The 57,671-nt window shown below is 47.9% G+C and carries 46 protein-coding genes and 2 pseudogenes (2 of these 48 running past the window's edge); 13 read left to right on the top strand and 35 right to left on the bottom strand.

The features are described 5' to 3' along the window. Positions 1–5, top strand: the final stretch of a protein-coding gene (locus BMW94_RS03855) for a TetR/AcrR family transcriptional regulator (protein ID WP_090994678.1). 607 nt of this gene lie to the left of the window's left edge; 5 of the gene's 612 nt are visible here — the last part of the coding sequence; the start codon falls outside the window, past its left edge; its stop codon occupies positions 3–5. A gap of 213 nt (positions 6–218) precedes the next feature. Continuing rightward, on the top strand, positions 219–800 hold the full coding sequence (locus BMW94_RS03850) for an NAD(P)H-dependent oxidoreductase (RefSeq protein WP_090995155.1): 582 nt from the start codon (positions 219–221) through the stop codon (positions 798–800). 596 nt (positions 801–1,396) lie between these two features. Here BMW94_RS03850 and nikE read toward each other — a convergent pair. From nikE to BMW94_RS03805, 9 genes are all read right to left on the bottom strand, one after another. Beyond that, the gene (nikE, locus tag BMW94_RS03845) at positions 1,397–2,197 is read right to left on the bottom strand and encodes a nickel import ATP-binding protein NikE (protein WP_090994675.1); all 801 of its coding nucleotides are present in this window, start codon (positions 2,195–2,197) and stop codon (positions 1,397–1,399) included. Between the two features lie 167 nt (positions 2,198–2,364). Beyond that, on the bottom strand, positions 2,365–3,171 hold the full coding sequence (locus BMW94_RS03840; RefSeq protein WP_090994672.1) for an ABC transporter ATP-binding protein: 807 nt from the start codon (positions 3,169–3,171) through the stop codon (positions 2,365–2,367). Positions 3,172–3,211: 40 nt separating this feature from the next. Further along, positions 3,212–4,042 carry a nickel ABC transporter permease subunit NikC gene (gene nikC, locus BMW94_RS03835; RefSeq protein ID WP_090994668.1) on the bottom strand — a complete coding sequence of 277 codons (831 nt, stop codon included), beginning with the start codon at positions 4,040–4,042 and terminating at the stop codon, positions 3,212–3,214. After that, on the bottom strand, positions 4,039–4,983 hold the full coding sequence (gene nikB / locus BMW94_RS03830; RefSeq protein WP_090994666.1) for a nickel ABC transporter permease subunit NikB: 945 nt from the start codon (positions 4,981–4,983) through the stop codon (positions 4,039–4,041). Before nikB ends, nikC begins: the two co-directional genes overlap by 4 nt. Positions 4,984–5,058: 75 nt before the next feature. Next, entirely contained in the window at positions 5,059–6,693 is a 1,635-nt protein-coding gene (gene nikA, locus BMW94_RS03825; protein ID WP_090995152.1) for a nickel ABC transporter substrate-binding protein, read from the bottom strand. Positions 6,694–7,143: 450 nt separating this feature from the next. Beyond that, positions 7,144–8,181, bottom strand: a complete 1,038-nt coding sequence (locus BMW94_RS03820; protein WP_090994663.1) for a glycoside hydrolase family 130 protein — start codon at positions 8,179–8,181, stop codon at positions 7,144–7,146. A 23-nt stretch (positions 8,182–8,204) separates the two neighbouring features. Continuing rightward, positions 8,205–9,044 carry a carbohydrate ABC transporter permease gene (locus tag BMW94_RS03815; protein ID WP_090994660.1) on the bottom strand — a complete coding sequence of 280 codons (840 nt, stop codon included), beginning with the start codon at positions 9,042–9,044 and terminating at the stop codon, positions 8,205–8,207. Beyond that, complete coding sequence (locus BMW94_RS03810; RefSeq protein WP_062323195.1) at positions 9,041–9,928, bottom strand: carbohydrate ABC transporter permease; 888 nt, start codon at positions 9,926–9,928, stop codon at positions 9,041–9,043. The genes BMW94_RS03815 and BMW94_RS03810 overlap by 4 nt, the downstream gene beginning before the upstream one ends. Positions 9,929–10,176: 248 nt before the next feature. Further along, positions 10,177–11,490, bottom strand: coding sequence for an ABC transporter substrate-binding protein (locus tag BMW94_RS03805; RefSeq protein WP_079695446.1), 1,314 nt, complete (start codon positions 11,488–11,490; stop codon positions 10,177–10,179). Between the two features lie 222 nt (positions 11,491–11,712). Here BMW94_RS03805 and BMW94_RS03800 point away from each other — a divergent pair, with 222 nt between their 5' ends. The 3 genes from BMW94_RS03800 (at position 11,713) to BMW94_RS03790 (ending at position 15,299) form a co-directional block, all read left to right on the top strand. Continuing rightward, positions 11,713–12,894 carry an AGE family epimerase/isomerase gene (locus tag BMW94_RS03800; protein ID WP_090994657.1) on the top strand — a complete coding sequence of 394 codons (1,182 nt, stop codon included), beginning with the start codon at positions 11,713–11,715 and terminating at the stop codon, positions 12,892–12,894. A gap of 2 nt (positions 12,895–12,896) precedes the next feature. After that, the gene (locus BMW94_RS03795) at positions 12,897–14,081 is read left to right on the top strand and encodes a glycoside hydrolase family 130 protein (RefSeq protein ID WP_090994655.1); all 1,185 of its coding nucleotides are present in this window, start codon (positions 12,897–12,899) and stop codon (positions 14,079–14,081) included. 204 nt (positions 14,082–14,285) lie between these two features. After that, positions 14,286–15,299: a LacI family DNA-binding transcriptional regulator gene (locus tag BMW94_RS03790; RefSeq protein WP_090994652.1), complete on the top strand. Its 1,014-nt coding sequence runs from the start codon at positions 14,286–14,288 to the stop codon at positions 15,297–15,299. A 148-nt stretch (positions 15,300–15,447) separates the two neighbouring features. On the opposite strand, the gene BMW94_RS03785 is transcribed toward BMW94_RS03790, so the two are convergent. Continuing rightward, positions 15,448–16,875: a pectate lyase family protein gene (locus tag BMW94_RS03785; RefSeq protein WP_090994650.1), complete on the bottom strand. Its 1,428-nt coding sequence runs from the start codon at positions 16,873–16,875 to the stop codon at positions 15,448–15,450. Between the two features lie 514 nt (positions 16,876–17,389). On the opposite strand from BMW94_RS03785, the gene BMW94_RS03780 reads away from it, so the two are divergent. Next, positions 17,390–18,610 (top strand): Fic family protein, encoded by a 1,221-nt coding sequence (locus BMW94_RS03780; protein ID WP_090994648.1) that lies wholly within the window; start codon positions 17,390–17,392, stop codon positions 18,608–18,610. A gap of 79 nt (positions 18,611–18,689) precedes the next feature. On the opposite strand, the gene BMW94_RS03775 is transcribed toward BMW94_RS03780, so the two are convergent. Continuing rightward, the gene (locus BMW94_RS03775) at positions 18,690–19,205 is read right to left on the bottom strand and encodes a DUF2179 domain-containing protein (RefSeq protein ID WP_053782622.1); all 516 of its coding nucleotides are present in this window, start codon (positions 19,203–19,205) and stop codon (positions 18,690–18,692) included. Between the two features lie 350 nt (positions 19,206–19,555). Here BMW94_RS03775 and BMW94_RS03770 point away from each other — a divergent pair, with 350 nt between their 5' ends. Beyond that, a complete protein-coding gene (locus BMW94_RS03770) occupies positions 19,556–20,776 on the top strand; it encodes a Leu/Phe/Val dehydrogenase (RefSeq protein ID WP_090994646.1) in 1,221 nt (406 codons plus the stop codon). A 251-nt stretch (positions 20,777–21,027) separates the two neighbouring features. Here BMW94_RS03770 and BMW94_RS03760 read toward each other — a convergent pair whose 3' ends face one another. The 12 genes from BMW94_RS03760 to BMW94_RS03705 all read right to left on the bottom strand — a co-directional run bounded on the left by BMW94_RS03760 (position 21,028) and on the right by BMW94_RS03705 (position 35,434). Then, positions 21,028–22,689, bottom strand: a complete 1,662-nt coding sequence (locus BMW94_RS03760; protein ID WP_090994642.1) for a hypothetical protein — start codon at positions 22,687–22,689, stop codon at positions 21,028–21,030. Position 22,690: 1 nt separating this feature from the next. After that, the gene (locus BMW94_RS03755; protein ID WP_090994640.1) at positions 22,691–23,476 is read right to left on the bottom strand and encodes an ABC transporter ATP-binding protein; all 786 of its coding nucleotides are present in this window, start codon (positions 23,474–23,476) and stop codon (positions 22,691–22,693) included. 236 nt (positions 23,477–23,712) lie between these two features. Continuing rightward, positions 23,713–25,215 carry an RICIN domain-containing protein gene (locus BMW94_RS03750; protein ID WP_090994638.1) on the bottom strand — a complete coding sequence of 501 codons (1,503 nt, stop codon included), beginning with the start codon at positions 25,213–25,215 and terminating at the stop codon, positions 23,713–23,715. Between the two features lie 289 nt (positions 25,216–25,504). Further along, positions 25,505–26,137 (bottom strand): PepSY domain-containing protein, encoded by a 633-nt coding sequence (locus BMW94_RS03745; protein WP_175480569.1) that lies wholly within the window; start codon positions 26,135–26,137, stop codon positions 25,505–25,507. Positions 26,138–26,275: 138 nt separating this feature from the next. Further along, entirely contained in the window at positions 26,276–27,076 is an 801-nt protein-coding gene (locus BMW94_RS03740; protein ID WP_090994634.1) for a PepSY domain-containing protein, read from the bottom strand. A gap of 75 nt (positions 27,077–27,151) precedes the next feature. Beyond that, the gene (locus tag BMW94_RS03735; RefSeq protein ID WP_090994632.1) at positions 27,152–28,528 is read right to left on the bottom strand and encodes a sensor histidine kinase; all 1,377 of its coding nucleotides are present in this window, start codon (positions 28,526–28,528) and stop codon (positions 27,152–27,154) included. After that, entirely contained in the window at positions 28,525–29,274 is a 750-nt protein-coding gene (locus BMW94_RS03730; protein ID WP_090994630.1) for a response regulator transcription factor, read from the bottom strand. The genes BMW94_RS03735 and BMW94_RS03730 overlap by 4 nt, the downstream gene beginning before the upstream one ends. A gap of 54 nt (positions 29,275–29,328) precedes the next feature. Continuing rightward, entirely contained in the window at positions 29,329–29,973 is a 645-nt protein-coding gene (locus BMW94_RS03725; RefSeq protein WP_090994628.1) for an SDR family oxidoreductase, read from the bottom strand. A 342-nt stretch (positions 29,974–30,315) separates the two neighbouring features. Then, a complete protein-coding gene (locus BMW94_RS03720) occupies positions 30,316–31,497 on the bottom strand; it encodes an NAD(P)/FAD-dependent oxidoreductase (RefSeq protein WP_090994626.1) in 1,182 nt (393 codons plus the stop codon). A gap of 23 nt (positions 31,498–31,520) precedes the next feature. Continuing rightward, on the bottom strand, positions 31,521–31,967 hold the full coding sequence (locus tag BMW94_RS03715; RefSeq protein ID WP_090903116.1) for a DUF1641 domain-containing protein: 447 nt from the start codon (positions 31,965–31,967) through the stop codon (positions 31,521–31,523). A 685-nt stretch (positions 31,968–32,652) separates the two neighbouring features. Further along, positions 32,653–34,452 carry an RNA polymerase sigma factor gene (locus tag BMW94_RS03710; protein ID WP_090994624.1) on the bottom strand — a complete coding sequence of 600 codons (1,800 nt, stop codon included), beginning with the start codon at positions 34,450–34,452 and terminating at the stop codon, positions 32,653–32,655. Between the two features lie 49 nt (positions 34,453–34,501). Continuing rightward, positions 34,502–35,434, bottom strand: a complete 933-nt coding sequence (locus tag BMW94_RS03705) for a hypothetical protein (RefSeq protein WP_090994622.1) — start codon at positions 35,432–35,434, stop codon at positions 34,502–34,504. Between the two features lie 191 nt (positions 35,435–35,625). On the opposite strand from BMW94_RS03705, the gene BMW94_RS03700 reads away from it, so the two are divergent. After that, entirely contained in the window at positions 35,626–35,799 is a 174-nt protein-coding gene (locus BMW94_RS03700; RefSeq protein ID WP_090903111.1) for a CsbD family protein, read from the top strand. A gap of 160 nt (positions 35,800–35,959) precedes the next feature. On the opposite strand, the gene BMW94_RS03695 is transcribed toward BMW94_RS03700, so the two are convergent. Next, positions 35,960–36,967, bottom strand: coding sequence for an NAD-dependent epimerase/dehydratase family protein (locus BMW94_RS03695; RefSeq protein ID WP_090994620.1), 1,008 nt, complete (start codon positions 36,965–36,967; stop codon positions 35,960–35,962). Between the two features lie 149 nt (positions 36,968–37,116). Between BMW94_RS03695 and BMW94_RS03690 the strand changes: the two genes are divergently transcribed. Continuing rightward, positions 37,117–37,647: a cupin domain-containing protein gene (locus BMW94_RS03690; RefSeq protein WP_254790098.1), complete on the top strand. Its 531-nt coding sequence runs from the start codon at positions 37,117–37,119 to the stop codon at positions 37,645–37,647. Between the two features lie 237 nt (positions 37,648–37,884). On the opposite strand, the gene BMW94_RS03685 is transcribed toward BMW94_RS03690, so the two are convergent. The 8 genes and pseudogenes from BMW94_RS03685 to BMW94_RS03650 all read right to left on the bottom strand — a co-directional run. Next, positions 37,885–38,958 (bottom strand): DUF1835 domain-containing protein, encoded by a 1,074-nt coding sequence (locus BMW94_RS03685; protein ID WP_090994618.1) that lies wholly within the window; start codon positions 38,956–38,958, stop codon positions 37,885–37,887. Between the two features lie 79 nt (positions 38,959–39,037). Beyond that, the gene (locus BMW94_RS03680; protein ID WP_090994616.1) at positions 39,038–39,697 is read right to left on the bottom strand and encodes a TVP38/TMEM64 family protein; all 660 of its coding nucleotides are present in this window, start codon (positions 39,695–39,697) and stop codon (positions 39,038–39,040) included. A gap of 285 nt (positions 39,698–39,982) precedes the next feature. Further along, positions 39,983–40,411: pseudogene (locus BMW94_RS30815) on the bottom strand (HNH endonuclease); the annotation flags it as partial. Positions 40,412–41,973: 1,562 nt separating this feature from the next. Continuing rightward, a complete protein-coding gene (locus BMW94_RS03670; RefSeq protein ID WP_090994614.1) occupies positions 41,974–43,149 on the bottom strand; it encodes an acyltransferase in 1,176 nt (391 codons plus the stop codon). Positions 43,150–43,446: 297 nt separating this feature from the next. Beyond that, positions 43,447–44,799, bottom strand: a complete 1,353-nt coding sequence (locus BMW94_RS03665; RefSeq protein WP_090994612.1) for a cryptochrome/photolyase family protein — start codon at positions 44,797–44,799, stop codon at positions 43,447–43,449. A gap of 27 nt (positions 44,800–44,826) precedes the next feature. Beyond that, positions 44,827–45,987, bottom strand: a complete 1,161-nt coding sequence (locus BMW94_RS03660) for a response regulator (protein ID WP_090994610.1) — start codon at positions 45,985–45,987, stop codon at positions 44,827–44,829. A 98-nt stretch (positions 45,988–46,085) separates the two neighbouring features. Next, positions 46,086–49,181 (bottom strand): hybrid sensor histidine kinase/response regulator, encoded by a 3,096-nt coding sequence (locus BMW94_RS03655; protein ID WP_090994608.1) that lies wholly within the window; start codon positions 49,179–49,181, stop codon positions 46,086–46,088. Positions 49,182–49,393: 212 nt separating this feature from the next. Beyond that, positions 49,394–49,606, bottom strand: a pseudogene (locus BMW94_RS03650) (SRPBCC domain-containing protein); the annotation flags it as partial. Between the two features lie 22 nt (positions 49,607–49,628). Here BMW94_RS03650 and BMW94_RS03645 point away from each other — a divergent pair. Beyond that, positions 49,629–49,898, top strand: coding sequence for a hypothetical protein (locus tag BMW94_RS03645; RefSeq protein ID WP_139209291.1), 270 nt, complete (start codon positions 49,629–49,631; stop codon positions 49,896–49,898). Between the two features lie 311 nt (positions 49,899–50,209). Here BMW94_RS03645 and BMW94_RS03640 read toward each other — a convergent pair whose 3' ends face one another. Beyond that, positions 50,210–51,244, bottom strand: coding sequence for an NADH:flavin oxidoreductase/NADH oxidase (locus BMW94_RS03640; RefSeq protein ID WP_090994604.1), 1,035 nt, complete (start codon positions 51,242–51,244; stop codon positions 50,210–50,212). A 433-nt stretch (positions 51,245–51,677) separates the two neighbouring features. Between BMW94_RS03640 and pepT the strand changes: the two genes are divergently transcribed. After that, positions 51,678–52,916: a peptidase T gene (gene pepT, locus BMW94_RS03635; RefSeq protein ID WP_090994602.1), complete on the top strand. Its 1,239-nt coding sequence runs from the start codon at positions 51,678–51,680 to the stop codon at positions 52,914–52,916. Between the two features lie 148 nt (positions 52,917–53,064). Here the strand turns inward: pepT and BMW94_RS03630 are convergent, their stop codons facing one another. Next, complete coding sequence (locus tag BMW94_RS03630; protein ID WP_090994600.1) at positions 53,065–53,757, bottom strand: Crp/Fnr family transcriptional regulator; 693 nt, start codon at positions 53,755–53,757, stop codon at positions 53,065–53,067. Positions 53,758–54,044: 287 nt separating this feature from the next. Here BMW94_RS03630 and BMW94_RS03625 point away from each other — a divergent pair, with 287 nt between their 5' ends. Beyond that, the gene (locus tag BMW94_RS03625; protein WP_090994598.1) at positions 54,045–54,884 is read left to right on the top strand and encodes a methyl-accepting chemotaxis protein; all 840 of its coding nucleotides are present in this window, start codon (positions 54,045–54,047) and stop codon (positions 54,882–54,884) included. 137 nt (positions 54,885–55,021) lie between these two features. On the opposite strand, the gene BMW94_RS03620 is transcribed toward BMW94_RS03625, so the two are convergent. Then, positions 55,022–56,452 carry an alanine/glycine:cation symporter family protein gene (locus BMW94_RS03620; RefSeq protein WP_090994596.1) on the bottom strand — a complete coding sequence of 477 codons (1,431 nt, stop codon included), beginning with the start codon at positions 56,450–56,452 and terminating at the stop codon, positions 55,022–55,024. Positions 56,453–56,903: 451 nt separating this feature from the next. Between BMW94_RS03620 and BMW94_RS03615 the strand changes: the two genes are divergently transcribed. Then, a protein-coding gene (locus BMW94_RS03615) for a response regulator (RefSeq protein WP_090994594.1) crosses the window boundary here: on the top strand, positions 56,904–57,671 show its 5' portion. It continues 162 nt past the right edge of the window; the window shows 768 of its 930 coding nt (coding positions 1–768); the start codon lies at positions 56,904–56,906; its stop codon lies off the right edge, out of view.

Genomic DNA, 57,671 nt, shown 5'->3' with positions numbered 1-57,671 from the left:
AATAGCTTTGCGAAGGTTGTTCCGGTCTATCGGGATCAAGAGATGCATCTAATTGCGCAGTGCTCCAGTGTAAAATCATTCTTTTAAAATAGAAGCTCCGGCTTCAACTAACGTTCAGGAGGTTCCTGAACGTTAGCAAGGTCAAAGGTCATTCGTGACCTTTTCTTTTCGCACATGAGGTTAGTGTTCATTAACTAAAACAGTCAGGACGTGTCATGATTGTGAAGAAAATATTAATTATCCAAGGCAACCCCGTCTCCCCAAGTTACAATGGCGCAATCGCCGAAGCTTATCGTAAAGGCGCTGTGCAGGCAGGTGCCGAGGTTCGCATGATCACTCTCAATGAGTTGGAATTTAACATGAATTTAGCCGGTGGATACCGAAATAAACTTCCACTCGAACCCGACTTGCTGGAAGCCCAAGAGGCGATTAAATGGGCAGAGCATCTCGTATGGGTATTTCCGATTTGGTGGGGAGGACCTCCTGCCCTGTTGAAGGGCTTCATTGACCGGATCTTCATGCCAGGCTATGCCTTCAAATATCACAAAGGAAAACCGTTCCCCGATCAACTGCTCAAAGGTCGCACCGCACGCATGATCACCACCATGGATGGTCCGAGCTGGTACTACAAATGGTTCCAGGGTGAACCTGCACACAAAATGATGAAGAACTCCACCTTTGCGCTGACAGGCATCAAACCAGTGCGGATAACAACTGTAGATCAAGTTGGTAAGAAGTCAGATGAACAGAGAAAGAATTGGTTGGATAAGATCGAGCAGCTTGGGCGGAAGATGGGGTAAACACTTTTCTGCAAGAAAACTTCATCGGAAGTATATGCTTCTCTCCAGATTTTCACCTTTGTAAAGTAAATCAAAAATTGGGGGATAACCGCAATCGGAAGGTATATTTAATCCGTCGTGGCGAGTGTATTCTTAGTTTTCCAACGTATATATGAAAGCAGAATATTGCCTATTCTAGATACAAAAAAGGGATGTCCTCACGTCATGTTCAAGACGGGACACCCCTTTTAGCATTCATGCTGCTCTGACCAACCGTACACACGCTATTAGCCCTAAATCGGGACATATTCTCAATTTAACGAATCGTAGACGCATTATTACCTCGGTCTGTAAGTCATTTAACAGTTTTTCCCTGGTTTTTACCAGGATAACTTCGCTGAGGTTCGTTACATTTTGCATTCCGCACTATATCGCCACTTAACGCTCTCTCGATTCGTTAGCGACTTGCACTTAGAGAGACAAAAACCGCACGACAGGTCAGCGTGATACGCCAATCCCCCGCCTCTGGAAAGTCGACTTCGCATCAGTAATGCAATGGAAACAACCATGGTAAGCAACCCCAACGAACAGCCATCTACAACTATACAAGCAACGCATTACCCAAACGAAATACGACCTGATGGATGCTCAGGCAAAATAGCTGTAACCAGTTGCTGGACTGCCGGATGATCCGACTGCAGCACTGAATCACCTGCATCTCCGCTATAGACCAGCTTTCCCTGATCCATTACGGCAATACGGTCGCAGATCGTCATGGCGGCCCGAATGTCATGCGTGATAAAAAGGTAAGACAGTCCGTATGATGCTCTTAAGCCTGCCAATAAGGACAGAATTTGTGTCTGGTGCACCATATCCAGGCTGCTGATTGATTCGTCCAGTACGATTAACTTCGGCTTGAGCGCGATAGCTCGTGCGATGTTGACTCGCTGTAATTGCCCACCGCTGAACTGGTGCGGAAACTTGCCCGCATCCTCAGGTGTAAGTCCAACCTGCTCAAGCAGTTGTCCAACCACACGAAGTTGTTCTTTTGCCGACAGGCGCTCGTAATTATCCAGCGGCTCACCGATAATCTGCGCGGCAGTCATAAGCGGATTCACAGCCGAATAACAGTCCTGGAACACGACTTGCAGATCACGCCGTAATTCCTTGAGCACGGGTTTGCCGGCCCGGTATATATCCTGACTCTGAAACAAAACCTGCCCTTTGCTCGGTTTTTCCAGCCCCAGTATGATTTTTCCCAGCGTACTTTTACCTGCCCCGCTCGTACCCAACAGTCCCAGACAAACACCCTTTTCAATCGTAAGTGAAATGTCTGCCAGCACAGGAGGACGTGCTCCCGAACGATCCAGCCAATTGCGTCTGCCATAGCTATGGCTTACATCACGTACCTGTAGCATCAGGTCATCCTCCTCTCTTGTACTTGGCAGAAGCAATCTCCGAAGAACACGAAATTACACATCATCACCATGTCCATTCCACTCCTACGCCTGCCCACTCAAAATACAGTTCATACCCGCTCGCTCCACACATACACTCACTGAACGATTCAACTCATCTGTAATCGCTATCTTCCCAAAGACATACTAGGCCTCGCATTTAACAACATCCGTGTATACTCATGCTGCGGGTGATCGAACAGTCGGTACACATCCGCCTGCTCCACAATTCGACCCTTCTGCATAACCGCGACTTCATCCGCCATTTGCGAGATCACACCCAGATCGTGAGAGATGAGCAAGATGGATGTGCCGTATTCCGTACGTAGCCGATCCAATTCCTGAAGCACCTTCAACTGATTCACGACATCCAGTGCCGTCGTTGGTTCATCAGCAATAACCAGGGCCGGCCGCAGGCACATCGACATGGCGATCATCACCCGCTGCAACATGCCACCACTAAGTTGAAAGGGATATCGCTTCATCAGCTTGGCTGGCTCGGGCAGGTTCATATCTGCCAAGGCAGTAATAGCCTGCTCTCGGGCCGCTACTTTCGACATTCCCGAGTGTGTACGCAAGGTTTCAATGAATTGAGATCCAATCGTATATACAGGTGTAAAAGCATTCATCGGATTCTGCATAATAAATCCGATGTCCTTGCCTCGAATGCGTCGCATCTCCTCACCTGACAACGAGCCCAGCTCCCGTCCATTCAGACGGATGCTGCCCGATACCTCCATCCTGCGCGGATCAAGCAGATGGAGCAACGCGTTACATGTAACGGTCTTGCCGCTGCCGCTCTCGCCGACCAGACCGAAGACACGGCCTTTTTGCAATTCGAAATCAAGGGGCTCCAGTAACGGGACTGAACCCTCCACTGTTCTAAGATTCACCTGCAGACCACGAACTTCGAGTACCTTCGCTGCATCATCCACCGTTACCTTCACCCCTCATTTGCCTTCGATTCCGAACCAACTACCTTTTTGCAATGCCATAACGCTCGGATAACGCTTCTCCCAAGATGTTGAACGTAATGACGACCAGCAGAATCAATGCACCCGGGTAGATCATCAACTCCGGATGACTGCGAATATAACCTGTTCCTTCATGAATCATGGCGCCCCATTCTGCATTCGGGGGTTGAATACCAAGTCCCAGGAAGGACAGTGCAGATATATCCATAATCGCCCAACCCATCTCCAGCGTACCCATTACAACGATCGGACGCTGCACGTTGGGGATGATATGTCTGCGGATAATTGTCCACGAAGAGGAGCCGCTAATCCGTGCCGCTGCGATGAAGTTCCGTTCCTTCAGACTAACGACCATATTCCGGCAGATTCGTGCATAATACACCCACTGCACCATCATGAGGGCTAGAAGCACCTGCATTAGACCAGGACCAAAGATCCCCACAATGCCCAGCACCAGCACCAGATTCGGAAACGCCATAATGCCTTCACACAAGCGCATCAGCAGACTGTCCACCCAGCCACCAAGGTAACCAGAGATCGAACCTACAATGACACCAATGAGCAAAGACGACAGAAAGATCAGAGTAGCAAATCCAAGCGACACCCGCGCTCCATACATCAGTCTAGTAAGATTGTCGCGTCCCAGATGATCCGTTCCCAGCCAATGCTCAAGCGATGGACTCGCCAGCTTCTGTAACAGATTCACCTTCACAGGGTCATGAGGAGCAATCCATGGGGCAAGTATCGCCATCACGAAAAAAAGCAATAGGATCACCGAGCAGATCTGGATGGCTCTCTGTCCTTTAAATACCGCACGCCATTTATTTATCAATGTTCTGCCCGTCCTTTCGCTGAAATCCGTGGGTCCATAACGAGCTGCACCAGATCAACGAGCAGATTGCACCCGATGAACAGGCATGCCGCCAGGAAGACATAACATTGGATTACGGGGATATCCCGGTTAAATATCGCATCGACAAAATAACGCCCAAACCCCGGCCAGGAAAATACCTGCTCCACAATAATGGTGCCCGTGAGCAGCTTGCCCATACTCATCCCCATCCCCGTAATGAGGGGTGATATGGCGATTTTCAGGACATGTTTCAGCATGATGACTCGTTCGCGAATCCCGCGTGTTCTCGCATACTGTACATAGGTCTCCTGCAATTGCTCCAGTACACTTGAACGCAATAATCGGGTGTAGATCGCAATAAGAATCAAGGAGAGTGTAATCGTAGGCAGAACCAGATTCTCCCACGATCCACGCCCCTCCACAGGCAGCCAGTCCAATTTCACCGAGAAAAAGAAGATCAGCAGATAACCGAGCCAGAATTGCGGAATAGATGCTCCAAAATAGGAAATCGCACGGCTGACCATGTCAATCCAGCTATTCTTGTACACCGCGGCCAGTATTCCCAAAGGAATACTCACCAAAGCCGATAACAACATACTCCAGAAAGCCAATTCAGCTGTAGCTGGAAGCCTTAATTTCACTTCATCCCATACGGGTTTATTGGTGAGATATGAGGTGCCAAAGTCGAGCCGTGCAATCTTCTGAAGCGTATGCGCATATTGGGTCAATAAAGGCTGATCCAGACCGAACTCATGCCGCTTTTGCGCAAGCAGCTCCGGTGTTGGATAGATATGAGCGGCTGTCAGATACGCCTCGGCCGGATCAACCGGTGAGATATGAATAAGCGCAAAGGTAACGAGTGTAGCGATAAAAACGATAGGAATGATCGCGATCATTCGTTTACCAATATACCCGATCACCAAACGTTCCTCCCTTTTATCAAGCTACATGACCTTACCAAGGCCTTACCATTCCAAAATTAAAATAATTGCTACTTATTGATTGCCTAATTCAATACCCACAAACGGATTTTCATCACGGTTCGCCGGGAAAATAAAGTTGGAGATTTTCTTCTGATATACAGCTGTTTTCTTAATATAAGAGATTGGTACGATGGCCGATTGCTCCTGAAGTGTTTTCAGGATAGAGCCATATAACTCCTGGCGTTTCGTCTCGTCTGTAGATGATAGTGCTGCATGCACCTGATCGTCCAGTTCCTTTTTCATCGGCAACGCACTCAGGGTCTCGGAAATCCCGAATCCAGGGCTCGCTACAACGTTAATGAAGGAATGTGGATCATACGGCGCGCCATAGTTATACCAGAAATACAGGTCAAAATCATTGGCTTTTAAACGTTTGATCTGTACCGTCAGTTCCAATCCAGTGAGGTTCACTTTAACCCCCAGTTCGCTCCATTCTGCCTGAATGGTCTCAGCCATCGCTTTCTGAATCGGGTCCGTCTTGTCAAAAATCATCTCGAAATCAAGCTGCTGGCCGTCTTTCTCACGAACCGTCCCACCAGCCGGAAGCTTCCAACCCGCTTCATCCAGTAAAGCTTTGGATTTCTCCACGTCATACGTGATCGGTTCCAGGTCTACATTGGTGTATGGATAGTTTTTGGACAACACAGTATCGGCTGGTTCTTCCAATCCGGAAGTCACGCCTTCCACCATCGCTTTTTTGTTGAATCCTTGCTGGAGCGCCATCCGTACTCTGACATCGGACAGCTTTGGATTGGAAGAGTTCAGCAGCAGACTGCGTGTGCCCACCGGATCAGACAATTGGGTCACATATTTATCATTGTCACGCAGCTCCTGGAACGCATCCAGACTGATCATACCTTCACCATAGATCAGGTCGAGATCGCCTTTTTCAAAAGCAAGTACACGGGTTTCACCGTCAGGGATAATTTTGACCGTAATCTGATCCACCTTCGGTGCTGTTCCCCAATAATTCGGGTTACGTTTGAAAACAGCATATTCGTCCTGTTTGTAATCAGCCAGCATCCACGGGCCAGTACCCACCGGCTCTTTGATGCCTTGAGATGTATCCCCGTCATCCGGGAATCCGGCTTCGCCCAGGAAGCGGAAAGGACGGACTACAGACAAGTCCTGAAGCACAGGATAATACGGCTCTGTGAGTGTCAACCGGAAAGTATGGTCGTCCACAACCTCCGTCTTGTCGAGCACACCTACAATGCCCAGCCAGCTATGTGTATCTTTATTTTTCATTACAGCATCAAAATTCTTTTTCACAATCTCAGCATTAAATGGCGTACCATCTGAGAATTTCACACCTTGGCGAAGCTTGAATGTATATACCTTGCCGTCATCGGAGATGGTCCATGATTCTGCCAGCGCAGGTTCCAGTTTTCCGTCCTTCTGGTAACTGATCAGCGGCTCATAGAGCATCGATTGGGCAAATAATTGCGAAGGATTGTACGTGTGCGGATTCATTGTACCGATATCACGTGGCCATGACATCGTAATCGACTTCGTAGACGTTTGATCCGAAGCAGCAGATGAGGATTCATCTCCACTTCCTGTATTGCTGCAGCCCACGATAACCAATAGCAACAAGAGCATGGTTGCCAGCGTCAGGGCCGAAGATTTTCGATGTTGTACAGACATGGATGTAGAACCCCTTTTCTCTATTTTATGATAATGATTATCATATTCATCCATTAAGAATAGGCAGGAGACCTCCTTTTGTCAACATAATTCGACATTGTATGTATCACTACTAAATATGCCAAAAAAGCCCTTCCTGTAGGAGGAAGAGCCTCTCGACCTGAATATGAATCACAACTGCAAAAATAAGTTCCACAATAATCTGCTATTCCTTGTTCACAGCATGGAAATCACGATAGTACATATGCAGATATATTACTGAAATCCATCTTCACATACGCCTTCTTATTTCTCGTTTAAACTTCTACAGCGATGCTCTCATAGAACCGGCGAATCACCTGCTCAGCAGGGTTACCGTAAACTCCGTATCCGTCCCTGCAATGAACATCTCACAGTCTCCCCTTCCACTCATCCAGTCAAATGTAAATTCCTTGATGTACTCCATATGCATTACAGCTTGCCTTCCTCACGGTCTCCGGCAATGACTTCATCAGTCTCGATAACGTACTTCACGATCTCTTCGACAGTGGTATAAGCCACTCCAACGTATGTGTCGGCTGCACCATAATAGATGGCGATCCGTCCTGTCTGCGCATCATGCAATGTGGCGCACGGGAAGACGACATTGTCTACAAAACCTTGCTCCTCATACCATTTTTCCGGTGTCAGTACAAAGTTGGAGGAACGATATTTTACTTTCGATGGCTCATCCAGATCCAGAATGACCGCACCCATGCTGTAGACAAAACCATTACAAGTCCCGGTTACGCCGTGGTAGAACATCAGCCAGCCTGCAGACGTTTCAATCGGTGCGGGACCGCCGCCAATTTTGACCGATTGCCACCAGCCTTGACCACCTTTGCTCATGACATGACGGTGCTTGCCCCAGTACACGAGATCCGGGCTTTCGCTCAGAAAAATGTCTCCGAACGGCGTATGTCCGCTGTCGCTTGGTCTGGACAACATCACATAGTTATCATTGATTTTGCGCGGAAACAACACGCCATTACGATTGAACGGCAGCATCGGATTTTCGAGACGGACAAACGTTTTGAAATCTTCCGTCTTCGCCAAGCCCAGCGCTGCACCGTAGAAATTGGTACACCAGATGATGTAATACGTATCTTCCACTTTCACCAGACGTGGGTCATATGCATAGTTCGGCATAAAGGGATCGCCCTTCTCATCCACAAAGGCAATACGTTTCTCTTCAATATTCCACTTCAGGCCATCCTCACTGGATCCCATGTGCAGGTGTGGACGTCCATTAATGGTTTCTGCGCGGAATACTCCGATGAATTTCCCCTCATAAGGAATCACCGCACTGTTGAAAATACGGGCAACTCCCTTGACCGGGTTACGCGGCACAATCGGGTTGGCGGAGTGTCTCCATACCGGACCTTCCGTTCCCTCCGGTTTATCCTCCCATGGCATATTTGGCAATTCCTCGCCAACAATGTGTACATTTTTCGTATCGACAACTGTCATCGTTTCATTTCTCCCCTTGTTTTTTATTTAACAGAGCCTTGTGCGAAGCCGTTGTAGATGTACTTCTGTAGCAGCAGGAAGATGATCATCGTTGGAATGATGGCGATCATGATGCCTGCGCTTATAACCTCCCACTGTGATCCGAATGGCCCCTTGAATTTGAACAAAGCCGTGGATATGACCTCCAAGTCTGTCTTGGGCATGTACAGGAACGGTGTGTAAAAATCGTTGTAGATGTTGACACCCTTCACGATAATGACCGTTACAATCGCAGGTTTCAGGAGTGGCAAAATGATCTTCCAATAGATTGTGAAGTAGGAAGCGCCGTCCAGCATGGCGGATTCATCCAATGCATTCGAGATGGAACCCAGGAATTGCAGGAAGATATATACCGCGATGATATCTGTACCAAGGTACATCACAATGGCTGCCCATCGGGTATTGAACAGGTCGAGCGCATTGATGATCTGGAATGTGGCGACCTGTGTCGTTACACTTGGGATTAACGTGGCGAGCAGAAACGCGGCGACCATAATCTTTTTACCTTTGAATTTAAAACGATCCAGCACATACGCGATCATGGAACCTGTTAACGTGGCACCCACGATGGAGATGATCAGGATGATAATCGTATTTTTGAAACCGACCAGCATGTTGCCGTCCACAAAAGCCTTGGTATAGTTCGCAAAGTTCAGCCAGTTGGCTGGTGGGGCTAGCGGACTGCTTGTCGCATATTCTGCATTGGTTTTGAGCGATGCAAACAGCACCACAACGATGGGTACAAGCGCAATGAACGCTGCGAGAATGAGTGAAGCATATTTAAATATGCTTGCAAGGGTATATTTGAATGGTTGCACGTTCATTCCTCCCCTTTCATGGTGACACGCTGAACCAGCGTAACAAGAATGACAATAAACAACAGCACAACAGCCATTGCCGATGCCAAGCCCAGCTTGCCGTACTTAAATGCCAAGTGAACGGTCTGAATCACAAATGTCTCACTGCCATTGGAACCGTCTGTCATAATGTATGGAATATCGAACGCACTGATTGCGCCGCTAATCGCCAAAATCAGGTTGAGCTGCAGGATACGCGTAATGCTCGGCAGGATGATATGGCGGAACTGCTGCCAGCGATTGGCTCCGTCAATATCCGACGCTTCATAGACATCCTTTTGAATGGAAGAGATCGCACCCAGGAAGATAATGAAGTTAAAACCCATGTATCTCCATACCGATGCGCCTGCGAGCGACACGTTAATAATGTTCGGATTCCCAAGCCAGAGCTGGGTGTACTGCCCAAGACCGACAGCCTGCATAAGTGTATCGAGGGTCCCGTCCGGTTTGAAGAAAAAGAGGAAGATAAATCCTATGGCTACGCCATTCAGCAGATAGGGGAAGAACAATATGCCTTTGAAAAAGTTTTTGCCGCGGATTTTGAAGCTTAGAATCGTTGCAAAGTAGAGGGCCAGACCCATTTGTACGAAGGTAGCCACAAAATAATACAAACTGACAATAAACACTTTAAAATACTCAGGGTCACTGAATATCCGCGTGTAGTTCTCAAACCCCACATAGTCGAACCTTTTGCTGTATCCGTTCCAATCGGTGAAGCTGTATTTGAACATATTAATGACAGGCAAATAAGCAAACGTGAACAGCAGTGCCAGCGGAATGATCGAGAAGGCACAGATGATAAATATGCGTTGCGCTGAATAGCCCCAATTCGAAATCTTCAAGTATTTCATGCTCTCCACACCTCCAAGCGGTTCTGCCGCTTTTATATCGAAAGACTCCCGTCCAATGAACAAATCCGGCTGGATAATCAACCACCGAAGGTGACATTTCACATCCGATATGCTGCTTCCAGATGCAAAATGCCGTAGGAAAAGGGGAGACCCTCTCCCCTCAGCCAAGGCGTGGTGCCTCGCTGTATTTCAGCGGTGGTCGGCCAACAGGTAGCGCCTTTACAGATCGATGAATCCCCGCAATCTGCTTATTTCGCCAGTTCTGTCCGCGCTTTAACCCATTTATCATTCAGATCCTTCATGATGTCATCGTACGATTCGCTGCGATTACCGATGGCAGCTTCGATAATGCGTTTCTTGAAGTCAGGCTGCCAGAGGCCAATCTCGCCTTCGTTGTCGATTTTGTCAACCAGACCTTCCTGTCCTTCTTTGGCAGGAGTCAGTGTGGAGAATGTAACGTCTTTGTATTGATCCAAAATCGGTGGCAATTCCGCATTTTTGTCTGCGCTCATGCCTCCGCCTTGCTCAACCGCATAGTTTGATTTCGCGAGGAACCAGTCAATCCAGGCTTTCGCAGCAGGTTTGTTCTCGCTATTCACGTTCATGCCGATGTTATAGTCTGCTGCGAGTGGAACGACAACATCACTTGCATTCGTAGGAAATGGCAAGAATCCGATATTATCCGGTGTATCCGTCAAGCCTTGAATTTGGGTAATCGCCCAAGATCCAAGCGCCATCGTTGCAATTTTCCCGTTTGCCAGATCAGCCTTGGAGCTTTCCCAGTCGGTTGTGGTCGGATCTTTCTCAATCAGCCCATTCTTGGCTGCATCATAAAGCACTTTGTACAATTCATAGTGCGGCTTGCCAGCCACAAAATTTTCATCCGTGTTCGGTTGGTCAATGTTTACGTAGTCCACACTGCCTGCAACCGTCGGCAGATCTGCTTCCCATTGTGTCAAAGCCCAGCCGGAGGCATAGTTGGTGTACAGTGGAATCGCGTCCGTATTGTCTTTCACCAGTTGCAGTGCAGCCTGGAATTGCTCAGGCGTTTTGGGAACTTCCGCAATGCCAGCGTCCTTGAACACCTGCTTGTTATAGATGATGCCAGAGAACGTGATAACGGTTGGAATTCCGTATATCTGGCCGTCCACCATACGTTCTTCGATGCCTGTGTACTTCTCCTTCAACTCATCGTACGTGCCCAGCGGTTCAAAAAAGTCCGGAATGTCGGCAATCGGTACGCTGGTGGGAATCATCAGCACGTCACCATAATCTTTGGTACTCATACGAATCTTCACTTGTCCCTCATAATCGGCCAGTGCCTGGAAGTTTACTTTGACATCCGGGTATTCCTTATTGAACTCCGCGGCGTAATCTTTGAATACGCTATCAACAATATCTGTACGCTGCGTGAGAACGGTGATTTCACCCTTAATATCCGCAGGATCTGTACTGATTTCCTCTCCTGCCTGTGGAGATCCACCCCCGGAAGAGCAAGCGGCGAGCAGAGAAGTGATGAGCAGCATGGTAAGCAGAAGCATCCAGCCTTTGTTTTTTCGCAATTGGTTCTACCCCTTTTCTAAGTTAATTTAAGTTATCGTTAAGGTTACAAAATAAATTTTATTATGGTAACGTTTACCTGTCAATTAAATTATTTATTACTTAATCATACTTTTTCTTGCGGGACTCGTTGACAACGTATTTTCCCGACACTAATATTAATCAATAAAGTTAACGTTAACTTAAATATAATTGAATCCTGTACTTTGAAGGAGCGCTCACTTATGACTCACACCAATGACCTTAGAACTGAAATAAAAGAACACTGGGAAGGTCATATTCTGCCATTCTGGTCTGCCCTCAAGGATCATAACAACGGCGGATTCTACGGCTGGGTCGGTAATGACCTTCAGGTCGATCCACTCGCTCCCAAGGGTGGAATCGCCACGGCACGACAATTATGGTCCTTTGCAGCAGCCTACCGGGTAACCGGAAATGAACTCTGGCGTGATCACGCTGAACATGCTTACCGTTTTCTTGTGGACCATGTGATGGATACGGAGTATGGCGGCATGTACTGGATGGTGGATGCCAAAGGAGAACCAATGGACACAAGCAAACATGTGTATACGCAATCCTTCGGCGTCTACTCACTGAGTGAGTACTATCGTGCCACCGGGGATACATCTGCTTTGGAACTTGCGAAAACGCTTTTCTCTCTGATTGAGGATCAAGGACTGAATGCAGAACTCCCTGCATACAAGGAACAATTTGACCGCTTCTGGAATGAACAGCCCAATGAGATGCTGAGCGAGAATGGTGTGATTGCGGATTACACGATGAATACACATATTCACGTGTTGGAGGCCTACACCACACTCTACCGAGTGTGGCCAGATCAGCAGGTGAAGACGGCGCTGGAACGCCTGCTCGGTATCTTATATGAACGGGTGTATGACAAGGACACGAAGTTTCTCAGGGTATTTTTCAACAAGGATTGGGACTCCATCATCGATCTGCGTTCATTCGGGCATGACATTGAAGCCAGCTGGCTGATCGACGAAACGTTGAAAGTGCTTGGTCTGGATCAACACCCGGAGTATTCTGCGATGGTTACGGATATTGCCTATAACATTTCCAATGTGGCTGTAGAGGCCGATGGCTCCCTAATGAATGAACAAGAGGGCGATCATGTGGATGAGAAACGGATATGGTGGGTTCAGGCCGAGGCGATGGTCGGATTCTATAATGCCTATGAACGTACAGGTGATCCTTTGTTTTTGGAGAGAGTGGAACGCTTGTGGACGTATACGAAGGAACATATTATTGATCACCGTGCTGGCGGGGAATGGCACTGGTCGGTAGACGGAAACGGCACATCGGATCAAAGCGAAATCGCCGGACCGTGGAAATGCCCTTATCACAATAGCCGATTCTGCATTGAACTAATGGAGAGGATGGGATAACGATGATACACCCCAAATACAATGAATTATTGGAGCAACAGGAGCAGCTGCTTACGCGGCAAAATGAAATTGACTCTTCCTTCTACAATGGCGTATATGATCGGTACCGTTATCCGGTAATCACACGCCATCATGTACCGCTGCACTGGAGATTTGATCTGGACGAAACGACGAACCCCCACTTCATGGAGCGTCTGGGCATTAACGCTACGCTTAATCCGGGGGCCATCTATTTCAATGGCAAATACGTAATGGTCATCCGTACCGAAGGATTGGACCGCAAATCCATCTTTGCCCTAGCTGAAAGTGATAACGGCATCGACGGATTTCGCTTCACGGGCAAACCCTTAGTGTGGGAAGATATCGATGCCGACGAAACCAACCAGTATGATATGCGATTGGTTCAGCATGAAGATGGCTGGATCTATGGTATCTACTGCTCGGAGCGCAAAGACCCGGAAGCTCCGGCATTTGATACATCCAGTGCAGTAGCCCAGGCCGGACTTGTGCGGACACGCGATCTGCTCAGCTGGGAGCGTCTGCCCAACATCACGACCAACTCCCCTCAACAGCGAAATGTTGTATTGCACCCCGAATTTGTAGAGGGTAAATATGCGTTCTATACACGGCCTCAAGACGGATTCATCTCCACAGGCAGCGGCGGCGGGATTGCCTTTGGTCTGTGCGATGATATTCTGAATCCTGTGATTGAGGAAGAGACCATCATCGATGAACGGAAATATCATACGGTATACGAAGTGAAAAACGGCCAGGGTCCTGCTCCGCTCAAAACGGATCGTGGCTGGATTCACATTGCCCACGGGGTGCGCAATACGGCAGCAGGTCTTCGCTATGTGCTGTACACGTTTGCCACGGATCTGAATGATCCGGCACGCATCATCTCCAAGCCGGGCGGACATTTCATTGCTCCTTATGACGACGAGCGCGTAGGCGATGTATCCAATGTTATTTTTTGCAACGGAGCGGTGGTCAACGAACAGGGTAAGGTCTTCATTTATTACGCATCCAGCGATACCCGCTGTCATGTAGCCACAACGACGCTGGATAAACTGGTCGATTACACCTTCAATACTCCGGCTGATCCGTACCGTTCCCTGGATTGTGCCAGCCAGCGCGGTGACCTGATTGAGCGGAATGAGAAGCTTCTCCAAAAGCAATTGGTTTAAAACCGAAGATCAGCCTTCAGGCGGAAAATGCGGCATGCTGAAAAATTAGCGCAGCGCTAACCAGAATTTCTTTATTCCATGTGGGTAACGATGTATACTAATATGGATTGTTGTTATGTTTGAAGGAAGCGCTAACCATAATGACAGCACATTGTACGTAAACCGGCTTGAAGGAGGCGACCAAAGCTGAAGAACAATATCACCATGCGGGATATCGCCGACAAGCTCGGAGTTAGCAGTGTGACGGTCTCGAAAGCATTAAATGATAAAGATGGCGTCAGTGACGAATTGAAGGAAAAAATTAAAGTGCTTGCCGTTCAGATGGGCTATCGGTATAACGCCGCGGCTCGTTCGATGAAGGAAGGCTTGACTCATAATATTGGTGTGATTATCCCGGAGCGTTTTACCGGACCTACACAATCGTTCTATGTACGTGTATTCCAGCGCATCACCAAACATCTGGAGGATCAGGGATACTACGGTATTCTGCATATTCTGAATGTGGAGGACGAAGAGGAATTAATACTACCGAAGCTCTATAGTGACAACAAAGTGGATGGTTTCATTGTGCTTGGACAAGTCAGCAAGGAATATATCGAGCTGGTCCAGTCGATGGAGGTACCCAAAATGTTTCTCGATTTCTACGATGAGCATTCTGATATTGATTCTGTCGTTACCGATAACTTTTACGCTGCTTATGAGCTGACCAACGTTCTGGTACAGCAGGGACACCGCCGCATCGCTTATGTGGGGAATCTCTATTCTACTAGCAGCATTCAGGACCGGTTCCTCGGTTATTACAAATCATTGCTGGAGCATCGGTTGCCGATGAATCCGGATCTTGTGCTTAATGACCGCGATGAGCGAGGTACGTTTATTGAAATTGATCTGCCAGCGCAGCTGCCTACGGCATTTGTATGTAACTGTGATCAGGTGGCCCATCTGCTCGTTCAGAAGCTAACTTCCCTGGGTATTGAGGTGCCTGCACAATGCTCCGTGGTTGGGTTCGATAATGATATTTATGCCACACTCTCCGAGCCCAAATTAACTACGGTTGAGGTCGATGTGGAACAGATGGCGCGTACTGCGGTTCATTCCATGCTCAAAAAGATTGATAACCCGAGTCGCAGCTTCGGCCGCGTACATGTGAAGGGTAATATCATTTATCGTGATTCGGTAACTGCTGCACCTGCCCTTTCGGATGACGTATCTAACTAAAAAGGAACGAAGATTCCCCGTTCCACAAAAAGAGTGCTCCCGGCCATTACGGCTGCAGGAGCACTCTTTGCTTATGAAAAAACGATAAAGCGGCTTGAAATCCTTGTAGTTACAGCCACTCGTTTCAACACCGGATTTGTGTTGCTGCCTAGTAACTCGTCTTCAGCCAGTTGTCTTTGGACCAGGTTAATTTGCCAGCACCAGCGCCACTAGTTCCAGTAAGTCGTGCATTCAGCGTCGCTGGATCATCGGTAGTGTAGCTGTAAGGAAGTGCCGAGAATCCGTTCCAGGAGAAAGCTTTCACTGCGGCCGGAACCGGGCTGAGCGGACTGCCGGATGTATCACTGTTTCCACGGAATGAGCTTCCATCCAGAGAATACATCGTGTCAGTCACCTTAATTTTACCTGTATATGTTGCGTCGGCAGGGTCCGTCTGGTTATTGCGGACCGGGAACAGTACGTCTTTGATCACCGATTTTTCGACCAGTACTGCACCATCTTCAGTGGAAATCGCTCCGTTGCCGATGATATCAAAATGATACCCTTTGGACGATATCGCCGTTGCCATTGCCGAAGTGATTCTGGATTTGGCCGCACGTGCCCCCGTTGCATCCATCACAATATTGTAGGCGTGTGCATTGCCTCCGCGCAGGCGAGGCATGCGATCCTGGATATCTTTGTACAGGTTATGGTGCAGGGTCATGGACAGATTGGCATTGGCCGATTCGAAGCTGGTTGAGCCCACCAGATGACCTTTTTTCTGAGGAGATGAAATGGCAATGATATCGGCTTTGCTGAGCCCAACCTCGCTGCTGCGCAGGTAGTTGTACATCGGATAGGAAGCCTTGTTCGCTTCCAACTCGTTAATCTGCTGGGTAACCCAGCTGTTTGAGCTGCCGTCATCCCCTTTGAAGAGGGACCAGGAAATGGTCACGCCGCTGGTTCCTTTTTTTGAATCGACAAGCCCGTCATAGGCTTTATTGAATGTGCAGTGATCAATCCACACGTTACTGTTCTCTTCAAGGGTGATGTAATCCCAGTCGTTTTTGTCGTAGTCGCCTTTGGTCGCTTCATCCCATTCCCATAACTCATCGAATTCGAGGTTGCGGATAATGACGTTGGAACTGCGTTTGACGCTGATGGCACCATGCTTGATCTTGGCCCCGTTGGCTGAGAAAATGGTCAGGCCATTGAAGCTATCGATGGTCAGCTTGCTGACACCTGTTTGTTTCAGCACAGGATGAGTCAGTGCATCATTATGCTTGGCAAAAGGCGATGTCTGTGCAGCGCTCGGAATTTCGTTCCATCCCAGATTCAGGTCGTTCATAATCTCGACGACTTTGACACCGGAGTTCTTTTTCAGCGCCGCAGCGAGATCCGTTGCATTGTATACCTTCTTATACTTGGACGTATCCGATTCGCTGATGGTACCTCCACCCGTATTCCCTTGGGAGAAACCTGTGAGATTGTAATCTGCATTGCCTGCTGCCTGTACACTTGTCGGTCCAGACAGTAGGGTGAAGCCCAACGTCAGAGCCAGCGCGGCACTGCACCATGTCCGAATTTTGCTTTTCATGAAACCATTCCTCCCTGATTATAATGATTACGACCGTCCATCTCTGCCATTCGCATGTCACGAAGGACTTGTCCTCAATGTAAATGTTGGGAGGAATTACAACAATAATCCTTATCTCAGATTCTATGTATATGTGATCTTATCTTCAGGGATTGTACCGTATGCAACCTGGCATCGTTCGCACTTAACTTATGTGTAGGGCTCTTCTACCATAATTGAACGATTACTTAAGATTGTTTGAGAATATTATCTATTATTCAAGTCTAAACTATGAATATCCTGGAGGTGTTCATTCAATGTATGTCACTTGCCCTTCCTGTAGTAAAGAAGTCAAAATTAAAAAAAATGGCCACGGCAGATGTACTTGTGGTGCCCACATAAAGGTTATAAATGATAAATAACCACTCCATCACTTCATTCTATTTATAAAAATAAGCTCATTTTTATAAATAGATATGTACATTTCGCTTTTTATATGTAAAAATCTCTTTAATTATAGATAAGAGGTGATGGAATGAGGTATATTCATAAAATTTATCATGAGAAAAGTGCCAGTGAATTTAACACTACATATCAACAGAGATTCAATTATGAGTCAACAGTTCGTATGGGGCTAAAAATAAAACCAATGAACCAGCCAAATGAATATGAGCTTTACTATGTTCCCACTAACCACTTGTTAACCCTCGTCAACAATATCCATCTCATATCTCGAGAGTTTCAGAAAACGTTTGAACAGCTCCCTACGGTAGCTCAACAGCAATTTATTAATGAGTGCTTGGTAGAAGAACTATACAATACCAATGATTTGGAAGGAGTAAGGAGTTCACGCGAAGAGATCGCAAGAAGCACGAAAGAGATTCAATTAAAAAGAAAATCTAAAAACAGGTTTGACAGTATGATTAAATCTTATTTGGCTCTATTAAACAATGAAATGAAGTACCCCGGTTCACCCCAAGATATAAGACAAATCTATGATGAGATTACAAATGGCGAGATTGACTCGAGCGAATTACCCGATGGCGAAATTTTCAGAGAAGAAGCAACCTATATTTATAAAAAATCGGGCAGCGGAAAGATTATTCACCAGGGAATGACACCAGAAAAAGAAGTTTATCGTGCAATAGAACAGTTATTAAACTTTATGAATACCCATGACGAGATTCCGCTGATGATTAGAGTGGCCGTTGGCCATTATTTCTTTGGTTATATCCACCCATTCTATGACGGTAATGGCAGAAGTTCTCGCTTCATTAGTAGCTTATATTTGATAGAGGTACTTGGTGAGATCGGTACACTGTCACTATCTAGAGGGTGCAATACGTATAGGAACAAGTACCTGGAGACTTTCGAGATTATAAATAGTATTAAGAGTCGGGGCGAAATGAATTATTTTATTGAATCTTTCCTTGAAATTATTCTTGAAACGCTTAGCAAAATGAGTGGAGAGTTAAAAGAAAAAATTGAATTACTTAAAATTACTGAGAACAAACTGTCTAAAGATTACAGACTTAAAGATAAAGATGCCATATATCGCCATATCATGTTTATCTTAGCCCAAAACCATTTCTTTGTTACAGAAAACGGACTGACCATCAAAGAATTGGCTGAAATTTTAAATAAATCCGAAATGACAATCCGCAAAACAATCAAAGAATTGCTACAAGTATCTCTTATTGATAAAAACGGTGAGAAACCAGCGTATTATTCAATTAGTCGAAAATACTTTGAATGATAACTTTATCTGAAAATTTAACAAATGTTATATTTACAACTGAAAAGCAGGCCTGCACCTGCTGCAGACCTGCCATAATTTATCTTTTGATGGAACGTGTCCAGAACCCACCATGGAACTGTTTGGGCTCAACGGTGATGACAAATGCTTTGGGATCAAGCTCCAGAATCGTCTGATACAGCAGTTTCTGGTTTTTGCGTTTCGCCAAAATCTCCATAACCAGCCGATCTCCGTCACGTCCACTACCAACCCAGGCGGTCACGCCATATCCTTTATCCCGCAAGGCATTCGCTACATCCCCGCCCATCTGGTTACAAATAACCTTGACGGTAACGTAACCGAGTGCAATCTTCTCTTCAATCCAGGCACCCAGCAATACCCCTAGCCCGTAACCAACAGCATATACAATTAACGCAGACGGCTGGGTCAGATATTTGAGCACCAGATTCAGGCCGAGTACGTAGATCACAATTTCGCCCATACTGATGAGCGCAGCAATATATTTCTGTCCTTTGAGCGTCAGAATCATCCGAAGTGTATACGCGGATACATACACAATCTGGATCAAAAAGATAAATACCAATATTTTAAACAATCGCAATCCCTCTTTCCTGACTTTCACAACGGAATGGGCCGTTTGTTGCGCGCCTTCTTTCCGCTTCCTCTGCATGTCATTAACGCTTCTGTACGTTTACTCTATCTCCATCATTGGACGTTATGCGGTCATTTTAAACGGTTCAACGTAAATTGGACTGCATTTCCTATACTCTGCCCACTGGCAAGCCGGAACTGCCATTATAGATCCCTTTCTGCGCATTATCAACCCGGCGTGAGATCCAGGGGCGAAAATCGGCGTGACTGAATATGCTGAACCAACAGCAATTGGATTGAGGCGTACAGCCAAACAGGTTCGGGAAACGACGGCTACCAAAAGGGGGAACTGTCATGCAATTGTGGCACGAGATGCAGCGGGAAGGTATGGAAGAACTCATATTTTGCCATGATCCACGCAGCGGGCTTAAAGCCGTCATCGCCATCCATAGTACAGTGCTGGGTCCCGCACTCGGGGGATGCCGCTGCTGGACATATGCATCGGAGGAAGAAGCGGTTCGGGATGCCATCAAACTCGCGAAGGGCATGACCTACAAATCCGCAGTCTCCGGCCTGCCTTATGGCGGGGGCAAAGCCGTGGTGTGGGATGTGCCCGCAGAACTGGTCATCCAACCGGGTGAGGCCAGCCCAAACAACAAACTGAATCCCAGAAAAGGCAAACAGGACGTTGGAACCCATACGAACATCATTAAAGGTATGGATACATCGGGCAAATTAGATAAGGGATTAGATAAAGCGGCATTTAAAAACAACTCATCAGCTTCCCGGCGTGCCGAAACGTTCCGTTCTCTGGGACGCTATCTGGAACGAATGAACGGACGATATGTGACGGGCCTGGATCTGGGCACTACGGCGGCAGATATGGACCAGATCGGGCAGGAGACGGTACATGTGACGGACACGACTGGATCACTTGGTGCACAGGATGATTTCACAGCCGAGATGACCGCCTACGGTGTATATACTGGCATTGTGACATCTCTGCGTCACCAAGGCATCGATGCCTTGCAGGGCATTTCCGTTGCCGTCCAGGGACTGGGCAAGGTCGGGTATGCCCTGTGCCGTTACCTGCATGCAGCCGGGGCACGGCTGATTGTGGCAGACGTTGTACCGGAGCGTGTACAACGTGCCCTTCTGCAGTTCAGCGGCGCCACCTCGGCCGATCCGGCCCATATTCACGCCGCTGACTGCAAGGTGTTCGCCCCCTGTGCCCTAGGGGGCGTATTGACCCCGGCAACGGTGGAGGAGCTGCGCTGCTCCACCGTTGCCGGGGCGGCGAACAACCAGCTCAGCCACCGGGAGCTGGTTGTTCGCCGCTTGCAGGCGCGCGGCATCCTGTACGCGCCTGACTATGTGCTCAACGCAGGCGGAATCATCAGCACCGCCTACGAGCTGGAGGGCGCAGGGCCCGACCTGATCCGCCAAAAGGTGGCGGGGATTGCGGGCACGCTGTCCAAGGTCTATGCGATAGCAGAGCAGTCTGTCCTCTCCACGGCGGATGCAGCCGATCAGCTGGCAGAGGCTGTCCTGCAAAGCGGAAAACCCCATGCTTAGCATACCGATACCGATTTAACACACTAATTCAATCTCCCAGTCGTTTAAGTGCTACAGAATCCAGATCACTGTTACAGCTCGCCATATCATTTATTTTCTCCATCTTTAAAGTACATCGCATCACGTAAAGAATTAGAAAAAACGTAAAAAAGCCAATCCGATTCATCAACATCGGATTGGCTTTAATCCACTTTTCTTCACATATACATCTTCTACACTTCACATTCAACCTCAACCAGCTACCGTCCGCCTTAACCTTCAACCGTTACAACGCCTCGCTTCACCCGATGCAGCATCTTCCAGAACAGCACATTGATCACGACCAGTAGCGCTACATAGATCCAGATGCCTGCTGGTATGGTGCGGATAAATACATGTAGTCCCCATAACAGTGCCATGAGCGGAAAGAAGGCAAAGACGAGCCAGCCGTCACTCTGCCCGGCCACACTAAAGGATTGGGAGAACGGCGGTTTTCGCATCAACAGCTTTCCAGACAGCGGGATAAGTGCAGTTGCCACCAAAAATATAACGACCAGATCAGGAAGAATTCTGAACCCGAAGGTCCACACAAATACGATGGCGTTCAATATAAATACAGGCAGAAACATATTGCATAAGAAAGCTTTCAGCGCTCCACTATATAGCACATTCTCGTTGTCCAGAGGGGCTGCCCGGAAAGTCCAAAACGCTTTGTATTGTCCGGAATATTTCAGCATGGTCACAACAGACACAATCAGCAAGAGCACAATATATAGCGTGTAAAAGAAGGAGCTTTCCCTAAATTCTGCCCACGAAGAACTCTGCAATTGGGTGAACCAGAATACATAGGGCAATACAAAAGCTAAACCAACTGAAGGGTATACCTTCAGCTTAAACTCCCTTTCACTTCGCATCATACTGGCAGATAAACGAAAGCACGCTTGCTCCTCTCTGGAACGGGAGAATACCTTCGCCATGATGCGATCCCAACCCCCACGTCTTCGTCCAGAGGCTTGACCTGCGTGTGCCATTTTCTCCAAATACAATTCGAAGGAAGGCATCAGCTTCACGTACACCAACAGACTGACCATTGGAACGATCACAGCAAGCGCCGAGAAAGTATACAGCCAGGCATCTCCCCCGCCGCCGAACAGCAGCTCAAAAACCGCTGCATACCATACCGGAGGCAGCAGTAACTGCCACCAGGCAGGTGTGAACACCATATTAAAGTCGATGATGCTGAACGAACGTATCACCAGCTGGTAACCTACGGCAATGCCGATGGAAAGCAGGATTTGCACCATATTGATCATGTCCTTCAGCTTCTCCCCATCCAGAAACTTCATCATGAATAGATAGATCAGGGACGTGGTCACCAGAATTAACATATTAATCAGAACCAGTTCCACCAGAAAAAGCAGGAAAAAGCCAATTCCGTGGGTAATCAATCCCGCTACCAGCGGCGCAGCCGTCAGAGAGCCTGTCAGGAGCAGCAAATAAACCCCTGCATGAATGGCACGAGCCAAGCCAACAGTGCGTCCATTTATCGGCTTGGTCATGATGATATTACGATCCCGAATATCGAGCAGTACCGATGAAAAGTCGGAGATCATGGAGGTCATGATCATAAACATCAGCATGGCGGTCACTAGACCCATCTGGAGCATAAAGTGTCCCGTATCCCAGACAACAAACGGAACCATAATCAGCCCCATCAGTGCGTATAACCAGAGGGAACGCAGATACAGATTACCTTCTTTCTGCTCCTTATTGCCATTGCGTGCTGACAATACCGTTGGTACCCTCCGCTGATCCATCTGGAACTTCACCCGTAGAATCAAACGCAGTACGTCATAATCCGCTCCTGTTCTGGCGATGATCGGCCGAAAACGATCCAGAATCTTCAGCGTGCGGAAGTCGGAGGATTCCGCCATATCAGTACACCTCCTGCACGATGGACACAAAACGTTCTGCAATGGCCCGATGCTCATTGAAGCCCGTCAGTTGATTGAACACTTCCTCCAGTGAGCCTTCCATGGATTGCTGCTGAAGCTGCCTGAACGTACCATCCGCCATCACACGTCCTTCGGCAATCAGAACGATTCGGCTGCTGATCTTCTCCACCACATCCATGATGTGTGACGAATAGAATATCGTTGTACCCTTGACCGACAGCTGTGTCAAAATCTCCTTTACCACCATTACACTGTTGGCGTCCAGACCGCTTAGCGGTTCATCCAGGAACAACAGATCCGGGTCATGCAGCAGCGCGGAGATCAGCAGCACTTTCTGACGCATGCCTTTGGAGAAGGAAGCAATGCGGGAATGATATGATTTTACCAGTCCAAAACAATCCATCAACTGCTTCGCCTTATAATCGGCATCTTCATAGGACAACCCGTACAATTCTCCTATAAAGGTCAGATACTCTGCCGGGGTTAATTGCTCGTATAGCTCCGCGACTTCCGGTACATAACCGATTCTTCGCTTATATTCCGCGTCACCATCCGCGATATCCTTGCCAAAGATGCGGACCGTACCCACATATCCCTCAACTAGCCCAAGCAAAATCTTGACCGTCGTGCTTTTACCCGCACCGTTCGGACCAATATATCCGATCATCTCGCCCCGATTTACTTCCAGATCAATCCCATTGAGCACATAACGACCGTTATACCGCATACGCAAGCCTTCAATTGACAGTACTTGTTTTTCACTCACTTCGTTATCCAGCTCCTGTCTCTACTATTTCTACAATTCTACTAGTTTACCACAGATTGGGATAGTAATGATCGGAAATACATCGCAACATGATAAATCCTCTGAACATCATCTCAGCACTAATATTCACGTAGCAGGAGTGAAAACATCACAAAACCCTTGTCCCACCTATAGGTGCGGGACAAGGGTTTTGCATGATCTTCTCGATTAATCACCTCTCACCTTAAAATAAATCCTTATTGCACCTTAACAATCTGGAAGTGTTGATTCGTACCGCCATTATCGGTCCACTGAATTGCAGCAGCCCCGTCTGCCAGGGATTGTCCCGAAATATCAAGCACCTTGCCTGTGCTGCGGTTTTTCAATTTATAATAACCACCGCCGACACTAATCAACTGCCATTGCTGACTGGCCCAGCCGCCATCGCTCCATTGTTCAATAACAGCTCCATCTGCTGTAGAGCCATTCTCTACACCGATTAGCTTGCCGCTGGAACGATTGATGATTTTGACATAACCGCCACCCGCATCCGTGATCTGCCACTGCTGGCTGGTCGTTCCGCCGTCTGCCCGCTGCTCCAGATCGGCACCGTTATCCGCAGAACCACCGATGACATGAAGCAATTTATTGCTTTTGCGACTAATCAACTGATACGAAGCATTCGGGTCCCATACATCGGGTGTATCCACTCCGGTTACGGAACCCGTGGCTGCATCAATGGTAACCGTGCTTGCCCAGTTCATCGCCAGACTGGTTGCACTTGGGAAAGACAACGGCAGCCACACATACTTAGAATCCTGCACTGGTCCGCTCCAGGCGCCAGCCCAGCGATCACCCATGTAAAGATAGGATGTTGTCTGTGAGCCTTCCACCGGAAGCACGTAGGTCGATTGGGAACCATAGGTTGTACTATCTCCAAAGTTGCTCAGGCCGCTCCATGTGCCAGTTATGCTGGTAGCGGTCGCATATTTGGCCTGATTCGGATTCCATCCCGTAGCCCCGGATGTGATCAGGAAGTAGACGCCACCCTTTTTGAACATGGCAGGTGCCTCACGATATTGACCCGGCCACAGCGTCGTTACGAGCGATTCCACACCGAGAAAATCTGGAGTCAGCTTGTAGATATTCAGGTCGGCATTCACTTTGGTCGCTGAGATGAGATAAGCTGTTCCGTTGTCGTTGTAAACTGTCATGTCTCTCGAATCATAGCCAAGCGGCCGATAGCTGCCTACATACGTATAATTGCCATCCACTGTACTTGAGGTCGCTACCGCCACTCTGGCTTCACCGTAGTCAACCCCGTTTTCCTTATGCATCCAAAGAACATACTTGCCTGTTGCACTGTTATAGATGACCTTCGGGCGTTCGATGTTGGAAATGTTCAGCTCGGCAGCCGAGCTGCTGGTGAGCACATCATTGCGATACTCCCAGTTTTTCAAATCTGCTGAACGATATACGGAAACCGCCTTGAACGTTCCATTAGGGTTGCGATTCTCCCCAAACCAGTAATAGTATCCGTTAGCCTTAATCATCCCGCCCCCATGGGCATGAATGACATTGCCGTTCGTATCCTTGAACTGTACCCCGTTGGTTACACTGAGTGGAGCAGCGGAAGCCTGTTGTCCTGGAGCGACCAGCATGCCTAGCGATTGTAGCGCCAAGATTAGAGCAAGTAGATAACATAGACGACGAGTGAAACGATGTGAATTTGTTTTCTTTTTGAACCAACCCTCATTCATAGAAAAACACACCTCCGTAATTCATTTATAAAGCGCTTACAATAAAATCGATACGTCTCTTCTTCCTCCGATCGATGATGCATTTCATAGGATTACCTGTTTCTCAGACTGGCTCGGCACTCACCTCCTGATTACGATTGTATCCGCCATCCCCCTGCTCGAATAGTGAACAATACGGCGGAACATGTACGATTACACACTGAACTTATGGAGTGAACAGCAAAAAGACGCTTCCTCCGAAGCGTCCTCTGTTATACACAAGCTAAATCCCTATAATATACGTTATTTCTTAGTCTTCGTGGTCAAAATCCTGGTCAAACGAAAGCACTTTGCCTGTATTGGCATCGACGTCTACATCGGCTTCGCCATTTGCTGTTCTCAGTTCCACTTCATAAACATAACGACCGTTATCATGATCCAGTTCGATTTCGGTTACTTTTCCGCCTGTCACCTGTTTCAGGGCAATGTTTGAAGCTTGTGCCTCTGTCAGTTTAACCTGTTTTGAAGCAGCTTGATTGGAAGAAGTAGTACCTGCCACAGTCCCATTATAATCATCGTCGTCATCGTAATCTTCATCATCGACTACTGCAAGGATTTTACCTGTGTAGGCATCCAAACGAACGACAACGTCGTTGCTTCCTTTTTTGTCGATTTCAACTTCATAGAACGTTTGGCCGTTTCTGCGCTCCAGATCCACATCATCCACTTTGCCATCCGTTGCTTTCAAGGCTGCTTCTTTGGCCTGTGCGACCGTCAGCAATGTACCTGTATTACTCTGGGTCTGTGTTACTGACTGTGTAGTGGACGTCTGCGCAGGCTGTACCGATTGTCCATTTACACTCCCACTAGCCAGAGCGGCTGATCCTCCGAGCAACACCGCTGCCGACAAGCTGCCAATCCATAGTTTATGTTTGTTCATCATCATCATTCATCTCCTCGTTGTTGTTCTCGTTCTCGTCTACAGTTATAGATTAACCTGTACGGATGAGAGTTCAGCGAGAGTTAGATTAGAATTTGATGAGAAAATGAGTGAGAACCTCACAGAATGGCTTCCATACCTTTAATCTTCGTCTTCATCCCAAGTGACCGAACGAATCGCGCCCGAAATGGCATTTACCTGTACAATGGCCTCACGACCGTCATCCAGGTCAATTTCAACCAGATAATACGGATTGCCACTATTCGTTCCACGCAGTTCGATATCATCCACTTCACCAGGAACCTTAGCCAGTGCCTTCTGCTCTGCTTCTTTCTCGCTCAGAAATGAAGTCTTGGTGCCTTCCCCTGTCGTCGGGTCGGGTGAAGAGGTTTCCAGCGTCTTTGAAGACAGTTTCTCTCCGGTATACGGATCAATGGTCCATTGCTCCCGAGTATTGTCCTTCATCTTGAATAATGCCAAATACACCGGACTTCCCTGCTGCTCGACGAGTTCAAGCGACACCAGTTCGGCATCCGTTTGTTTCAGCAATTCCGTCTTGATCTGTTCCCGACTCCATAACGTCTTCTCCTCGGCTTGTGGGTTGGACTCCAGCCGTTTAATGGAATTCACGGTCGCCGTAACCGCATCAACTTGTACGTCATACAGTCCGGTTTCGGAGCGGAGCTGCATGATGTAGGTTCCGTCCTTCAACGTGGAATTTAGGATTTCTCCAGGATATTGATTCAAGACCGATTGGGCCGCTGCATCTGCTGTTAACATCACGCGGTCTGATTGCCACGGCCTCCACCACATGATCGCTATAACGACAAGAAGAGCCAGGAATCCCGCACCCCACCAAAATGAACGTCTTGGCTTCGCCCATCCTTTGCGCTGTTGTTCTTCCCGTTTCATTTCCGGACGCCCCTCATGCTCTTCCATCATGTTCCCTCCCTTACGCACTCTCTTGTGATCCCTAATCGTACTGTGTTACCAGTATATAAGAGAAGAATGAGATTTTCATGAGAGTGATCCGTTCTGTACGGATGTGGGCAAAATAATCGAAGCCTCGGTTCCTCTGCCCTCGGTGCTGTTCAATTCAATACGTGCGCCCACGGCTTCTGCAATATCTTTGGCCAGGGACAGTCCCAAGCCTGAACCACTTGCTCCGCCGCTGCGTGTTCTGGCCTGATCAACGCGATAGAATCGGTCAAACACCTTGTACAACTCCTCTTCCCGCATGCCGATCCCCTTATCCACAATACGTATCCGACACTCCTGTCCCTTCGTCTCCAGCCGCACCTCAATGGCATCCTCACTATACTTACGAGCATTGTCCAGCAAAATAAAAAGCAGCTGCTTCAACTTGCTCACATCGCTAATCGCCCATATCCTGCCTGGGTCACCGCAGTGAACTTCCCGATGATAGGCTTCGCAAAATGCACGTGTGGAATCCAGCGCAAGTTGGGTGATATCCACCCGCTCCAGCTGTACATTCCACTGCTCTGGCTGCTTTGCCAGCAATAGCAGCTGCTCGGTCATCTCCCGCATACGCACAGATTCGGACAGAATGGCTTCTACTGCCTCGTCGAATACTTCGGGTCGATCCTTACCTCGTCTTTGCAGCAGACTGGCATAACTTTCAATGATGGTAAGTGGTGTTTTCAGTTCATGAGAAGCATCAGAAACAAAGCGCTCCTGCCGCTCGAAGTTGGATTCGAGCAGATCCATCATGCGGTTGAACGTCTGCCCCATCGTCTTCAGCTCATCCTTCGATTTTTCGTCGAGTTGAAGGCGCTTGAACTGTCCGCTCGACTGGATATCACTCATCGTACGTGTCATCTGCTGGATCGGCCGTGTCATCCGGTTCGCCAGAATACGGCTGGAGATGATGGCCGGAATCAGCGCGATGATGGTCACGGCAACAAGAACTGTACGAAGCACAGACAGGCGATTCTCGGTATCCTCTATGCTCTCGGTGACTTGTAGATTCACCACTTCACCATCCGGCCAGATCACGGGCACAGACACCCAGACATAACCGATCTGCCCCACTTGGATATACTCGGACTTCTTCTGACTTTCGTACTTGTAGGACAGCTTGCTCAGCTGCTCCTCAGCCGATGTCGTCACCGGCGGGGAGCTGGTGCCGTCTTCATTGACGATCCGCAGCATGCCGTCCAGCGGCGCGTAGGCCCGGAGCAAGTCGTCCGGCGGAATGGAGCCGGCAGACTGGCGCACTCCTTTTACAATAGACTCGGCCTCAGCCTCTACCCGCTTGATCTCGTTATCGATCGACATCCGTTCAAACACGATATACACCGACAGATTGACGGCAATCAGCAGCACGGCGAACAATACGGACGAGTATCCGTAGATTTTGCTGCGCAGACTCATACTTGCTCCTTCAGGACGTAACCAACACCCCGAACGGTATGTATTAAGGGTGGGGTGAATCCGTTATCGACTTTTTTGCGCACATAACGGATATACACATCCACCACATTGGTATCTCCATAATAATCGTATCCCCAGACGGCCTGAACAATCTGGTCCCTGCTGAGCACCTGGCGCTGGTTTTGAAGCAGATACACCAATAGATCGAACTCACGCGGGGTAAGCTCAATCGGTTGACCATCCCTGGATACCTCACGGGTTCCTTCATTCAGCTTCAATCCACCTGCGGTGAGCCAGCCTGTCTCATTTTCCGCCGTGTGCTCCGATGATTGCGCCGTGTCCCGTGGGACCGAAGTGGCAGAATGGGCAGCAGCCGAGGCAGCACTCAGGCGCAGTGCAGCACGTACTCTCGCGAGCAGTTCTTCGATTCGGAACGGTTTTGTAATATAGTCATTGGCCCCCAGATCGAGTCCGGATACTTTGTCTTCCACAGAGTCTTTGGCTGTGAGCATCAGAATGGGCACGGTCGCATCTTTGGCACGTATGCGCCGCAGCACTTCAATACCACTCAGACCCGGCAGCATAATATCCAGCAGAATCAGATCCCATTGCCCGTCCCCATACATCTCCAGCCCTTCCGTTCCGCTGCCAGCCTTGCCCACCTGATATCCCTCATACTGTAGTTCCAGTTCAAGCAGGCGTGCAATTTTGGGCTCATCCTCGATCACCAGCACGGCTTCATTCATGCAAAGCTCCCCCTCATTCCGTCATTCCATACTCCCGTTATATTACAATATGATTTACAATTTACCTAAGGCATCCTCTACCATTTCATCCCCGGCGATCAGATCAAAAGCCATTCGATACGTCTTCTCCTCCTGGAGGGAAGCAGCGATGACACGAGCGACATCTTCCCGTGCAATACTTCCCGGTTTCAGATCTGTTCCTACAGAGATTTTGCCGGTACCCGGCTCATTTTTCAAACCACCAGGACGGATAATGGTGTAATTCAGATCACTTGCGAACAACGCCCGATCGGCATAATGCTTCGCTACGTAATACGGCTTAATGGCATCCGACCATTTCTCCCGCTGATCTGCCCCAAACGCACTGACCAAAATATATCTGGTAATTCCCTGCTGCTGTGCCGCCTCCATTGTTTTCACTGCACCATCGAGATCAATGAGCAATGTTTGGTCTTCGCCCGTAGATCCACCGGAACCCGCTGTAAATACAATGGCATTGTGATCTTTCATCGCCTCGGCCAGATCATCCACGCTGCCTTCCAAATCGCCAATCACGACATTAGCACCGACCTGCTTCAATGCATCTGCCTGCTCTGGTTTGCGAATCATCGCGGTGACCTGATGTTTCCCTTCCCGCGCCAGTTGCTGCACCAGAAATTTGCCGATTTGTCCGTTCGCTCCTATTACGAATACGTTCATATGTCATTCTCCTCTCGGTTTTCCTAATTTATAAACCAGCTTTTTATAAAACAGACTTGTCTTTAATTTAAACGAAAGCCGACGCTTCTAAGCGCCGGCTGTTATGTATCCTACCGTTCAGCGCATCTGGGATGATGCGGATAACACGTCTTTCCTTTAATATACCATACACCCTATACGGTTTATACCGAGCACTTTTTTCTTCAAAATATCTCTGATAACAACGAATATATTTCAATATCTCGCTTCAAGGAACTTAGCCCCTATGCTCTACGGATGCTGGTTAAAAATAAAGAAAGGCACCCCATGTGGGGTGCCTTTCTGCTGCATGGCGTACAGGTATTAGTAAGCCAGTGCAAACAAACCGTGAATATGAGCAAGGTAACGGATGTTACTTGCTTCTTTCATCATGGTTGCTGGCAGACCTTTCAGACGAGTCTGGTTGCCACCGATCATGCCGACAGCATCCTTACGACCCAGACTTCCCAGTGTACCGGAGAATACTGGCGTGAAGGATTCCATTGCGCCACCTTTGAACATTACGCTCAGGTTGTGACCAATAGTCTCACCCATTTGCCAAGCCAATTGTGCTGTTGGAGGGTATGGACGAGCGCCTTCGCTAGGGAAGACCACTGCGCTGTCACCAGCAACAAACACGTCTTTGTGAGAAGTAGATTGCAGAACTTCCGTAACTTTCGCACGGCCGCGATCCACTTCAATTCCGCTGTTAGCAACAACAGCGTTGCCTTGTACGCCACCTGTCCATACGAGTGTGTTCGTAGGGATCGAGCTTCCGTCTTTCAGCAGAACTTCATTTTCTTTCATTTCGGTAATCGCTACGCCAACGATGAAGTTAACGCCACGTTTCTCAAGACTTGATTTTGCACGCTCAACCAGTTCTGGCGGGAATCCTGCCAGGATGGAAGGACCTGCTTCAACCGTGTACAGGGAAACTTCTTTGAAGTCGATACCTTTTTCTTGGCATACAGCCGGAAGAAGGTCAGCGAATTCACCAACAAGCTCGATACCTGTCAAACCACCGCCACCGATAACAAACGTAGCGTCTGCTTTGTTGCCGGATTGTTTGTAAGCATCCAAGCGAGCTTCCACGTGTGCACGAATGCGGTTAGCATCGCTAACGGATTTCAGCGTGAAGCTGTACTCCTGCAATCCCGGAATTCCGAAGAATGCCGTTTCACTGCCCAAGGCAACAACGAGTGCATCGTAAGAGTAAGTAGAACCGCTGGTCATGAGAACTTTTTTCTCGTCCGGCTTGATTGTGTCCACCGTATCGATTTTCAAGTTCACATTTTTACCACTCAGCAATTTTTCGAGTGGAAGGGCAACTGCTTTTTCAGCAATGCTTCCTGCTGCAAGACGGTGCAGTTCCGTAATAATTTGGTGCGTAGGGTAACGGTTCACAACTGTAATAGTTGCTTCTTCCGGTGTCAGGTATTGACGCGCAGTCAGCGCAGTCAACAGACCACCGTAACCTCCGCCCAAGATCAAAATTTGCTTCGACATATCCATCCTCCGTTCTTCTAATCTTAACGTTGCTGTTGTTGACGCTCGTTCAGGATGCTCAAGAATGATTGAGCAAAACGCAGCGTTTGTTGTACGTTTGGATCTTTAAGCATTTTGAGCATAGCGAACAAACCAACCGAAGTTTGCTCGGCTTGCGCACGATCATTCGCTTCGATGGCAGCAGAAGCTACACCTTTAGCTTTGTCTACAACAGGTTTAGCAAACTCGCCCATTGCGCTCATTGTGTCGCTGATCAGAACTTTGTCTGTAGCTACGCTTTGTGCAAAATCATAAGCTTTGGTCATAGCAGTGACCATTTCAGCCAGTTTAGGCAGGTTCTCCACCAGAACGGTCAGAGACTCCTGTACCTCAGGCTTCATCAGTTGATCCAGTACGTCCAAGGACTGGCGTTGGGAAACGTCGGCACCTTCTGTAACCGGCACCTCTTGTTGAGTAGGCGATTGTGACATAAGAGAAAGTCCTCCTTTACTTTGGGATAGAAGTCCGCGACTTTCATGATGCCTGTCAAGCAGAGCCGAACCACAAATACATCCAATACAACTAAATGTACCAAATTTCACACAATAGAATGAGCATAGCCCAAGGGCCGTTCCCACATCGTGTATTGTATCTTGGGTCTATTGCGGACAACATGTGTTGACGCAAAACGACAAGCAGGCCGAAACCGAACTCTATACCCCTATATTACACCTCTTACACATGAACATGAAAAAGAAATTTTTTACACTTGTGAAGATATTGTGAACATTGTAACAAAATCGATTTTTTTGTCAAGCATTGCGGTCGGGTCAAAATCGATTATTCTCCTGTCCCAGATCCGTCATCCTACCACATGTGGTATGAAGACAAGATCACATATGACCATATGTGCGATAGGTACACAAGGAAGGATTTTTTCAACTGAATTTTTCAGGAATTGTTTTCCAAAAACATGAATTTCATGCAACGAAATTGGTCACTGTCGTTATTATGCAGCTAGGGGTGCAGCCTTATTCCTGAAATGACATCATTTCTTGTTCAAGTATGAACCTATCCTGGCACGAAAGCAAAAAAGACAGATAGAAGGCCTGACGGCTCGCCCTGCCTCCTGATATTTGTTTCACTGTTCGCCTTAATTGGATCGTTACATTTAGGTCACACCATAACGATTTCTGGGGAATGCTGAGCCATTCCTTCAAGCAATGCTTTTACGACAACGACAGCAGCCCGCTCCAATTCCTCTATCTCCAGAAGTATCGAGATAGCCTGATCGGCATGAAGCTTCTCATTAGGCAGTCCTCCATCTGGAAAAGGAAAACACTGCTTGAGCATGTTTAACCTTTGGGACATGTTTCGATATAACTCTTCCGCCTGAAGACAGAGTGGAATCAGGCTGAAATACCGGGTAGTCGAAGCCCACTTTACAGAAAGTTCTTTGAAAAAGTCACTTGCATAACGTCTTGCATCCCACAAAACCGCAATGTTATAGGCATGACCGTTCGGCTCTAACCATCTATTTTCTAGGGCTTCTCTCCAGACCGCATAAGCAGCCAGACCACTGACTGTGTTCGGCAAGGTATACGGGTCCTCCCCACGATAATGAGCCAAAACATCCGTCAGTGCCGCGCGCAAGTTCATTTCTCGTATCATGCCATCTGATTCCGCTGCCAGTACAAATACTTCCTGATTCACACCACGGCCTACATGATCATAGGGAATTGTCCCTGATTTAATGAAATCTGTACCGTACAGGGTCCGGGCTGCATCATCATAGCCATAAATCAATCCGAATTCGGGAATATTCAGGTCCCATACGACGGCCGGAATTCCCCGATGAATGGAGTAACGAATCAGGGAGAGGGCCCGAACAAGCCTTGGATTTAGCAACCTTTTCCCCTTCGCTTTCTCCTCTAGCATCAAAGGATCGACCAGATTGGCATTGAGCCCCGCTTCGCTCGCCAAAGCCTCAACCGCATGGGAACGATAACCCATATGGTGCAATCCTCTGGTAAGTACCTCTTTGAAGTTGTAGGCGGTGGGTCCAGCGATATGTAGGTCCTGAGGCAGGATGGTTAGACGGAAAGCCAATCCACTCATCCCCATAACCATGGGGAGAGACGGAGATGGACCGATATAGCCTAACATCTCGTGAATGGATGCTGCTGCCGAGTTCCAGGTTTGGGGAGCCCGAAACGAAAGGGGTTCCTCCAGAATCACTCGATGTTGCCCGAGTGAATTCCACTCTGCCAGCATTTCTTCTACGGATAAATGAATATGAAGCTGGGACACTTTTTTACGTGAACGGGACAGAAGTTGATACACATTGGCACTTGTCAGATTGAATTTACAGGCCATTTCTTGCGGTGACAGCTGCTCCATCCAATACGATGTGAAGACCTGCTGCTCTCTCTCATTCAGACAACCCAGCAGCTCGTGGAGATTATTCCTCATTTCCTGCTGAGCAACAGCTTGATATGGATCATAGCCTGTTTCCTGCGATCTCCGTTCGGTGTCATTCAAAAGATGGTTCAGCGTCATGTCGAGCGAGTCTTGATCGCTCCATGAGGCATCATCGGCTCCAAATCCAAATGCAAAGAACGAAGAAAAGTGTTGTTCCCGCTGCTGTTTTTGGCGTTGCATATGTGAGTACGCCTGATTACGCACAATGCGCTGCATCCAGGCCATAAAACGCTCGGCATTCTGAAGCTGCCCCATATGAATGAATGCCCGAATAAGCCCATCCTGTAAAATGTCTTCTGCGAGATAAGAATCATATGTAAGTGCTCGCACATAACGGAACAATTGCCCACGGTAACGGTGAATCAATTCACCAAAGGCCTCTGTATCCCCAGTTTGGGCTCGTTGGATAAGCCCGATGTCCGACTGCTTTTGCCGATTCTCGAATGTCTCATCTTCCCCTGGCCTGATATGGCGATTGTCAGCTAATTCATCCATGTGTATCTCCCTTTCTCATAGCCTTGCTTCACTTACACTTACATTTACATTATTCCATCTTCAAAATAGCAGCCTCGATCATGGCTTCCGTCTCCGCGAGTGCCACCATGATTGTCGCAGCAGCCTCCCAGTTCCGGGAGACAAGACGAGATTGGCATTCCCCAAATTGGCGGGACTGTGCGTATTTCAAAGCAGAAAGGTCAGGATGGATTGTTTTAAAAAATAAACCATAATCATGGGCACGACGCGCGCCTACTGGCAGAGCAAAATACACATAATGAGCCCACTCATTACCATCGATTGCTCCAGCACGAACCTGTTCCGCCTTATGAAGAATCGCTGAAGCTCCTGTTCGCCCTTCCTGTGCAGCAATATCATGGATCTGTGCTGCAAGGCTTGATTTGAACCAAGTAAAAGCGCGGCGGTTAATCTCCTCCAGATCAGGCTGTTCAATGCGTTCAGGACTCCACCATCGTCGATACACACCGCTACTCCACGGGAATTCAGACTTCCATGCTTCCTCAAGTGTACCCAGTGTCAGGAAGACATTCGGAAATCCAGCCGGGTCATGCAGGCATATTTCATCGCCCTCCATGCTCAACGCCACTACATAATGATCGCAACCACCCAGGTTGGGAGAGTTAGGATTGTAGACGAGTTTGCCCATATCCAGCGGACCCATCATTACAGGACCCTGCTTCAAAGCCCCTCTTAGCTCATCTACAGGCATCTCTGTACCCGATGATTGCGCACTTTCGCGTACACGAAATCCCAGAATGCTCATTGCCTTGCTGATGGCCAGATCAGGACTAGAGGTACAGTTATCAAAAAAGAGAAGGTCTTCCTGCGTTCGAAAGGCCCCTATTGAAAAGCCACCGACGGTTTCAAGCAGACCGGGGTCTACCTTTTCTCCAATGGACGAAAGCAGCATTGAAGCTGAATTGGCGTAGCAATACGCACCATTTCCAATATAATTGCTCATATCATAACATCCTCTCATTCCTTTAATGAAGCACGCCATTAGGCAATGCCTATACTTATACTGACTCTTCGTACAGATCATTTCTGACAGAATATCCAGAAGAAATTTCTGCTCGTATCACAATAGCAACGTTTAGAATACGGACATCCCGGTTAATAAGGACTACACCAGAAACGAAGGAGATGTTCGATATGAGTAATTCAACTAGCGATAAAATCAAAGCAGGCATCAACAAGGCGAAAGGCGAAGTGAAGGATCAGATCGGTAATGCGACTAACAACAGATCCCTTCAGGCTGAGGGCAAGAAAGACAAAGCCAAAGGTGCTGTGCAGGACAAAATTGCTGATGTAAAAAAACATCACTAGGTCCATTTGTTAAACGTGAACACGCACGACAATTCGTGCAGTAAATATAGGATCATTGCCCGACCGTCCATACTGGTTGAAAGCCGGGATTCGACGGGGGCGCAAAAAAGCCAAGGAAGGTGTTATTCCCTACACCCTTCCCTGGCTTTTTTTGTCCTGTTTAGATAGCTGGAACTGCATATCTGGCCATATCGATAATAAAGCTGCGTGCTTCTCTTGTCGTGTGGTATTCACGGCTGAATTGTCTTACCCATTCGGGATGTTCCTGATACCATCGAAAGGTCTGCTCCAGCCCCTGCTCCAGCGTCGTCTGAGGGAACCATCCCGTCTCTGACCGTAACTTTCCCGAGTGAACAACCAGACTTGAACCTCTGGACTGGGTGGGCTCCTGCTCCCGAATCTCCGCCATTTCATTAGAAGTGTGTAGTTGTTGCAAAAGATCTCCGATCTCTTGCATGGTGGTTCCTTGTCCCGTCGAAATGTTATAGATCTGCTGATCTTGTCCATTCAGCATGATCTGTTCAATCGCTCGCAGCGCATCATCGACATACAGAAAATCACGTACAGCTGATCCCTGAATATCCAGAGGAAGGCCGTCCATCATTCGGCCAAAATTACGCGGGATAATCCGGTCCGGCAACTGCCAAGGTCCATAGAGATTCGTTAAACGAAATATTTTTACAGGAAGCTGGTAACATTGAGCGTAGGATCGTGCGAGCATCTCACAGGCTACTTTGGAAGCAGAGTATGGGGATACCGGAGCATATTCATCGGATTCATGATACACTCTGCCCATCTCCCCTCCGTATACTTCAACGGATGAAGCCAGCACCACCGGAATATGGTGATCGGAAGCGTATTGCAGAATGGCCTGTGTACTGAGGGTGTTGTTACGAAACACTTCTCCGGGGTGATGATACGAATAATCTACGTGTGGCATCGCTGCCAGATGAATAATATAGTCTGTTTCGTGCGGCAAGCTGAATCTGTCCTTCGCGAGATCACAACAGATAAAGGCCATCTCATGAAGTGGAGAGCTGTGAACAAGCCTCTGACAATAATCATCCTGGTCCACCAGGGTGATTCGATAGCCCTTTTGCACCAAATACTGTGAAAGGTTAAACCCTACAAATCCAGAAGCCCCTGTAATGACAATATTCAAGCACATTCCCCCTTGGGATTAATACATCAAGTTCAACAAAGAAAGTCTATGTTCTGAGTATAACCTTAAAATGATACATTTTGTATCATTTCGCAATTGTTTTTTGTTCTTCTTTAGAAATAAATGGGTAATGCCATAGGGAGGTGATACTTACGATGAAAGAGGACATGAACAATGTACAGACAATGTTATTCCAGGACGATGGTGTAATCCCCAATCATCCAAGTCTGCCTGTACTTCTGTATAAGGGAATTTGGGCAACAGATTCCGCTCGTGCGGAGTCGTTACTGAACCAAAACGGATGGGGAAACAGTTGGATTAACGGTGTATTTGATTATCATCATTATCACAGCAATGCTCACGAAGTACTTGCAGTGGTAAGTGGTTGGGTTGAGCTCATCCTTGGTGGGGAACATGGAAAGGTAGTGCGCCTTCACGCTGGCGATGTCGTCGTATTACCTGCGGGAACCGGACATAAGCGGCTGATTGCGAGCCTTGATTTTCGCATTGCAGGGGCATACCCAGGTGGCATGAACTATAATACCCGAACGGGTGAACCGGGAGAGCGTCCCAAAGTTCTGCGTGAAATTCAGGAGGTTCCCATCCCGGATACCGATCCGGTCTATGGACCAGAGGGGCCACTGTTGGAGATATGGAATAAGAATAATGAACCTACCGCACCTTAAATTGCAAATTTTCAAGAAATACAAATGTTAACGAACTTCAGTAATGCTATTTCAGTGCAAAACGGTCTTAAGACCTTAAATATCGCCACAATCGACGAAATAACCTCTCTGTGATTCGTTACATCTCAGAACGGTGCAAATGGGAGCGAACAGCGTGTAACAGGTTCATTAGAACAAAATGTGACTAATAAGGGGCCCCCCATCATGCCATGACTTATGGGAAAGCCCCTTTTTCAGTTATCGGGGGAGCCGAATGCTGTAGAATCGCATGGCATGTGGTTTCCCTTCCATCTCAAGCCGTCCTTGTATGATCAACTGTCGAATGCGGTATTCAATGAATGCGTCTCCGACAGCTTGTTCGAGATGGCCCAACACCTCACCTACGAGGCGGGCTGATTTTATAAACTCGCCAGGCTGTCTGGTTAACGTAACTTCTCTGGCTTTCTGCATAATGTACTCATCAATCGCGTCTTCGGGCACGCTCTGAATCTCGCCATTCTTCATTAAACGCAGAAGTCCAGGCTGTGCAGCCAAATCCACCCACTGCTGCTCCATGTGTTTTCGTTCCTCCACAGACAACGGATCAGCATTCACACAGTGTTGCCACATCGCTAACAACTTCTCAGAAAAAATTTCACCTGTTCTAAGAACATCATGCTGAACTTCAGAATTATTAAATAATTCCTGATATAATGCACTGGTCTCGATCAAAAAAATAGACCCCAGCCTGTTACGCAGCAAATGCATCGCATATAAAAGCCCCGTTCTCTCATGAGCATTATTCGCATACCAGATGGTGATGCGTGTATCTTCATCAATTGAACTCAACATGCTGTTTACTTGAAGCAGCTCATCCATGCCTTGGACAGCATAACTTCCATGCTCACTCAAATAAAGTTTTTCAAATAGCCAAAGGTGCCTGCGGTGTAGATCCGCTTTGTTCGTCAAATCGCCCAATGGACCGATGGCATAGTAGTCATTCATAGAGAAGAACCGCCGCTCCCAGCGCCCTGGAACCTTGCCCATCGCAACCTTAATGCTACCTAGCGGCGATTCTCCAATCGCTATATGAATTTCACGTGGTATCTGTGCCTTTAATGCCTGCTTCTCAGCTTTCTCCCGATTCCGATTCTCGTCCAATGTATTAAATATTGACTGAATTTTCGTTGCAAAATGAACAGAATGTTCTTCCGCTGACTGAACACTGACTTCCCTTTCTGCAATGAGATAAAGCATACGCAATAACGAACGCAGCTCATCCTCATTCATAAGGTGCAGCTCCTTTTCAAAATCAAAGACATTGTCAATCATGCTTATCCCCCTCTAAACATTCGGTCTTCTCCAACTTAACCATTCAAAATCGACAGTACGTATTTGTATCATCGTAAGTTTACGACGAAATAGACTTTCCAGAGGAGTGACTCAGATCATTCATTTCCTCACGATTGGATGACGAACGGGTGAAGTGCCGCTCCAGCTTCCGACTTGCCCACAGGGATACTGCGATAAACAGCAACACGCCGCCCCACCGCACAGGGTGTTCCATAAACTGAGCTACATTGGAACCGATATACGTCACACAGAAGATCATAATGGCTTTGCCAAAACTCACCGCAAGCAGGAAGGACATTAATCTCATTCGTGCAATACCTGCCGCTACATTGATAATGACGAACGGGCCAACCGGAAAAATACTCAACAAAAACACATAACTGAATGCATTCCGCCGAATCCATACCATACTGCGCTGCACACGGGGTTTATTGGCCCAACGTTCCACAAAATCCGATTTCCCAATCTCTCGTACAATCAGGAACGTAACGGTACAGCCGAGTACCATCCCGATCCATGAATATAAAAACCCTGCCCATAGCCCGTACACCGCTCCGTTAACCCCAACAATGAGCAGTGTAGGCAGCGGGGGCACGAAGGATTTCATAAAGGTAAGCAAAATTGCCGGTAAAGGGCCCAGGGAGCGAAACTTCTCCAGCCAAAAACGAATATTCTCTTCCGTAATATAGGACATGATGTCCAAAGATGCCGGGTTCATCTGCTTCCCTCCAATCTATACAGTTCAATTTTTCTAAAGAGGTGGTGCCCATTTATAAAATACATCTGGTAAACCGATGTGAAGTTTCAAGACTCACTTCCCTCAGTATAACGTACATATGAGCGCTGTACCGTTGTCAATTTGAAGAAATTTTACCAGCGACGCTGAAAAACAAAAAAAGCACACCCGGACCTGTTCAGTCTTGGTGTGCTCTATATATGGGATACCCGCTTGAAACCATTGGTGAACAAGCTTGGGGAAGTATTTGCATTTCGCATAAACCGTTTATTCTAGCTGAGCTTCCTGCAATGCCAATTCATTCAGCTCTTCCTGATGCGCAGCATTCCACTCAGGAATACCGGAACGCATGAATTCCTCGGCATCCATCGCTGCTTTGGACTGGTTGCACAAATTGCAGGCGCAGACACAGTTGAGTGGGGTGGTATGTCCACCTTTGGCTCGCGGCAGAAGATGGTCAATCGTGTCTCCATACGATCCACAGAAGTAACAGGTATAGTTATCACGGGTCAAAATAAACCGCTTGAAATCCTTGTTGCTAAACAATCGGCGGATCGTGTACCGATTCACCACAACAGCGGCTTTTTCCTTGACCAGCGTGACCGCCAGCTCCATATCCACTTCCTGATGCCAGCGCCGCCCTTTGTCCGTCTTGCCGCGCATGCGCACCATGCCCTGCCGGTTCGTCCGAAGCGATGCCGGATCTTCCGGGTCAATCGCTACAGGCACCGCCGGCGTATGACGGCGGGGACGGCTTTCCGTTCCAGCCCCATGGCTGCGGCTGGAATGCACTGGCGCCCGCTGCCCGGATGATCCGGCACGGGCTGTAGTATCTTCGCCGCCCGCCTTAGGCGCACGCTCCTTGCGTGCCGGGCGTGGCTTTGACCCGGGCGAGCCTTGCTGGCGCACGGGTGCAGGAGGCGCAGCCTCCATGGCCGTGCCCGGCGCTTGGCCGGGGGCAGGCTGCGCGGCCGCCGCTGGGGGTCCGGCGACCGAGGCATCGCCACGGTCGCTCAGGCTCGGCGCACTGGCCTCAGCTATGCTGCGGGCCTGTCCTGCGCCGGACGGCAGCGCGGCAGCACGTTTGCGGCGCCGCTTGCGTTTGCGCTTGGCTGCGGTCGGCTGATCCGCAGCCCCTGGCTCTGCTGCCGGGCCTTGCGGCTTGGCTGGCAGCAGAGCATTGGCCGCCGCAATCTCCGGCTCGGCGGCCCGATCCGTGCCAGCGGCTATACGCGCGCGGGCACGCTTCGCAGATGGATCAGCATTCGCTGTAATCACCTGCGAAGCCCTGTCTTGCAGATCAGCCCTCGTCTGCGGCTGATCTACCCTCTCGCTCTCCACCTCAGTTCCGGAGAGCGACTCCTTATCGGTATGCAGATCTGAGCGCTTCGCCTTTCTCCTCCTTCTCCTCTTCTTGCGGTTGCCCGAAGGCGAAGAGACCGTTGAAGAAGCAACGAAGTCAGCCGTTTCACCTTCCATCGAAGAAGATGAACTTACGGACGGCTTAGTCAGCCCGTGTCTTTCTGAAGTAGAAGCAATAGAAGGCGTACCATTTGCGGCATCGACGATCCGTTCAGCTGTATGATTCGCAGATGCAGAAGGTCTAGCAGCCGCAGCACCTTGATGACTCTTTATCACCTCATCCGTAGGCCGGAGTGAAGTGTTATCGTTATCCGCTTGTCCACCGAGCTGACGACAGTGGCGACAAGCGCCACGTCTGGCTCCGGGGCCAGCCCGCTTTCCGGTTCTTCGTCGAAATTCGGACAAAGGTCGCTTTTGCCCGCAATACATACATGTCTTGGTCAGTTGCGCTTCATGTTCCGTCATTTCCTGCCGGAAAGGGGCCAAGCCCGTCTCCATGTTGTCACCTCGGTTCCGTATGAATCCGGTTTCTTTCTATTGTATCACATCTGCTCGTTAACACACTCATAGCCAGATGTCCCATACTCTTTTGTCTTGTACTCCTGCGTCTGCCCCACGCATTCGTGAAGGATGTGTTCCACATATTCCAATATATCTTGCATCGGTTTCCCGCATTGTTCACATGTTGTCATTATTCTCACCTTAACCCTGTTCTTAAAGTTCTTTGCTTATAAAAGCATAAAATGTGTTCCGCCTTCTCATTACCCTTCGCGTGTAAAAAAGAAACATCCGTTCCCCATATATGGATCAAATCCGCAATCAAAAAAACCGTTTCCTGCTCAACCCTAATGGTCGACCAAGAAACGGTTTATTATTCCTGTATTGGCATAAATATTTTAACGAACGTCGAGTTGTCCCGAGTTTTGTTGGGGTACCAGACGTGGCTTCGGTTTTGGCAAATTGCCGAAAATCACCCATGCAAACGGAACAAATCTTGCCGTGAGTCCAACCACAATCCACGATGCGATTAACGCCACACCAAAACCTCCGGCGTACCACAGGTGAATCAGCCAGGATACCCCGGTTTGTGGTGGATAATTCCGATAAATCAACAGGAAGAATGGATGAATCAGATAAATACCGAAGGACAATGCCCCAAGCCGATTAAGCGGCTTGACGATCAACGATGGTCCTTTACGATAGAGCAGGTACGCAATTTGAATGAGCACCAGCGCACAGGCGAACGTATGCAGATTCCAGAAAAACTCGTACCACAGCGTGTTATACGTCGCAATCTTCAGGCGCAACAGATAATAAATGTATACATGGCCGAGTCCGGCAAAAATCCAAACCGCCCATAGCACAATCCATGAAACTACACGAGCTTTGGTTGCATTTTCCCGACTAATGACAAACCATTGTTTAATCTTCGGAAAGTATACCCCGATAAATGCACCCAGCATGAAATAGGAGAAGTACGAGAACGCCCAACTTCCCTTGTTTGGCACCTGGAAGCCATATTTATTACTTACGATAAATGCCCACTGAATGAGCAGCCCAATCGGTACCGACCATTTGACAACTGAGGGATATTTCTTAAGCAGCCACAATACCAATGGGAACAACAGATAGAATTGCATATTGATAAATACAAAGTACAGATGCGTATACGCCTTGCCCGTGAACAGTTTCGTTATGAAGCTTACTGCTGATTCACCGAACGGACGGCCCTGATAATGCGTGAAGTGCAGGATAACAAAATACATTAATGAAAATAAGAAATACGGCAGTAAAATGTAAACAAATCTTTTTTTGTAGAAGTTGCTGACCAGCTTTTTATCGAGCGGGCGAGAATAATAGTTATAGAACAGTACAAAACTGCTCATGAAAATAAACGTTGGTGTACCATATTTCATAAAAATATTAATAAAATTGTACAGCCAGTAATACCCTGAACCTGTCATGTCCACCGTCGCATATGAAGTGGAATGCACACACAGCACGCCGATGATCGCCATTGCCCGTACGAGATTCAGCTCTGGGATTCGCTCTCTTTTGATTGTTTCACTCATAATTAGCGTTTCTCCTTAATATGTTCGTTGATATGTCTAATATGACTTAGTACGATAAGCTCACTATCTATTAAAAAGCATAAAGCTTAAGATGGGTAGTCCAAATTCTTAAAAGTTCCTAAATTTTCAACATGTTTCACAGTCTTTTCATGTCTATATATGTAAAAAAAGACCGCTATGACGCGGCCTGCGGGCATGTTTCGTATCTGTCCAAAATATTGCTGGTTCACAGGGATAAAAATGGTAAACTTCAATGCTGACTGACATACTACGCTATATGAACTTAATGCGATTCTCCTAATCATTAGTTTGCCGACTGGCCAAAATTTGTTTATAGATCTCTATAGCCGACTGTCTTGATGTTTTCAGATCAACGATTGCATTCTGACGGGGCTGATGAATCTCTTTGCTATGCAAATCCTTCAGGTCAGGCAGCCATTTGCGGATATAATCCCCTTGAGCATCATACTTTTCTGACTGTGTAACCGGATTGTTCACCCGAAAGTATGGAGCTGCATTCTCGCCAAGTGATGCACACCACAGCCAGTTGCCCCGGTTTTGAATATTGTCATAATCACGAAGCTTACGTCTGAAATACGCTTCACCCAGCGTGAATGGGCACTGCAGATTTTTGGTAAGGAACATTGCGGTCAGAATACGAAGCCGATTCGGCATATGTCCGGTCTCATTCAGTTCCGTCATCGCTGCGTCGATAATCGGAATGCCTGTTTCGGCCTTGCACCATCGTTCAAAATGGACCTCACTGAGCAGCGACAGATCGTATACCTTTTCATATGTAAAATAATGACTCTCATACACTGCCCGATACAGGTAGAAGTCGCGGAAACACAATTGTCTGATCCATTCATCCGAATGCTCCGTGCGTTTTGCAGCATCGTACATCTTGCGGATGGACACAGCCCCCACAGCTACATAAGAACTGAGACGGCTCGGTTCATAAGCTTCATATTCATCTCGATGGTCTCCGTAATCAGCAATTCTGTCAGATAAAAAACCATCTAGCAATAGATGAGGATCATTCAGATCCGAACCATCATATGCCAGCAATTGTTGTGGTACCTGGAAGGTCTCCGGCCATTCTATCTGCTGATCACTGACCTTCACCTCTGAAACCGTAGTGGTTGAGGCTGGATTGGGATGCTCATTCATGAATTCCACCCAGCGTCGGTGGAAGGCAGCAAATACTTTATATGGCTCCGACTTGCCCGTAAAATCAGCGAACCCCTTCAGATCCATCAGCAGATGATCCGTTAGCTGCGTAAATGTGACTTCTCGTTCCTCGGTTACCTTGCGTATTCCACGATCACGTTCGATTGCATATGGGGTCATATCCCGATGAACAATGACTTCATCTATGCGGCCTTGCATCTGCTCGAGGATATAATCAATCACCTCAGCTGGTTTGCCATAAGCCACGTGCAGCTTGCGCCCTGATTCGCGGTACCGCTTACCAAGCTCTACAGCATGCTGTAGAAAATTCACTCCACTATGTTCCTGTTCACGACCTTGCCGAAGCAGAAACGGATCATAGATAAGCACATGCAGACTCTCTGCCTCCTGGTGCCGCAAATAATCGAATGCGACCAGATCATCTATACGCAAATCTTTGCGATGTATGAATAACTTCATGCTTCATCCTCCTGCCTGTATTTCTGCCTAATTTGCCGTTAAATCTTCATATAGCCTGCTTGTCTCCGGCTCCGGTTGATGTCCCAGTTCCTCAAGCAGGGTCAGCGTAAATGACTGATATATTCTGAGTATGGCTTGTTGATCATCCATGGATGCACTTACTCTCATCATTAATCGGCAGATTTCTTCGGCATACGGCTCCCGTTCCTGCAGCTCGCTCAACTGCTCCATCGCTTCCCTGCCACGTCCATGCTTCATGTCCCATTCAGCGATATCCATAACCAGTCCTACATATTTACGTCTCAGATCTCTCGCTCTGGATTGAGCCCAATGATAATCATGCTCCTCCAGATAATCACCACGATAGAGCGAGACGATATCCCTCAGTTGATCCACATTGTCTGACGTAACGTCGGCGTATGCCGTTCCTTGCTCGAATTGCTCTACATCACTCACTAGATTACCCGATAACAAACGGTAACGGTTCATGTTGTATTCCAGCTTGCCCGTCATGTTCCATTCTTTCAGCAATTTGCGGATCTGATAAACCGAAGTATGCAGATGCGTTAGCCCTTTCTCTTGCGAAACATCCGCCCACAACTTATCAAGCAGAATCTCTTTGCTTACCCAATCCCCGCTATGGTGAAACAAAAAAGCAAACAGTTCCTGCGATTTGGCTGTACGCCACTTGTGCTTCTGTGCTTCCTGATCCAAGCTTCGGTAGATATCCAGATGTTTAAAAGTAAGCAGTCCGGGCATGCGGGTATCCATCCCCACAGCCTCAGATTCCTGAACCTCAGCAGTTGCAGCAACCCGTGAGGAGGAGGACATCATGCCTGCGGCAATGCGATCGATCGTTTTGGCAAGCCTCGCTGAACTTACCGGCTTCAGCACATAATCCAGCGCTTGGAGCTCAAAGGCTTCAACCGCATGATCGGCGTAAGCCGTTATAAATATAATACGAATATTGCTGTCCAATTGCTGTATATATTCAGCCGCTTCCAGTCCATTCATTTCCGGCATGCCAATGTCCAGAAACACAACGTCCACACGCTCTTTTGCCAGAAAATCCAGACCCGCACGGGCTGTTGAAAAACACTGCACGGGGGTAAGCCGCCCATCCGATCGTAACAGGCGCTCCAGATGAAGCTGCGCCGGTTTCTCGTCATCGATTACAATGGATTTCATCGCTCTTCCAGCCTCCTACCGTGAATTATTCAATGGGAATACCGCTAATCTTGGTACCCTCTTATTAGTCGTTAACCAGAATTGCCTAATTCGGCCCATTATTTGGAGTTAGCAGCCTTCTCCACAGGTATGCGAAACTTTATTTGGGTTCCTTTCCCCGAATGACTTTGAATCTCAAGCCCCTGACCATATAAGGACAGCAGGCGTCGATTTATATTGTGTAGCCCTACACCTCCAGGACCTTCCGTTCGCCCTGAATTCACCTGAACCAAACGCTCAGGAGGTATGCCTACTCCATCATCCTGTACCACAATGACGATGTGCTCACCTTCCCTGGTAATGCCAAGGTTAACCGTGCCGCCTGCAGCACGCACCATTACCCCGTGACGAATCGCATTCTCCACAAGTGGTTGAATACTAAGCGGTGGCAGGTAAAGACGCACATCTGGGTCAATATCATAATGAACCACCAAGCGTTCCTCGAACCGTGCTTGCTCCAAATGTACATAGGACTCCACCAACTCCAATTCCTTCGCGAGCGGAACCAGTTGGTCGCGGTTCTGGAAGTCGAAACTTCCCCGCAAGTAATGACTTAGTTCAATAAGCAAATCGGTCGCTTTATCTGGATTGACGGCGCATGTCGCTATGATGACGTTGAGCGCGTTGTATAGAAAGTGCGGCTTGATCTGGGCTTGCAAGAAAGCCATTTCCGTACGAATAACTTCCTGTACCGAACTACGCATCTCAATTAACGTCCTTACCCGGGCACGCAGTTCACCTGCATCCACAGGTTTGCTCAGAAAATCATTTGCTCCTGCCTGGAAGCCCATTTTGATGTCTTCGGGCAGCCCGCGAGCTGTCAGCATCAGAATAGGCAGTTCAGACAAGGAACTGCTCTCACGCAGCTTGCGACACAGCTCAAGCCCGGACATTCGAGGCATCATCCAGTCTGTAATAACAAGATCAATGGAGGGGTGCTCTTCACGAAGCTTCAGTGCTGCTGCCCCGCTATCCGCTGCAATGACACGGTAACGTTCCGTTGATAACAGATTGAACAATACTTGTCGATTCACGGGATCGTCGTCCACAATCAGAATGGTATGTTCAGCTTCCAGAATATCATCCGTCTCATTCCAATCGATTGCTGTCGTATCCTGTGCTCTTGTTTCTTGGGTAGAGACATATCGGGCTGCAACAGGCCTTGAACTCGCTTGCAGCAGAGGAAATTGTACAACGGGCAGGGTAAAATGAAAGGTCGAACCCTTACCTGGCTCCGATTCTACCCAGATGGTCCCTCCTCCAAGCTCAACCAGTTTGCGAGTGATACTCAGCCCAAGGCCAGTTCCCCCGTTAACCCTCTCACTTGTTCCATTGCCTTGTTCGTATGGCTGAAAAATGTCTTCCAGTTTATCTGGAGCAATGCCAACGCCCGTGTCAGCGACAGATACCGTCACCAGAGCTCCATCCACACGAGCATAGAGTCGAATTTCCCCCTGCTTCGTGTATTTATAAGCATTGCCCAGCAGATTGTACAGAATCTGCCTTAGCCGATCCTCGTCCGCCTCAACCAGCGGTAACGCTGAAGGCCATTCCTGGATCAGTACAACCGGTTTATCTTCAAAGGTAAAACCAGAGACTTCAACGACCGTTCGGGCAACGGATTCGAGGTCCACAGCACTCCGTTTTAATTCAATTTCACCATTTTTAAGCTTTGAAAAATCCAAAATATCATTTACCAGCAGTGAAAGGCGCTTTCCCGTTGAGGTGATCATGGACAGATTTTTGGCCTGCTTGGGTGTGACCGCCCCAGCCGCCCCTTCCAGCATCGATTGTGCAATATTAATGATGCCATGCAGGGGAGTTCTAAGTTCATGGGACGTATTCGCCATAAACTCATCCTTGAGGCTGTCGATGGCAAGCAAACGTTCAGACAACGCTTCAACTTCGCGGAATGATTGTGCGAATCGGATCGCTGTTAGAATCATCTGTGCAAAGACAAATAACAGCAGCTCATACAGCGCTAGAAATGTCGTATCTACGGTGGTGAAAGCACCCACGGTGTGCAGCACAACCACCATAAATATACTCATCATGCTCATCAGGACAAAATGACCGTCATTCGGTCGACTTTTCAGCCAATGGAGCATGGCTCGCAGCGTGTAACCAATCACCACGAGGGAGATCAGCAGCATGGGCAGCTCCAGCATGGAGAATAGAACAGGAGACAATGTAAGACCCACCGTGCATTGGACGAGTACCAGAACCACACCCAAGCGAACAAACCATTGATGAACAGCTCCAGGTACAAGCGCATCCATATAACGGAGCAAGAAATAATACGCAAGAGCCGCGCTGATTAGTTGAAGCCGCAGAATTTCATTATTCGTTAAGAACGGTAACAGGGTTCCCAGCAACTTCTCTCCATGAGTCAATGCGTACATCGCACCGGACAGGCTGAATAACCCCAGATACCGAAGCTCTTTTTCACTGCGCCGCAGCCGGAAGAGCATCAGGAAGAAGGCCGCTGGCAGAATAAATCCGAACAGTGTCATCAGATCCTTGAGCCAGTCCTGCTGTTGGCCTTTCAGAATGCTGTGCTCGTCTCCGAACAAAATGGATGCAACAATGCCGCCAGACGAGTAGCTGTAATTCGATACCTGAATGATAATATCTGCAACGTCGCCATCTATGGAGGTAAATCCCGTAAAAGGCAAATTGAGCTGAATATCGGTATTTTCCGTTGTTCCTGGCAGCCCTTTGCCGCCAATCTCTTTGCCATCTATGAATAAACGATGGGCCATGCGGATATTTTGAGTACGTATCCCATAATCGTTCTTCTCTAATCTCGGGGGAATGCGAACACGCAAATGATAGGTCCCATAACCGTGCGCCTCTCCAAGAGTTCCATTCCATCGGGATGGGACATGGATGGGGAGAGGCTTGGAAAGCGGCTTGCGTCCGGAGACATCCGCCTCAAAGTCAACGGGTGCCAACAATTGGCCCGGATAGAAATCCCACGTACCATCCAGGGAAGCAGCCCCCTGTCTATCGAAATTCCAGCCGGTCAGGTCCATAACCCCATCATTCGCATGAGGGTTGCCGCGCTCCGTAAATAACGTTTGTACAATGGAACCCAGAGGAAAAACAACAATACATATAAAGCTAATGGTGAGCATAATCCAGTGTTTTCTCATCTATGTAATCCTTCCGCCTCTATGGCGAGAGACGTCTAATTTTGTCGTTTTGTACCTATAACTCCATGTTACACGTTTCTGTTGCTGACGGAAATAGTTCTTACATGATATTTTAACGACAAAAAAGCCACAGTTCAGCTACCGGATGCAGACCGATAAGACCTGTGACTTTTTCGATTTTATTGACGATCTGTTTTACTTGTCTCGTATCCTTACGCTTGTCTAACGACTTGGGCCAGTTTCTGCACGATTCCAGCCCAGCCCTGCTCCATCCGTTCACGAATGATGGCATGAGCCTGTCCAAATTCAGTCAGTTTGTCCGCGTCCCAGCCACTGTGAATCAAGGTAAAGTCCGTGTCTTGTCCTTGCTCCGTCAGTTCAAACGTAAGCGTCCAGTCCTTACCCCATTGGAATGACATTCAATTACCGAATGGCGATACGATTACAATGGAGAGTAAAGACATCGAAGTCAATATGCTTCACCAGTACAAAGTAAGTCTGATTCGCTACGAAAAGTGGCGCCATGGCACTCTCATAGCCACAGAACTGCAACAGCTTGCATTACGTTGGTACGGTGTGGAGGAGCTGCGCATGATTCTGGAACAGATCGGTTTCATCGACGTTGTTGTATATGCTGACTTCAATCCCGACCAGACACCTTCGCGTTCTGATCAGAAATTTGTGTTTGGAGCTACACGAGGAATACCCTCGAAGTGATTTCACTTTCAGGCCAAAGCGCTAACGAATCGACCGCACCTTAATAGGGGCAATAGTATGGAATGCAAAGTGTAACGAACTTCAGTCACGTTATTGCGCTACAAAAACCTGAGGCAGTACCCTACAGATGCAAGATCGAGGAAGTAACGTGCCTACGATTCGTTAAACTGCGAACCTGTGGAAATTGCAGCTAATAACAGCTGCTCGATTCGTTAGATTGTAATGATGCTAAAAAGGGATGTCCTCCGTCATGTTCATGACTTATGGGACATCCCTTATTAATTGCATTTATATAAATGTTCTAATTAAGATCAATACCCGCGGGAATAAGGCTGTGCGATAGCTGCTTTATCTTTGCTAACACCCAGTTCCAGAGCTGCATGAGTTGCCCAGTATGGATCACGCAGCATGCCTCTGCCAACCGCGACCAGATCTGCATCACCGTTGCCGATAACCGCTTGAGCCAGAGCTGAATCCTCAAGCATACCTACCGCAATGACAGGAACGTTCAGTTCTTCACGGAACCGACGAGCAAACGGTACTTGGTAACCAGGGTAGTTGCCCGGTTTACGTTGTCCAGAAGGTCCTTCACCACCAGAGCTAATGTGGAACATATCCACGCCTGCTGCCTGATAAGCTCGGGAAATTTCAATGGTATGATCAATATCATATCCGCCATCAGCGTATTCCACTGCCGAAATCCGCATAATCAGCGGCATATCTTCCGGCATTTCTTTTTTCACTGCACGAATAATCTCGACACCAAAACGGGAAAGATCTTGTCCATATGCATCCTCGCGATGGTTCATCAGCGGAGAATGGAATTGGTGAATGAGGTAACCATGTGCACCATGCAGCTCAATGGCATCAACCCCGGCAGCTACTGCACGGCGAACACCGTCCGCAAACTTCTGTACCATGGCTTGTGTTTCCTCTGTAGTTAAAGCGTGTGGCGTATTGAAGCTCTCTCCAGGGAAGGTAACTACCGATGGAGCTACAGGTCGAGCCGCATCCTCTGCTTTACGTCCAGCATGCGCGATCTGAATGGCCACCTTGGAGCCATAAGCGTGAATGCCATCCACCAGCTTGGTAAAGGCAGGAATGTGTTCATCTGACCAGATGCCCAGATCATTGTCGGTAATACGTCCGTCCGGATCAACATCCGTCATCTCAATCACGATCAACCCTGTACCCCCAACCGCACGGCTTACATAGTGTACCTGATGCCAATCGTTCGGATTACCGTCTTTGGCAGTAACGGAATATTGGCACATCGGCGCCATGACGACACGGTTATTTAATTGAAGTCCCTTAAGTTGATACGGGGAAAATAATTTCTCTGTCATTCAATTACATCTCCTATTCAATATGATGATATATGTTGAGGCAATTCCTTGTTTTCCAGATGGGAAAACAGCTGCCCATGCTTGCCGCAGTTGTCCTGCTCCAAATCCTCAATCACTATTATGAACCTAACCTATAGAAAAACAAGTACGTACTTTTTTGTGAGATAGTACCCTTTTTGATACCTAGTCATTCCTATCCCCTGATGCATCCACCACAACTCGATACGGACCCAAAACATGATATGATAGCCATACAGACATACAGGTTATACTATACCCACTTTATATAAGTTGTACCTAACGGTTACACGAAAACGGAGAGGGCAGGATAAACTGGAGTAACAGCGATCAGAAGGTTATTCTGACCTCGTAGTGATAGTGTAAAATAGGTGGTCAACTTATATACTAACCGAAGCCAAAGGAGCGATTACTGGTGAAAGATATTTTAATTCAAAGACTGACAACCTATGCTCAAATGGATACACAATCCGATGAAAATAGTGAAACCTGTCCTTCCACACCAGGCCAGCTGGTCTTGGGTAAATACCTGGTTGAGGAATGCAAATCCATTGGTTTGCAGGAAGTGACCATGGATGATAACGGCTATGTGATGGCGACACTGCCATCCAACACAGACAAGGATGTTCCCGTGATTGGTTTCCTCGCTCATCTGGATACAGCAACCGACTTCACAGGCAAAGATGTCAAACCACAGGTCATCGACAACTATGATGGACAGGATATTGTGCTGAATCAGGAACTGGATGTGGTGTTATCCACCACGGATTTCCCTGAACTGCGTGAATATAAAGGCCACACCCTGATTACAACAGATGGCACAACACTGCTTGGTGCAGACAATAAAGCCGGCATAACCGAGATCATGACGGCGATGGCCTACCTGATTGACCACCCGGAAGTGAAACACGGAAAGATTCGTGTTGCTTTTACCCCGGATGAAGAGATTGGCCGTGGGCCGCATAAGTTTGATGTCCCTGCTTTTGGAGCCAAATATGCCTACACGGTGGACGGCGGACCTCTCGGTGAGCTGGAATACGAAAGTTTCAACGCGGCGGCTGCCAAAATTACAGTACGGGGCACCAACGTGCACCCGGGCACAGCCAAAAACAAGATGGTCAATTCCGCTAAAATTGCGATGGAGTTGAACCGCCGATTGCCTGCGGAGGAAGCTCCCGAATTCACAGAAGGTTATGAAGGATTCTATCATTTGTTATCCATCGAGGGAGACGTCGAACTGACCAAGATGAGCTACATCATCCGGGACTTCGACCGGGAGAAGTTTGAGAAACGTAAAGCGTATTTGTTGGATGTCGTGGGCGAATTGAAAAGCAAATATGGCGAGAAAAGCATTTCCATTGAATTGAATGATCAATACTATAACATGCGTGAGAAAATCGAACCTGTGCGCCAGATCGTCGATATTGCACATGAAGCGATGACTCGCCTGGATATCGAGCCTGTCATCCGTCCGATTCGCGGGGGTACAGACGGTTCCCAGCTCTCTTACATGGGTATGCCTACACCCAACATCTTCACGGGCGGAGAGAACTATCACGGCAAATTCGAATATGTATCGGTGGATAATATGGTGAAGGCCACACAGGTTATCGTGGAAATTGCTCAACTATTCGAACAGCGTGGAGATGTTTAATTCGAACATAAACATAAAGCTACAGCACGGCAATTAAAACGGATCATCCACCGACAGGTGGAAGCGGGACACCCTCTGGCATAGGACATGCAGAGGGTGTTTTTGTCGTACTGATGGTTTAAGAAAGCAGTAGCAGATCTATCCTTATTCATTCGTACATATTACCTCCCGCAATTTCGCGCAGCTGCTCCAGATTGCAGATGACAATGTTACGCTGTTCTTTGCGGATGATTTCACGGTCGCAGAGGTCATGGATGACCCGGTTCAAGTGTCTATAGCTCGTGCCCAGCATATCCGCCAGCTCTGTCAGCTTGGAGGTCTGAATTTCTTCTGTGATCTGCTCCCCCTGCTCCATCGTGGACAGCAAATAGCTTGCAAAACGGCTCTCGACGGGATATAGCAGATTGAGACTCGACAGATTCGAGAAGGTATATAATTTGTGGGTCACATGGCTGAGCATAAAATGGAGAAACTTCGGGTTTTCAGCATATGTATTCTTGAGATAGCGATAACTTACACCGAGCAGCAGACTCTTGTTGACCGATTCCACCGTGTTTTTGGCTTCCTTGCCATTGACCAGCTCCAGATCCCCTACCAGCGCAGGCGGCATACTGAAACGAAGCAACAAAGACTTGCCGTTCGGCAGTGTTGTATAAATCTTGAGCTTACCCTGGACGAGAAAATATAATCGCTCGGGACGTTCACCTTTGGCACATATAATCTCGCCTTTAGAGGCTTCGAGCAACCTTAATTCAGCAAGCGCAGGTTCGTCGAGCACCTGATCCAGGCCATGCTCCCGCGCAAGCTGGCGCAGTAATTCAAAGTCCATGATTTCTCTCATATCCGATAAACCCCCTGTGTAGTTCTACATATACACTGGACACATGTCCCATAAATGATATAGGTGCGTACGAATATCTTGATATAAAAATAGTTACAACTAGAACTTATATCCAAAACACTAATCTAAATGGGAAATATTTTAATGTTCAGCCCTAGAAATGACAATATTTTATGAAAAAAGGCGTACATGATAGCGCACTCTTATCCGATGAAAGATAAAGTAATAAGCATAGTTACAACTGCTAATTTTAGAATTCACATAGTGAAAGGATGGTTCGACTTACCATGAACGTTGTAGATGCTCTTTTGAAAGTAATGCCTTATATCCGTCTGATTCTTAGAGAACCAGCCAGTCTAACGGTGTATGATCACGAAAAGGTATTGTATTCTGTCTCGACCGATAAGTTTAATCTTGGATTCAACGAAGGTGATCCTCTTTTGGATGGATATAAGAACTTCACCGCTCTCAAGAACGGAAACGAAGCCTCTCTCACCCATCTGCCGGCAGAATACTACGGTATCGAGCTGGATGTTCTTAATATACCGATCTTTGATGACAATCATCAGGTCGTCGCTATTTTCTGCGTATCGTATGATCAGTCGAACCAGAATCAGCTTGAAGCTATTATACAAGAAAACCAAACGATTAATGGAAACCTGGTTGAAATGGTCCAGCACGTTGCCGCTCATGCGGAAGAATTGCAGGCCACCAGCGAACAAATTCTGGAGAATACACGTCTTGCAGTACAGAACTCTTCCCAGATCAACAAGGTAGCAGGATTCATTCGTGAAATCTCGGAACAGACCAACCTGCTTGGGCTCAATGCCGCTATCGAAGCTGCGCGTGTAGGTGAAGCCGGGGCAGGCTTTGGTGTAGTCGCAACGGAAGTTCGCAAACTTTCGGTCGATGCCAAACAGGCTACCAGCGATATCGATATTAGCTTGAGAGACGTACAACAGGTTATTAAACAGATGGAAGTCGAAGTTTCCCAGATTGCAGCTTCTTCTCAGGAGCAAGCTACGCTCGTATCATCCTTCACGGATGTCATTGAGAAGCTGAATGAAGCGGGAGAACGTATGAAAGCTCTGTCCGAGCAACTCATCAGTTACTCTGTGAACGATTAAGGGCAGGTACATCTCCCGATAGGATGGTTACCCATTCCACCAGATATACTGAACATTAACTACTTTATATGTAATAAACAGGACTTGGAATCCCCGTCCCCGTGACGGAAATTCCAAGTCCTGTTTCATTTGTCTTTTTATCGTGGTGTATGCGGAGTCCCTACTACCTCGGCCTCCGACTCCCAGCATTCCACTTCGCCCGGAATGTGAATACGGTCCCGAGTAAAGATCGGGTCACGTCCTTCGGCCTTTTGTTTCTTGTAATCCTTCAGCGCATCGAATGTCACCTTGGACAGCATCAGGATGGCAATCAGATTCACCACAACCATCAGCCCCATAAACAGGTCCGCCAAATCCCATACCAGCTGGACCTTGGCAACAGCGCCGAACAGCACCATCGCGATGACACACACACGGTATACCCACAGCCAGACCTTATTGGATTTGATAAACTCAATATTGGTCTCCCCGTAGTAATAATTCCCGATGAGCGTACTAAAGGCAAACAGGAACACCATGACTGCCAAAAATCCAGACGCCCATGAACCCATATGCACACTTAACGCCGCTTGAGTTAATTCAATTCCACCCAGATTGGAACCTTTGTACACGCCTGATAGCAAAATAATCATGGCCGTGCTTGTACAAATAATCAAGGTATCCGTCAACACGCCAAACGCCTGAATGAGCCCTTGTTTGACCGGATGTGTTGTATCCGCCGTAGCCGCAGCATTCGGCGCACTACCCATACCGGCCTCGTTGGAGAACAAACCACGTTTGACACCATTCATCAACGCGGCTCCAAGTGTACCACCAGCGACCTGTTCTATGCCGAAGGCATTTTTCACAATCAGCGCAATCATGGCCGGAAGCTGTGTGATGTTCGACAGAACAACAAATGCAGCCACGCCAATATACAGCACAGCAAGAACAACGACGATGTATTCGGACGCCTTGGCAATCCGTTTAACACCACCCATGATGATTGCAGCAAACACAACGGCCATAATAATACCCACCGTCAACCGATCAATCCCAAATGAATTTTTGAATGCCACTGTGATTGTGTTGGACTGCACCGCATTAAAGACCAAACCGAACGACAACGTGATGAGAATTGCGAACAATATCCCCATCCAGCGTTTCCCAAGACCACGCTCCATATAATAAGCCGGGCCCCCGCGGAATCCACCCTTATCCTTGATTTTATAAATTTGAGCAAGTGTACTCTCCACAAAACTCGAAGCCGAACCAAAAATCGCGATAACCCACATCCAGAATACAGCCCCGGGCCCCCCCAGTGCGATTGCCAGTGCAATGCCGGTAATATTTCCGGTTCCCACGCGGGCTGCCATACTGATACAGAATGCCTGAAACGGCGAAATTTTGCCGGGCTCCTTACTTTTCGGCTCCTTGAGCACTTTCACCATATCCCCAATCATGCGGAATTGCATGAACCGGGTCTTGGTCGTAAAATACAAACCACATACGACCAACAAGATGATTAACAGCTTGGACCACAGAAAATCATTGAAAACTGCAATAATATCTTGTATTGTTTGCTCCATTGGCAATGCCCCTTTTCGTTGATGGTTCGTTAAAAAAGCGTTTCCCAGCTGTATGACTGAGCGAAAATTTCTCATACTACTTCATAAAGGCATGCAGTTCTATCACCTCAGATGGACAGCTTCCAGCTGAAGTACGATAGGTTAAGAGCATCCGTTTGTACCATTCTGCATATCTCGGAATCCACACTTTCGGATGTTACCTATACTACAGGGTCATCTACGGAAATCGACAAATACCTACACCGAATCATTTAAATTTTTTATAAATAAGCAACGTTTATCCATCCACTGTCACTTTATCTGACATATTGATCAGCATATACGGGTCTTCACATCGGGATATACAACCAAGTATGATAATAGGGGACATCAATAGCAGGGAAAGATCATTTATAGATGCAGAGAATGGAATATATAGGATTAAAGCTTAATCAGAGAGGAGGACACGGAAATGCGTTATTTTATTGTGGATGATGATCCTGGGGTTCGATCCATGCTGATGGATATCATTGAAGATGAGGGGCTCGGCGAGATTGTGGGAGAAGCCGAAGATGGAGCTCATATTCATGCTGAACTGCTGGAGCTGCATAAGGTGGATGTACTGCTGATTGATCTGCTCATGCCGCAGCGAGACGGGATTCAGACGATACGTGCGCTTGAAGGAAGGTTCGATGGCAAGATCGTGATGATCTCCCAGATTGAGTCGAAAAATATGATTGGGGAAGCCTATTCGCTTGGCATCGAATATTATATTACGAAGCCGATTAATCGGCTGGAGATCCTGTCTGTTCTGCGTCTGGTGGACGAACGTCTGCGCATGCAGCAATCCATCGCAGATATTCAGCGTACGCTGCAAGGACTGTCCAGACTGCAATCTTCCGAACGTGCTTCAACACCAGCCCCCGACAAAACGATTACAACCGCAGGACATTTCCTGTTATCCGAGATGGGTATGATCGGAGAAGCCGGCAGCAGAGATCTGCTGGACATGCTGGAATACCTGGAGCAGATTGAAACGGAGGAACACAAGCTCTCTCCATACACATTCCCGTCACTTAAGGATATCTTCCAGAATGTAGCCATACGCAAGCTGGGCTCCGATGCCTCATCAGCGGAAGTAACGAAGGAGATCAAAGCATCCGAGCAGCGCGTTCGCCGTGCCATTTTCCAAACATTAAGCCATGTCGTATCGCTCGGACTCACGGATTACACACATCCG

The organism is Paenibacillus sp. OK003 (assembly GCF_900109515.1).
GTDB classification, from domain to species: domain Bacteria; phylum Bacillota; class Bacilli; order Paenibacillales; family Paenibacillaceae; genus Paenibacillus; species Paenibacillus marchantiae.
This window is presented reverse-complemented; position numbering and strand designations above follow the sequence as displayed.

Coding starts and splice junctions, on each gene's coding strand:
- BMW94_RS03790 (WP_090994652.1), top strand. CDS start 14,286: ATGCGGGATATCGCCGACAAGCTCGGAGTTAGCAGTGTGACGGTCTCG.
- BMW94_RS03785 (WP_090994650.1), bottom strand. CDS start 16,875: ATGAAAAGCAAAATTCGGACATGGTGCAGTGCCGCGCTGGCTCTGACG.
- nikE (WP_090994675.1), bottom strand. CDS start 2,197: ATGCTACAGGTACGTGATGTAAGCCATAGCTATGGCAGACGCAATTGG.
- BMW94_RS03815 (WP_090994660.1), bottom strand. CDS start 9,044: ATGAACGTGCAACCATTCAAATATACCCTTGCAAGCATATTTAAATAT.
- BMW94_RS03630 (WP_090994600.1), bottom strand. CDS start 53,757: ATGAGAGAAATCATGGACTTTGAATTACTGCGCCAGCTTGCGCGGGAG.
- BMW94_RS03680 (WP_090994616.1), bottom strand. CDS start 39,697: ATGAACCCGGCATCTTTGGACATCATGTCCTATATTACGGAAGAGAAT.
- BMW94_RS03670 (WP_090994614.1), bottom strand. CDS start 43,149: ATGAGTGAAACAATCAAAAGAGAGCGAATCCCAGAGCTGAATCTCGTA.
- BMW94_RS03645 (WP_139209291.1), top strand. CDS start 49,629: ATGGAGAGTAAAGACATCGAAGTCAATATGCTTCACCAGTACAAAGTA.
- BMW94_RS03795 (WP_090994655.1), top strand. CDS start 12,897: ATGATACACCCCAAATACAATGAATTATTGGAGCAACAGGAGCAGCTG.
- BMW94_RS03745 (WP_175480569.1), bottom strand. CDS start 26,137: ATGATGAACAAACATAAACTATGGATTGGCAGCTTGTCGGCAGCGGTG.
- BMW94_RS03715 (WP_090903116.1), bottom strand. CDS start 31,967: ATGTCACAATCGCCTACTCAACAAGAGGTGCCGGTTACAGAAGGTGCC.
- BMW94_RS03730 (WP_090994630.1), bottom strand. CDS start 29,274: ATGAATGAAGCCGTGCTGGTGATCGAGGATGAGCCCAAAATTGCACGC.
- BMW94_RS03690 (WP_254790098.1), top strand. CDS start 37,117: ATGAAAGAGGACATGAACAATGTACAGACAATGTTATTCCAGGACGAT.
- BMW94_RS03655 (WP_090994608.1), bottom strand. CDS start 49,181: ATGAGAAAACACTGGATTATGCTCACCATTAGCTTTATATGTATTGTT.
- BMW94_RS03740 (WP_090994634.1), bottom strand. CDS start 27,076: ATGATGGAAGAGCATGAGGGGCGTCCGGAAATGAAACGGGAAGAACAA.
- BMW94_RS03660 (WP_090994610.1), bottom strand. CDS start 45,987: ATGAAATCCATTGTAATCGATGACGAGAAACCGGCGCAGCTTCATCTG.
- BMW94_RS03735 (WP_090994632.1), bottom strand. CDS start 28,528: ATGAGTCTGCGCAGCAAAATCTACGGATACTCGTCCGTATTGTTCGCC.
- BMW94_RS03685 (WP_090994618.1), bottom strand. CDS start 38,958: ATGATTGACAATGTCTTTGATTTTGAAAAGGAGCTGCACCTTATGAAT.
- BMW94_RS03705 (WP_090994622.1), bottom strand. CDS start 35,434: ATGAGCAATTATATTGGAAATGGTGCGTATTGCTACGCCAATTCAGCT.
- BMW94_RS03725 (WP_090994628.1), bottom strand. CDS start 29,973: ATGAACGTATTCGTAATAGGAGCGAACGGACAAATCGGCAAATTTCTG.
- BMW94_RS03820 (WP_090994663.1), bottom strand. CDS start 8,181: ATGACAGTTGTCGATACGAAAAATGTACACATTGTTGGCGAGGAATTG.
- BMW94_RS03695 (WP_090994620.1), bottom strand. CDS start 36,967: ATGTGCTTGAATATTGTCATTACAGGGGCTTCTGGATTTGTAGGGTTT.
- BMW94_RS03620 (WP_090994596.1), bottom strand. CDS start 56,452: ATGGAGCAAACAATACAAGATATTATTGCAGTTTTCAATGATTTTCTG.
- BMW94_RS03700 (WP_090903111.1), top strand. CDS start 35,626: ATGAGTAATTCAACTAGCGATAAAATCAAAGCAGGCATCAACAAGGCG.
- BMW94_RS03720 (WP_090994626.1), bottom strand. CDS start 31,497: ATGTCGAAGCAAATTTTGATCTTGGGCGGAGGTTACGGTGGTCTGTTG.
- BMW94_RS03800 (WP_090994657.1), top strand. CDS start 11,713: ATGACTCACACCAATGACCTTAGAACTGAAATAAAAGAACACTGGGAA.
- BMW94_RS03640 (WP_090994604.1), bottom strand. CDS start 51,244: ATGACAGAGAAATTATTTTCCCCGTATCAACTTAAGGGACTTCAATTA.
- BMW94_RS03780 (WP_090994648.1), top strand. CDS start 17,390: ATGAGGTATATTCATAAAATTTATCATGAGAAAAGTGCCAGTGAATTT.
- BMW94_RS03770 (WP_090994646.1), top strand. CDS start 19,556: ATGCAATTGTGGCACGAGATGCAGCGGGAAGGTATGGAAGAACTCATA.
- BMW94_RS03710 (WP_090994624.1), bottom strand. CDS start 34,452: ATGGATGAATTAGCTGACAATCGCCATATCAGGCCAGGGGAAGATGAG.
- BMW94_RS03760 (WP_090994642.1), bottom strand. CDS start 22,689: ATGGCGGAATCCTCCGACTTCCGCACGCTGAAGATTCTGGATCGTTTT.
- BMW94_RS03810 (WP_062323195.1), bottom strand. CDS start 9,928: ATGAAATACTTGAAGATTTCGAATTGGGGCTATTCAGCGCAACGCATA.
- BMW94_RS03750 (WP_090994638.1), bottom strand. CDS start 25,215: ATGAATGAGGGTTGGTTCAAAAAGAAAACAAATTCACATCGTTTCACT.
- BMW94_RS03625 (WP_090994598.1), top strand. CDS start 54,045: ATGAACGTTGTAGATGCTCTTTTGAAAGTAATGCCTTATATCCGTCTG.
- nikA (WP_090995152.1), bottom strand. CDS start 6,693: ATGTCTGTACAACATCGAAAATCTTCGGCCCTGACGCTGGCAACCATG.
- BMW94_RS03665 (WP_090994612.1), bottom strand. CDS start 44,799: ATGAAGTTATTCATACATCGCAAAGATTTGCGTATAGATGATCTGGTC.